Genomic DNA, 57,671 nt, shown 5'->3' on the forward strand with positions numbered 1-57,671 from the left:
GCAGCGCTCCCATTTTCAAATCGAATGACGGAGCAGATCGACTCTCCGTCTCTTCTTCGCCTACGTTCCCGCCGAATAGTCGGTCGCGTAGTGCTCCTGCTCCTCAGTGAGATTGTCAATCTGAATGTCCATGGTGCGCAGCTTCACCTCCGCAATCTCATTGTCCATCGCCTGCGGAATGTCGTACACCTTGTCCTCCAGCATCTCGTCGGACTCGTGGCGCTGGACGAGGTCGAGGTGGGCGCGGAACTGGTTGGCGAAGCTCATGTCCATGACCTCGCTCGGGTGCCCTTCCGCCGCGGCCAGGTTCACGAGGCGGCCGTCGCCGAGGACGTACACGCGCTTTCCGTTCTCCATCGTGTACTCGCGGTTGTTCTCGCGGACCTCCCGGGCGTCGGTAGAGAGCTCGGCGAGCTCTTCAAGGTTGAGCTCCACGTCGTAGTGGCCCGTGTTGGCCACGATCGCGCCCTCCTTCATCTGCAGGAAGTGGCGGCCTCGAATCACGTCCTTCATGCCGGTGGCCGTGACAAAGATGTCGCCCTTCTCGGCGGCCTCGTCCATGCTCATCACCTGGTGGCCGTCGAGGGTGGCCTTTAGCGCCTTCGCCGGCTTCACCTCCGTCACGATCGTGTTGGCCCCCATGCCCTTCGCGCGGGTGGCAACGCCGCGGCCGCAGTGGCCGTAGCCGGCGACCACGAAGTTTTTGCCCGCAATCAGGGTACTGGTCGCGCGCAGGATGCCGTCGATCGTAGACTGGCCGGTGCCGTAGACGTTGTCGAAGTCCCACTTCGTTTCCGCGTCGTTGACGGCGTACACCGGGTACTGCAGCTCTCCGTCGTTGTCCATCGCGCGCAGTCGGTGCACCCCCGTCGTGGTCTCTTCGGAGCCGCCAATGATGTGCTCAGACATCTCCGGGTGGTCGGAGTGAACGGTAAAGATGAGATCCGCTCCGTCGTCGAGCGTCAGGTGCGGCGGGGTGTCGATCGTCCGCTCGATGCACCAGTAGAAGTCCTCGGTGTCGAGGCCGTGCCAGGCATAAATCTCAGTGCCGCCGTTGGCGAGGGCGGCGGCGATGTCGTCCTGGGTCGAGAGCGGGTTGCAGCCGCTCCAGGCCACCTCGGCGCCGCAGGCCTGCAGCGTCTCGACGAGTACGGCCGTCTCCTTCGTGACGTGCAGACAGCCGCTAATTTTGTAGCCGTCGAACGGCTTCTCGTCGGCAAATTCGTCGCGGAGCTCCATGAGCACGGGCATCCGACTCTCGGCCCATTCGATGCGCTTGCGGCCCTCATCGGCCAGGCCCAAGTCGCGTACTTTGTATTGTCCTTCTTTGTGGTCCATGTGGCTTGATGTGATTGTTGTGTGGTAGACGTGCAGATACAAGTGATTTTAGGCCGTGACGAGATGTGCCCCACGCCCTCGAGAGTTCGGGGCACGTACGTAATGGCCTGACGGAAGATTTTAGTGGTTGGGAAGTGCTACCGGGCCGCGGAACAACAGTTTGTAAGTTTGGCGGAAATCTCCCCTCAATTCATGAATGGGAGCTCTCGTTCTGCTTCTTTTGTTCTAGGCGTCCGGCTCACCGGAGTGCCCGGTCGAGAAGCTCCACGCAAGCGGCGAATCGTGCCTGAGAAAAGAGCGGTGCGCTCATGTGTGCATCGCTCCGTGCTCGGCCACAGGACACGGCCCCGCTGCCCACAGCCTCGGCGTCTTTATCGAATTCCAATCAACTCGACGATCCTGTCACGCGTTGTGGAAGCGCTTTCAAAATTGACGTACGTACCTCATTATGGTTACACTATAACCTGTTGCGTAAGACCTTTTGTCAACATCTTGCAAGCGGAAATCCGCTCGTCTCTGTACCAGTAGGGGATCTTCCTCAGTAGGGAGTCTTCCCCAACCGTTTTCCCCTCTTCTCCTTTTTGCAACTCGCTTTCTCGGACCCGCATGCCCGATACTACGACATCCTCTCAGACAACGTCCGCAATTCGTTGGTTTGAAACCCTGAATGCCGAGGACGTCTCGCGTGTCGGGGGGAAGAATGCCTCCCTGGGCGAAATGATCGGCGCCCTGAAGAGCTCCGGCATCCGCGTGCCCGACGGGTTTGCCACGACCGCCGATACCTACCGGCGCTTCCTTCGTGCCAACAACCTTACGGAGCGGATCGAGACGGAACTCGAAGCGTGGGCCGCGGGCGAGCAGCCCCTGAACGAGACGGGCACGGCCATCCGCACTCGAATCCGGCAGGGCTCTTTTCCCGAGGGCGTGGCGGAGGAGATCCAGGAGGCCTACCGCTCCCTCAGTGCCGCCTACGACGCCGACGCCGTCGATGTAGCCGTGCGAAGCAGTGCAACGGCCGAGGACCTGCCCGACGCCAGCTTCGCGGGGCAGCAGGAGAGCTACCTGGACGTGCGTGGGGTGACGGCCGTCCTCACAGCCTGCAAACGGTGCTTCGCCTCCCTCTTCACCGACCGTGCCCTCGGCTACCGCGAGAAACAGGGCTTCAACCACCTCGACGTGGCCCTGTCGGTGGGCATCCAGAAGATGGTGCGGGCGGACAAGTCCGGCGTTCTCTTCACGATTGACACCGAGACCGGCTTCCCCGACACGACCGTCATCAACGCCGCCTATGGGCTCGGCGAGAGCGTCGTGAAGGGCATCGTCAACCCGGACCAGTACACCGTCTACACTCCCTTCGTGGAGGACGCGTCCCTGTCCCCCATTCTGGAGAAGACGCAGGGCGATCAGGCCCAGAAAATCGTATCCACGGGCGAGGGCGGCACGGCCACGATGCCCACCACCGAGGACGAGCAGTCCGGCTTCGTGCTGTCCGAAGAGGAGATCTTGGCGTTGACCCGGTGGGGAAAAATCATCGAAGAGCACTACGATCGTCCGATGGACGTGGAGTGGGCCCGCGACCGAGACACTGGCGATCTGTTTGTGGTCCAGGCGCGCCCCGAGACGGTACAGTCTCGGCAGGCCGCCGGCACGCTCCGGACGTACCGGCTGACGGAGGACAGTCCCCGGCTGGTCACGGGCGTCGGCATCGGAAAATCCATTGTGTCGGGAACGACCCGCGTGCTCGACAGCGTCGATGAGGGCGAGCGGTTCGAGGACGGCGACATCTTGGTCACCGAAATGACGGACCCCGACTGGGGCCCCATCCTGGAGCGGGCCGGCGGGGTGGTGACGAACCGGGGAGGACGCACCTCCCACGCCGCGATCGTCAGCCGCGAGCTCGGCATTCCGGCCGTCATCGGCTCAGAAACCGCCACGGAGGCGCTCCGAGACGACCAGACGGTGACCCTGTCGTGTGCCCACAGCGACGCCGGGCACGTCTACGATGGACAGCTCGACTACGAGAGCGCGGAGATCGACCTCGACGCGCTCCCGGCCCCCGACACCCGGGTGATGCTGAATCTGGCGAGCCCGTCCGCGGCGCTCGATTGGTGGAAGCTTCCCGTAGAGGGAGTGGGCCTCGCCCGCATGGAGTACGTCATCAACAACATCATCAAGGTGCACCCGCTGGCGCTGGTGGCGTTCGACGAGGTGGAGGACAAGACCGCGCAGCGTCGCATCGAAGAGCTCACCCAAGGGTATACCGACAAGGAAGAGTACTTCGTCGACCACCTCTCACGGGGCATCGCCACGATTGCCGCCGCCCAGCATCCCCACCCCGTCATCGTGCGCCTCAGCGACTTCAAGACCAACGAGTACGCCGACCTCATCGGCGGGCGCGGCTTTGAGCCCGAGGAGGCAAACCCGATGCTCGGCTGGCGTGGCGCCTCCCGCTACTACAGCGACGCCTACGAGAAGGGCTTCGCGCTGGAGTGCCGGGCCCTCAAGCGCGTCCGCGACGAGATGGGCTTTACGAACGTGGTGGCCATGGTGCCCTTCTGCCGCACGCCGGAGGAGGCCGACCGGGTGCTCGACGTGATGGCCGACCACGGCCTGAAGCGCGGCACGAATGGGCTGGAGGTGTACGTGATGGCCGAGATTCCGGCCAACATCGCCCTGGCCGACAAGTTTGCGGAGCGGTTCGACGGCTTCTCCATCGGCACGAACGACCTGACGCAGCTCACGCTCGGCGTGGGTCGGGACGCGGAGCGCCTCACCCACCTGTTCGACGAACGCAACGCGGCGGTGAAGCGGCGGATTGCGGAGCTGATCGAGGAGGCCCACGCCGCCGGGTGCCCGGTCGGCATCTGCGGGCAGGCCCCCAGCGACTATCCCGAGTTTGCGGAGTTTCTGGTCGAGGCAGGGATCGACTCCATCTCCGTCACCCCCGACAGCGTCCCCAACGTGCTCCGGCACGTCGCCCAGGCGGAGGCCCGAATCGCCTAGCCGGGGGCCCCTCGTGTGCGCCTCGCTTGCACGGCTACACGAAGAGCACGACCAGGACCGTGTAGAGGACAATTGACAGCCCGCCCGCCACCGACGCAAGGGGAAGCTGCGTGTTCACGTGGTCCATCAGGTCCGCCCCGGTGGCCAAGGACGAGAGGACCGTGGTGTCCGAGATGGGCGAGCACTGATCCCCGTAGACGCTGCCCCCCACGACCGCCCCGAAGCAGAGCGTGATGAAGAGCGGATCCTGCGAGACGCTCCACGCCAGCGGCAGGGCCACCGGAAAGACGACCGCGTAGGTGCCCCACGACGTGCCGGTCGAGAAGGCGATAACGAGACAAAGCACCACCAGCAGGCCCGGGAGCACGGCGGGCGGGATGGCTTCGCCGACGGTGGCCACCACGTACTCGGCGGTGCCCACGGCGTCGGCCACTTCCTTCAGCGACACGGCCAGCGCAAGAATGATGGCGCCGATGGTGACCCCCTTGCAGCCGTCGATAAACCCGTCGATTGCCTCCTGGAACTCCATCCCCTTGAACAGCGCAAGGCCCAATCCCACCAGCACCGCCAGCACAAACGCCTCCGCAATGAGCAGGGTCGGGTCCTCCGTGTTGCCGAGGTAGAAGTAGGTGTAGAGGTACGGCAGGATGGCGACCGCCAGCAGCGTCCCGATGGGCCCGACGAAGTCAGCGAGGCTGGGGGCATAGCCGTCCGGCACGTTCATCTCCGTGAGCTCGCGGGAGGTGAGGGGCGTAGCCTCCTCCCGGTCGAGCCTGCCGGTCGTGCGGGCCCGTTCAGTCGCTTCTCGCATCTTTTTGCTGGGCACCCAGGGCAGCACCTCCCAGGCGAAGAGGAGCGTCAGGGCGACCGCAAAGAAGGCGTAGAAGTTGGCCCAGATCGACGAGAAGAAGAACGCAATTCCATCCTGGGACGTCTCAATGAGCGGAATGGTGCCCGCCACTAAGCCGCCCACGTAGATCGGCCATACGTTAAACGGAATGAGGGTAGCGGCGGGCGAGGCCGTCGAGTCGACCACGTACGAAAGCTCCTCGTGCGATACGTCGTGCTGATCCCCGATGGGACGGGCCGTCGCCCCGGTAAGCACCGTGGAGATGGTGCCGCCCTGGTGGAAAAGGAGCCCCATGAGCCAGGTAAAAAACTTGGCCGTCCGCGGGCCGCGCACCATCTTCTCGCCCGCCCATTCCGCAAACCGAACGGCCCCGCCCGTTCGGGTCCAGAGCCCAATGAGTCCCCCCAACGCCCACAAGTACACCAGGAGGATGAGCGCAAAGTCTTCGGTGCCGATGGCCGGCAGCAGAAAGGCATCGATGATGTTGACCTGCCCCGCGATGAGGCCCCCGGCCGCAATCCCGATGAAGAGGGCGCTGACCACTTCCTGCAGCCAAAAGGCCAGCACGATGGCGATGAGCGGGGGCAGCACCGACCAGAAGCCGTAGTGGCCGTCGGTCTTGGGAATGTCACCGGCCACGTAGACCGCCGCCGCGAGGCCGCCCAGGACCAACGCCGCGACCATCCATCGCCGCCACCACGGCCCCTCGTCGTTCGTCTCGTCCGGGGCATCCGGGGGGACGGATCCCGAATCCTGAACGTCAGGGATCGAAGCATTGGAGTCGGCGGGGTCGGACATAAACAGTGGCAGGGTGATTGGCGTCGCATCGCAGCCCCCAAATAAGGCATCGACGGACACGGACGCCAACTGCCCGACACAACGGAGGGGGCGGCCCTGAGTAGTCAGGCTCAACGGAACAGTTCATTCGGGGGCTCGGTCCCGTTGCCGTCGGTCGGGCGGTTGCTTCCAACATTGCGGGCACGAAGCGAACACGGTAGGTCGTGCGGTTGGTGGGGGTTTATTTCGTAGTGCGCAGTGCGTAGAGTGCGTAGGCCTGAGAGTACACAATACGAGATACGCACCATGGACATTGGTCTCCTCTACGACACCTTCGACGCCTATCCGTGGACCGACGACGACCCGCCGGACGCCGACGCCGAGTACGAACCCGCAGAGACGGTCGACACCCTCGCGGCCGCCGTGGAGCACCTCGGGCACACCCCCGTCCGCATTGGGACTGCGGTCGACCTGCGCGACCAGATCGGTAAGCAACTGTCGCTCGACGCCGCGATCAACATCACGGAAGGGGCCCATAGCCGTAACCGGGAGGCCTACGCCCCGATTCTGTTGGAGATGGCCGGCATCCCCTACCTTGGCTCCGACGCCCTCACCCTCTCGCTGACGCTGGACAAAGCCTGGACGAAGGACCTCGTGGCGGCCGCCGAGATCCCCACCCCTCCACATCGGGTCTATAACACGCCCGAAGCGGTCGATGCGGAGGCCCTCCCGGGCGCCTTTCCCCTATTCGTGAAGCCGCGCTACGAGGGGACCTCGAAGGGCATCACGCCCGAAAGCAAGGTCGAAGACGTCGCGGCCCTGCGGCGTGCCGTCGAGCGCGTGACCTCCACGTACGACCAGGACGCGATCGCGGAGGCATTCGTGGCGGGCGGCGGCGAGTTTACCGTGGCCGTCGTGGGGCACGACCCGCCCGAGGCGCTGCCCGTCCTCCAGCGCGGGGTGGAGCCCACGACGGGCCTCGGCCTGCACGCCCTCGAGCACCGCGGCGCCCCCACCGCCGATCGGGACTGGGAGTATGAGCTCCGAGGCACCCTGGACTCTGCCCTCGAAGACCGACTGCACACCCTCAGCCTGCAGGCCTTCGAGGCCCTCGACTGCCGCGACTTTGCGCGGGCCGACTTCCGGGTCGACACCAATGGGCAGCCCTGGTTTCTCGAAATCAATCCGCTGCCCACGTTCAAGCCCGACGACACCTTCGCCATCGTCGCCGAGCTCATGGGCCGTGACTACGTAGACTACCTGGCCGAGGTGTTCGGGCGGGGCCTTCGGCGACTGGGACTTGAGTAGTTCCGCCTGCCCCTACGCAAGACCTCCTCCCTCCCACAGGCGCAACGTTCCGTCTGTGCCCCCCGTGTAAGTTCCCTGCAGAGTGTTTCTCACCATGAACACACGCCCCTCGATGGCATCCTTCAATTCGCGGCCCGGCCCCGACCATCCCAAGTGGACCGACTGGCGCTGGCAGATGCAGAACCGCATCCACAGCGCCGAGGCGCTTCGGGAGTGGATCCATCCGACCGACGACGAGCGGGCGGCCATCGAGCGGGCCGGGGACGCGTTTCGCTGGAATGTGACCCCGTACTACGCCCACCTGATGGCCCCCGACGACCCGTCGTGCCCGGTGCGGCGCCAAGCAGTGCCCACGATGGACGAGTTCGGCCCCGACATCGTGGACGAGCTCGATCCCCTCGACGAAACCGGGCACGAACCGGTCAAAAACCTCATCCACAACTACGAGGATCGCGTCGCCTTCTGCGTTACCGCCGAGTGCGCCATCTACTGCCGGTACTGCCTGCGCAAGCGCATGGTCGGCGACGCCGAATACTTCATGCGGACCGACGAGCACCAGGCGGCCATCGACTACATCGCCGCCCACGACGAGATTCGCGACGTGCTGCTCACAGGCGGCGATCCGCTGACCTTCAACGAGGCCAACCTGGAGTGGCTCCTCAGCAGGCTTCGGGCCATCGATCACGTGGAGCTGATCCGGTTCGGCTCGCGCATGCCAGTGAAGCTTCCGTACCGCATCACCGAGGAGCTCTGCGACCTTCTCGCCCAGTATCACCCGCTCTGGATCAACACCCATTTCAACCACCCGAAGGAGCTTACCGACGACGCCGCCGCGGCCATTGCCCGGCTCAAAGACGCCGGCGTTCCCGTGGGCAACCAGACGGTGCTCCTGCGCGGCATCAACGACAGCCCGGCCACGATGAAGACCCTCAACGAGGGACTTGTCCGCATGCGAGTGCGCCCATACTACCTCTACCAGGCACAACTCATCGGCGGCACCGGCCACCTGCGCACGCCCATCGAGGTGGGCATGCACATCATGCAACAGCTCCGCGGGCGCACCTCCGGGTTTGCGATCCCGGACTACGTGCTCGATACGCCTCACGGCAAGGTCCCCCTCAATCGCAGCTACGTGAAGGGCCGCGCGGGCGACCATGTGCTGATGGAGAGCTACGACGGCACGCTCTGGGCTGAACCGAACCCGGTCCCCGAAGGCCATGCCCTGCCGTTCCGTCTGCCGCCGGTTGACCTGCCGCCGGACCTCAACACCATTCCGACGAACGCCTCCGGGGAGACACGCCCCGCGAGCGCATAGTTCGAAGCGGCGTTCATTCTGTTGACATTACCGGCGGGTCGAGATACCTTTCATTATCCATCTTTTTTCACCCGCACCGGAAATCTTTCTTCCCCTCGAATGGTCCGCTTCTTGCTCGTGCTTTTGGCCGTCCTCGTCGTCGGTCTTGCCGCCCTATTCGGGCGCCCCTGGCTGTACGTTGCCACGGGTCTGATTCTCGTCGGCGGCCTCGGGGGACTGGGCTGGTGGCTCTGGACCACCTACCGGCAGGCCCCACAGGCCCCGGAGCGCCCCCGTCCCGGGCCAGACTCGGACGATCCATCGCTCGACGAGCTCGGCATCATGGACATTCAGCCTCAAGGGAGGCCCCCGAGCGCCTCGGACGCTCCGCCCGACGAGACGACCGCTCCCCACCCACAGGATGCCCCCTCAGACACGTCTCCTCATCCGGACGCAAGCACGCCCGCCAAGAACCCGCCCGCCGGGGACGCATCCACCGAGGACGCCCCGGCCCCCACGAGTGCATCACAGCCCCCGCGCCCAACGGCCCAGTCGACCCAAGAGCCGGCGGACACAGAGGAGAAGTCGGTGTTTGTGCCCCTGCTTGAGGCGGCTCGGGTGGCCCTCGACGCCCAAACGGTCTGCCTTCTGGTGCAGGAAGACATGGCGCTCACGTACCGCGTTGAGGCCATCGCCAGTCCCCACCCGTCGATTCGGAGAAGCGGATCGTTCGACACGCAGACGCCCCTTCTCACCGCTACGATGTCGCGGGAATCCGTGACCTACCGCTCCCTCACCGGGACCGAGATGGCAATTGAGGACCTGGGCTACTATGAGGACCCGCCGGTGGTGGACCACCTGTCTCTCGCCCCCGTCCCCCAACCGGACGCCTCCACCACCACCTTTCTCGTGGCGGACGCCCCCTCGGACGTTGACCTCGGATCGTCGCGGACCCGCACCCTCCTGTCCCACTTCGCCGACACCGTGGCCCTTCTGCTCAACAAAGAGCAGTCACCGGAGGCCCCGGATCCACAGCCAGATCCAGACGTGTCCCCTGAGGTTGAGGACGCTGACATGCTGGCCCCCAACACAAATGGCACGGCCGACGCGGACGCCGTGTTGGAAGGGGACTCGGACGAGCCCCGCCCTCGCCGCGAACTCATCGCGGAGGAGATGGACGCTGCCCAGTCGGCGTCGGAGCCCCTTGCCCTTGCCCTGGTGCATCTCAACCGGGCCGAGTCCATTGCCCGTCAGGGCAAGGAGGCGGTTGCCTCCGCCGAGCGTCTGTTTCAGGCCCGCCTCGAACAGAAGGCCCCCAACCGGCGAGTCGAACGCTTCGGCGAGCTCACGTACGGCATCTTCTTCCGCGCCAAGCCCGACACTGTCGAGCCCTGGATTTCAGACTTTGAGGCGGCGATGCGGCAGGAAGAGGGGCAGCTCGAAGGCGGGGCGAGTGTCGGCGTCGCGATGTGGACCGACGAGACTCCGGAGGCCCTCCGAACCGCCGCCACCGAAGCCCTGCGGGAGGCGTACAAGACGGGCACCTGTACGATCGTGACGTAGCCTGTCGTGAACCTGCCGCCTCACGCTGGCGTTTCAAAATCGGATGCGCACCCATCGCTTTCGTCCCGTAGCCTCTCATTGTTGCCATGCCGACGACCGACTCGTCGCCACGCATCACGCATGTGTCTTGGGGCCGCTTGGGGATTGAGCCCTCCTCTCAGGACGGGACCCAGTCGTTCAAGGACGCCAAGCTGTATCCGGGCGGGGCGCGCACGTGGGACTGGAACGAGACCGGCACGTCGCACACGCCGGGCATTCAGCCCGCCGACGTAGAGGAGCTGTTGGAGCACGGCGCCTCGGTCGTGGTGCTCTCCCGCGGCATGAACAAGCGACTCCAGGTGATGCCCGAGACCCTCGACCGACTCGACGCCGCAGGCGTGGAGGCACACGTTCTCCCGACCGAGCAGGCGGTCGAGCAGTACAACGAGCTCCAGGCCGCCGACGAAGCCGTTGCGGGCCTCTTTCACTCCACCTGCTAGTTACCCCCAGCACTTGTCATGGAGCTGCCGGTCCCTGCGTGGAGCTCGTCGTGGCCGGAGCAGCCCCAGGTCGGGGTCTGGCGGCTTCGCCTAGACGTGCTCGACGGCAATCCGGCGGAGGTGCTTCGCCCGCTCACTGTTTCGTCCGAGCACGAGCGGGCCCGTCGCTATCGGTTCGCCGCAGACCGGCACCGTCACCTCGCCGGCCGGGCCCTGGTCCGCCTCGTCGCGTCTCGCCGATACGACTGCGCCCCGGACGCGCTGTCGGTCACGAACGGCCCCCACGGCAAGCCCAAACTGCAGCCCCCCCCGGGCGACCGGCCCCCTCTTCACGTCAACATCGGGCACACGGGCAAGGTGGTCATCGTGGCCGTCAGCCAAACTCAGCCCGTGGGGATTGACGTGGAACCGCGGGCCCGGTCGGTTGAGGCTGCCGCCCTTGCGGAGCGCGTCCTGACGGCGGCGGAGCGGACGCAGTGGCGGGCCCGGGCTGCCCCCGCCCCCGACCGCCAGGATGCCTTTTTGCATATTTGGACGTGCAAGGAAGCCTTCCTGAAGGCCACGGGTGAGGGCCTACACCGGGCACCACAGACGGTCGAGTGCACCTTCGACGGCCCTACCGTCGCGTCCCTCCGCGACGCGCCGGACCACCGAGCCTCCCCCTCCTCCCCCTGCGCGAATCAATGGTCGGTTCAGCCGTTCTCGGCGACGGACGCGGTTGTTGGGGCACTGGTTCGGAAGGACCGGATGCCCTCTTCGGTCGCCTGGGTCGACGCGACGGAGATCGTGACGCGCAGGGTCGGGTAGCGCGGCCTAGTTGCACTCGTCGCTCACGACCTTGCCCCCGCTCAGAACGGTGCAGACGTGCGTGGTGTACTCGAACGGGTCGCCGTCGAACAGGGCCAGGTCGGCGCGCTGCCCCGGGACCAGGGTTCCGACATTTTCCAGGCCGAGAATCTGCGCCGCCTCACGGGTGATGCTGGCCAGGGCCGCGGGGCGGGGCAGGCCGTGGGCCATCGCGATGGCCGCCTCGTAGAGCGCAACGCGGGTCTTGGGCACGTAGGGCTCCCAGCCGGTCTGGATGGCGACGGAAATGCCCGCCTCGTGCAGGGTCGCCGCCGTCGTGAAGGCCGCGTTCTGCGTGGTGCCGGACGGACGAACCATGGTGGGATGGAGGATCACCGGGACGCCCGCTTCTTTGATCTCGTCGACCACGAGGTAGGCCTCCGCCGCGCCGTCCAAGATCATTTCAAATCCAAACTCGTCCTGGAGTCGGAGGGCCGTCTGAATGTCGTGGGCCCGGTGGGCCGTAATCAGGGCCGGCACCTCGCCCCGGAGCACGTCTTGCAGAACGTTCTGACCCAGATCCCCTCCACCCTCCTCCCCCTCCATCGCGGCCTGGGCGTCGAGCAGGGCCTGCCGCAGCATCGACACGCCCTTGGCCCGGGTCCCCGGACGCTCGAAGCGGGCCTGGGCGTCGGGGCCCAGCGTGAAGGCGACCGTGGTGACCGAATCGCGCAGCGCCGCCTCCACCGTCTCGCCGGCCGTCGAGAACGTGGCCGTCTGCCCGCTGATGAGCGCGCCCGGGGCGTGGCCGGTGTGCACCGTGGTGACCCCCAACTGCTGGACGAAGGACACGAGCTGCTCCCGCGGGTTGTACGCGTCGAGGGCCCGGAGCGCGGGCTGCATCGGCGCGGAGGTGTCGAGCTGGTCCTGGTCGGCGGACACGTTGTAAATTCCCGACAGGCCCACCGTCCCTCGGGGATCGATCAGGCCCGGCGTGACGACAGACGCCTCGTGGACCTTGGCGGACGCCGGCACGTCGACTTCCGAGGCGGGCCCGACGGCCGCAATCGTTTCGTTCTCAATGAGCACCACCCCGTCCTGAATGGGCCCGCCCGTCATGGTGTAGAGGGTATCCGCCCGCACGGCCCGCAACGACTGGGCCGGGGCCAGCGACAGCCCGCCCCACAGCAGGAGCGCGGCAAGAAGAAACGAGAGACAGCGGGGGCGAAGAAGCGAGGTCGACATGGGAGAACATGCAGTTGAGAGACGGAAGCAGACGGACAGGGGGAAGGGGAGGGAGTGGGCGTTACTCGTGGACGTGCTGGGCCGCCCCGTCGTAGACCCGGTATCCGCCCGTGGCGAACTTGCGGTCGTCGGGGTCGGACCGGTCGAAGACCGGCGTGCCCTCCACCCAGGTCTGTTCAATCTTGGTGTACACGCTGAGCGGGTCGCCGGACAAGACAATGAAATCCGCATCCTTCCCCGTCTCAAGCGACCCCGCCTCATCCTCCAGCCCCAGCATGCGCGCCCCCGCCAGCGTCACCGATTCGAGGGCCGCCGCCCGCGACATTCCCGCCCGCACCCCGAAGGCCGGGGACCGCAGGAACAGCCGGGAGTCCGTGATGGGATCGTCGGTATGATAGGCCACGTCCACGCCCGCGTCCTCGAACACCCGCCCCGTACGGTAGACCAATTCGTCGGCCTCGTACTTGCCGCCCGGCGAGTCGAGCACGATGATAGAAGCCGGCACCTCGGCCTCGGCAATTTCGTCGGCCACCTTCCACCCTTCGCTCACGTGGTGAAGCACAAGGTCAAAGCCAAACTCTTCGCTGAGCCGGATCGCCGTGAGAATGTCGTCGTGACGATGCGTGTGGAAGTGCACCGTCCGCCGCCCCTCCAGTACGTCGATCAGGCCCTCCATGCGGAGATCGCGGTCCGGAGCCTCCGACGGATCGTCGGCCTGTTCCTTCTTGCGTTGGTATTTCTGCGCCGCCACGAATTGCTCGCGGGCCATGGCCGCGGCCCGGGCACGGGTGCCTGGGAAGGACCCGCTCGCCCGCTGGGGATTTGTGCCGTTGGCCATCTTCATGCCCCCACACGCCTCCACGGGACGATCCTCGCAGGCCCCGAGGGCGCTGATGGTGCCTCCCTCCCGCAGCTTGAGGTAGGTCGTCTGCCCACTCATCAAATGCCCCGAGCCAGACAACACCTGCACCGTCGTGATCCCGCCCGCTCGCGCCCGGTTGATCGACGGGTGCCGCACGTTGATGCCGTCTATGGTGCGCACGTCCGGGTGCAGGGCCGCCGATCCGTCGCCGCCGCTCGCCGCCCCAATGTGGGAATGGGTGTCCACAAGACCCGGCATGATCTCCTTCCCCGCCATGTCGTGCTCCACCGCGTTCGCCGGCACGTCGACCGACCCGGCTGGCCCGAGGGCCTGGATGGTGCCTCCCTCCACTACCAAAACACCCTGCTCAATGGGCTCGGCGCTGATGGGGTAGAGCGTGGCATTTCGGAAGACGTGCGGCCGGTCTTGGGCCTGGGCGGGCGCGCACAGACACAGGCCCGCAAGGGTCAGGAGAAGAAGCGCTGTTCGCATGGGACGCAGAAGGCGGTTCAAGAAAGCAAATGGACCTGGGCCTTTTGAACGTAGGATGTACCCCTCACACTCGCAAGCCCCCTGAGAACAGGGCAAGGAAGCCGAGCACAGAGCAGTGATGGGAGCCCCTCACCCCATTTTTTGAAAAAGTTAACTGGTGTTATTAGACAATTTATTTTGTGAAAGTAAGCGCTAAATTTATCTTCGAATTGCCAGGAGAAACGACCGTAGAGACTGCAGAAATTCCTGTGCGCTACGCCCCCACTCAGTATTTACATAACATATAGTGAGCGACTTACTATATGGTGTTTTTTTGAGATAGATCTGCCTCAATTGTCTCGAAATCCTTGCTACGCGACATCAGAGAAATCCCTCCCGGATGCTCGGGGCGGCCCGTCATGCGATTTGGGTCGTGCAGCGTGGGCCTCCTCTCTTTTGCGCCACACGGGCTCCCCTTCAGGAGCATACCGCCGCGCGTAAAACTGCCCATCAGGCGGGCCTGACGGCGTCCCGCTCGGATCATCTGCGGTCCCGTCGTGTCGCTTACAGTCCCTTCTGACCCCACAAGCGCGACCCGCATGCCCATGAATGTCGCCCCCCCAGAGACCGTGCTCACACAGCTGCCCCAAGACGCAGTACACGCCTGGAAGAACGGAGCGACCTGGAGGAAGGAGCATCCCGAGGCGGGCTCTTGGAGGAAAGACGCCGCAGCGCCACTGTGCCGTGAGGCTACGGGCACCTGGGAGCGCCGGGCCATTGAAAGCCGAATTACAGTGACGAAAGGCGCCCTCGTCGAACGATTTTATTCGGTAGGCCCACGCGGATCACAGGCCTTAAGGCGCGCCCCGAAGTGGGGAAGCAGCCGCCACAGAAGTGTCCGGGAGAGGTTCTCCCCCGACAGAAGACGACAACGATGGATGGGATACTGGAAATGGGTTGCGGAAACGGGCCGCGACCCGATCGGGGAGTTTTCCATTCCAGACATGGCCCGTTGCGACTGGCGTCTCTTTTGCCAAGAGAGGAGCGAGGGCGTCTTGGTGCGCTACGCTCGCCGCCTGGACAGCGCTCGTCCGTTGAGAAAGAGCACCGACTATCGTCCCAGCGAGGAGATGCCCTGTGGACTCCAGGAGTATTGCCTCTTGGAAGATGGTCTCATTCACCCGGGGGCAATAAACAGTCGGTCGGACCTGGCACGTCGCTTCCGGAGACGAAACACCGGGCGAATCGCAGGGCGGCAGATCCTGGATTCGGAACGAAGACGGATGCCCGGTGCCCCCGGGCCGCTGGAGACATTCTCGGGTGCGTTTTTCGTAGACGTGGCGATCGAGGAGCGGATCCCGCGGGAGCGCCAGCAGGAAGCGCTCCGAGCGAAGGCGAAAGAGAAAATTGGGTAGGACGTTGCCACTCGGGGCAGGACCGACGACTTGGCTTCCCCTCTTCGGGCCGTGTCTGATCAGTCCGCACCCGGTCGCCACGAGCGGTTGGGGACGACCGCCCCGCACAAAAACTTACGCAAAGCTACGTATTCTCCTTCTTTCTTTTGTCGTCGTTGTCGGTACGGTATGCACTGCGGGTTTTGCACTGCGGGTTTTTCTGCTCCCTCTCCCTGCTCGCCATGACACAGCCTGTCTTCGTACTCGTGGTTCCTCTTCTTCTGGCCGTGTGCGCCGAGGCAGGGCGTCCCGCCGCTGACGCGCCGCGGTTGGAGGGCAGCCCTCAAGAAATCCAGCGCGTGCTCCCACATGAGGAAGCCGCCGTGGGCAGCCGTACGCACGATTTTTTGAAGGGACCGGCCAGCGGGGCATCCCCCCGTTCGTAGAGGGTATCTCCAGGATCGACCTGGGGAGAGGGCACCACTCCGTACCGACCGCACGCTCGTTGGTCGTCTGCTCTCCCGGTTGGGGCAGTTGATCGGTTTTCTCTTCGTTTATTTGCACCAATATAAGGATCTGTATCATTCGACAAATTACTCGTCCCCGCCGCACGTCGGAGTCTCGGTTGCAGCGTAGTCTCCTGATTCTCGGCATCCTACTGATTTCGCTCAACCTGCGCCCGGCACTTGCAAGCGTGGGGCCGCTCGTGGAGAGCATTCGCGCGGCCGCAGGCCTCTCCAACACGGCGCTTGGTCTGCTTACGACGCTTCCACTTCTGGCCTTCGGGGTCGTCTCCGCACTCACGCCACTGGTGACGCGACAGCTGGGCACCGAGGGTGCGCTGGCCGCGGCGCTCTCACTCATTGCGGCCGGGGCACTTGGGCGAGTGGCCCCGTCGACGGCGCTCCTCTTTGGGGGCACGGTGGTGTTTGGGGTGGGCATCGCACTGGGCAACGTGCTCTTGCCCTCGCTCGTCAAGCGGGACTTTCCCGAGCACTCCGGCGTGATGACCAGCCTCTATTCGAGCGGAATTGGGATAGGGGCGGCAGTTGGAGCCGGGGCGACCGTTCCGCTGGCCGGCACGCTCGGCTGGCGGGGCGCACTGGCGGCGTGGGCCGTGCCGGCGGCCGTGGCACTGTTGGTGTGGCTGCCGCAGTTGCGGAGGGATGCGCCCGCTCGTGCCGCATACAGCGTGAGCGCCTCGCTGCGAGCATTGGGGCGCTCGGCATTGGCGTGGCAGGTTGCCCTCTTCATGGGGTTTCAGTCGCTCACGTTCTACGTCGCGCTGGCCTGGCTGCCCGCCTTTCTGCAGACGCGCGGCTTCGACCCAGCGGCGGCGGGCGGGCTGCTCGCGCTTTCGCAGGTGATGGGGGTGGTCGGTTCGGCGATTGTACCGGCGTGGGCCGCGCGGCAGGCGGACCAACGGCGCACCATCTGCCTGCTCGCACTCATGGAGGGGATCGCGCTGGCCGGGCTGGCGTGGCCGGGGGCCCCCATGGCAACCGTATGGGTCTCGGTCCTCGGCGTCGTTCTGGGCGGTACGTTCGGGCTCGCGCTGCTTCTGCTCGTCCTGCGGGCCGCCGACGCCGAGACGGCGACCGAGCTGTCGGGCATGGCGCAGTCGGTGGGCTATCTTGTCGCGGCAGCCGGGCCAGCCGTCTTTGGCTTTCTGCACGACCTCACAGGCGGGTGGGCGGCACCGCTGGTGCTGCTGGTGCTCGCTCTCGCGGCGAAGACGGCCGTGGGCCTGCGTGCGGGACGGCCCAGCCAGATTCATCCGGACAGGCAACCACGAACGAACGCGGACCGCGCTTCGTGAGCCCTGTGCGTGCGCACCCTTCGTGGAGTCGACGTCCCGACGATCCCTGCACGGGCGACAGGAACCCATCGGCAGGCCTCTCGCGGGACCACACAGATGCATCGAGGCATTCCAGAAGCAGCTCTGGTGCGTCCTGTCTCAAAGCTGATCGCAGGCTCTCGCCTGGACGTGCGCAAGTCACGTTGCGGGTCCGTGCGGGGCGGGTTGCCCCACCAGGCATCTTCTGGCTTCGTCCCGAAAGAGAAGTCCTCAAGCAGACCGGGGAGTGTCCACAGAAAGAGTGCGAAAGGCTCAGTCCCACGCGGTATCAAAAGGCCCGTGAGGCTCAACGCAGCGAATCACGGTCAAGCCGGAAGGGCTCGCAAACCGCTCGGGGACGAAGCAGGTCCCCTGCCAAAATGGCTCACACACACCTTGTCTCGTACCGCAATTTGCATTATTCCCTACCCAGTTGCGACATATTGTAGCAGGGGTAACTCCGCACACGCGGAGATAGACCTCCCTGCACTCGCTCCCAGTCCTCGCTGCTTTCGGTAACTCCGCACACGCGGAGATAGACCGAGATTATGGACACAAACCAGTCCGTTGACCAAGGTAACTCCGCACACGCGGAGATAGACCCCGTTCCAGATGAAGCCCTCGAAAGCCCGAGATGGTAACTCCGCACACGCGGAGATAGACCCAACACACACACACGGGAGGCAACCCCCCATGAGGTAACTCCGCACACGCGGAGATAGACCTCGACTGGCAAAGCCTCGGCAACGCCTCGGGGCGGTAACTCCGCACACGCGGAGATAGACCCCCTTTCCGTCGGCGACCTTCCGCGCGGCTTTTGGGTAACTCCGCACACGCGGAGATAGACCTTAAGGATCTTATCGAGCAGTCCGGAAAGAAACGGTAACTCCGCACACGCGGAGATAGACCCGCGAGGGTAAAGGAGGCTGGCCCGGTCTCTCCGGTAACTCCGCACACGCGGAGATAGACCCTCAAGGCCAGTGGCGCCACGCTACGCGGGTTCGGTAACTCCGCACACGCGGAGATCGATCAATCGAAAAAGAACGGCGTTTTGCTCCGAACCAATCCCCAATGATCCTCGCCAATCTCCGATGGGCCTGCCAATTCCTCGCCAATGAGCCAGTGGACGGACCGTCCCCTCCGCACAGCGTCGCTGGTCTTCTTCGACCTGGAGACGACCGCCCTGCGCCCGGACCGCGGCGGGCGCATCTGCGAGATGGCCGTGGTGGACCCGCAGGGCGTCCGGTTCGACTGGTGCAGCGACGAGGCCCCGCCCCGCGACGACGTCGTAGCAGCGCAGCTGCCCCGTCTCCTCAATCACCTCGAAGTGGGCATCGTCGTGGGGCACAACCTGGAGTTCGATTTCCGCTTCCTCACCTACGAGGCCGAGCGCCTCGGCTGTGGCGGCCTCGATCTCCGCTTCGCCGACACACTGGGGTTGGCCCGGGCGCTCCTCAACGCCCCGGACGACTACCAGCTCGGAACCCTGCTCGGCCATTTCGACGCGGCCCCGGACGAGGAGCTGCACACGGCGGTGGGGGATGCCCTGGCCACCCGTGCCCTGTTCTGGAGACTGGTCGAGACGGGGGGGCTGGAGACGCCCACAGACGCCAACGTGCGGCGGCTGCAGTGGGGCGCGGGGTAGCACCGAGAAACCGAACAATAGAGAACTTGTGCGTCAATGCTGAATCGTCTCTACGTACAATCCGAATCGGCCGATGAAGTCCACGCTTAATCTTCGCGCATGGACGAGGACGCGAAGGAGCGGGCCAAGAAGATCACCCGGCGGCGCGGCACGTCCCCATCAGCCCTCGTGGAACACTGCTTCCGGATTCTGAGCGGCGAGGCCTCCGCCGAGCGGAGCGGCGATGCGGAGACCCGGCTTACCCCTCGGCTGAAAGAGGTCCACGAGCAGATTGGGCCTCCCCCAGAAGAGGCGCCTTTCGACGACCCGAGAGGAGACCCCACGGAAGATAAGCAGGCATTTGTCAAGGCCGTCGGGGCGCGCAGGCCGGGGCCGACGTTGTTGTGACGCGAGCCCCGAGGGATTTTCGAGACGGTCCACTGGTGCCCGACTCCCCGGAGGACGTGCTCGACGCACTGGGGGGAGACCGGAAAGGCCACGCGGCGGACGGGGCCCAGAGTGCGGCGGCGAACGGTGCACCAGGGATCGCTCCCCGAAAGCGGCACGGTGCCTCCCTCCGCCAACTTGCTTTTATTTCTTTCCAAGCATCCATACGTTGCGTCGGATGCTTCTGTGTCGGCCGCTTCTCTTTCGCTCCCCCGCGCCGGCGGTGCGCACTGAGGCGCTGCCTCCTCCCTCTCATCGATCGCCTCACTCCTCATGGACGGTTCTCCCGCCCCCGACCAGTTCTGGGCCAAGCTCAAGTACAAGAACGACGACCGCTCGACCGGGAAAATTGTCGAGTGGCATCCCCTTCTCGCCCACTCGGCGGACGTGGCGGCGGTAACGGAGGCGCTCTTGCAGCGGACGATCCTGCGCGATCGGCTCGCGGCGCTGATCGGGTGGGACGAACTGTCCGACGTGCACGTGGCGCGGTTGTCGGCCCTGGCGGCGTTGCACGACGCGGGGAAGGTGAACCATGGGTTCCAGAATCGAGGACACTCGACACGACCGCAGGCTGGACACGTGCGGCCGATCGTTGACGTTCTGAGCACTCCGTCACTACAGGAGAAGCTCCTTCTTCCACTCGGATTGGGAGAAATGATGAGCTGGTTTGACGGCCGGAAGGATCCGGATCATTTTCTTCGGGCCACCTGGGCTCATCACGGCGAACCAGTGGACAGCACACGCGATCAGGATACCTCTCTCTGGGAGCCGGACTCCAGAAATCCACTCGACGAGCTCAAACGTCTTGGAGAGCACGTTCGGAGTTGGTTCCCAGACGCCTTCCGCGAGGGCACGCCGTTCCCGGAAGGCCAATCTGACTTCCAGCACGCCTTCAACGGCGTCCTCACGCTCGCGGATTGGATTGGATCGGGCTTTCCCTATGCCGATGATCGAGAGCAGAATTTTTTGAAACGTGCTCAAGAGATCGCCGAGGAGCGACTGACAAAGCAGGCGATGTTGGCCAAGTCGTACCAGGAATCGCTGGAGACATCCGTCGGTTTTTCAGGCATTCTCAAGAAGGAAGAGTGGACACCGCATCCGGTTCAAGAGATTGGGCTCTCACATCCGGTGTACGAAAAGGGCGGGCTCACCGTGCTGGAGTCCGACACAGGCTCTGGGAAGACCGAAGCCGCTATCGCCCGGTTCTTTCGCCTGTACCAGGAGAAAACGGTCGATGGGATGTACTTCGCCGTCCCCACCCGAACGGCCGCCAAACAGCTCTACATGCGTGTGTACGAGACCGTCCAGCGGGTGTACGAGCGGCAGGACGCCGATCCGCCGCCCGTCGTTCAGGCGGTGCCAAGCTATTACAAAATCGACGGCGTCGAAGGAACGCCCGTTGCTCCGTTCACGGTGCGTTGGCACGACGAGGAAGAAGAAGACGAAGCCCGCGAACGACGATGGGCAGCCGAGGGACCCAAGCGGTATCTGGCAGGGGCCATCGTCGTTGGGACCATCGATCAGGTTCTGTTGTCGGCCCTGCAGGTTCGTCATGCCCACATGCGGGGCGCTGCGCTCCTGCGCCACTTCCTGGTCGTCGACGAAGTTCACGCCTCCGACGTGTACATGACACGCCTCCTTTCGGCGGTGCTCGACCATCACCTGGCTGCAGGTGGGCATGCGATGTTGATGTCGGCGACGCTCGGTACGGAGTCCCGCCTCCGATTGACGAAAAAAACCGTCCGGGACGACGACATTCCGCCCCCCGACGAGGCCACCCAAATCGGGTATCCGCTCGTCACGCATGTCAGCGCCGAACGGGACGACCCGACACCGAAAGTCACAGAACCATCCGGCTACCGGAAAGATGTGTTGATGACGGCCGAGCGCAGGGCCGACGACCCCGAAGCAATTGCCCGCCGTGCCATCGACGCAGCACGAGAGGGAGCGCGCGTGCTCATCATTCGCAACTTGGTAGAGGATTGCCGGCGCGTTCAGGAGGCAATCGAGAATCAGTTGGGGGCGGAGGCGTCGGATCTGCTTCTTTCGATTGGGGACACACCGGCGCCCCATCACTCGCGCTACGCCGACGGCGATCGAAAACGGCTCGATGCGGCCATCGAGCAGGCATTTGGAGAGGAAGACGATGATGGAAATCCGATCCCAATTCAAGGCGCCATTGCCGTCGCCACGCAAACGGTGCAAATGTCCCTCGACATCTCGGCCTCGCTGATGATGACGGATCTCTGTCCCGTGGACGTGCTCCTGCAACGGATCGGACGCCTGCACCGACACGACCGCTCGCATCCATCTGGATTCGAAGACCCCGAATGCATTGTCTTGACTCCGGAGGAGCGCAATCTGAGTTCGGCCATCGTTCGGGGAGGCGAAAAGGACGGTCAGGGACTCAAAGGCGGTCACGGGCTGGGGACAGTGTATTCGGATCTCCGGGTGCTCGATGCGACGTGGACTCTCCTGGAAGATGAGGACCTGGAGACGTGGACGATTCCGGACGACAACCGGCGCCTGGTTGAGCGAGGGACGCACCCGCACGTCCTTCGCGATCTCGTGACGGAAAAAATGAAGAACGAGCCGGACGATGTCGCTGAGGCCTGGGACCAGCATCAGAACTGGGTGGTGGGCGAACGAACCGCCGACGCCGTGAGCGCGAAGCACGTCTTGCTCCAGCGCCACAAATCGTTCGGCCATCAGCAATTCGGGGAAGACCTGGAGAAGGTAAAGACGCGGCTTGGTCAGGACAACGTGCGCGTGGAATTTTCGGAACCAATGCCGAGCCCCCTCCCCCCCAACGAGGGACCGTCCATTTCTGCCCTCTCGATTCCCGAACACCTGCTCCGAGATCGCGGGGAGGAGACCGTTTCTCTCGAAGACCTGGAGGCCGACGACGTGCAGGAGACTGATGAAGGGTTTTGCTTCATAGCTAACGAGAAGCGATTTCGATACGTTCATCTGGGGCTCTCGCGGATCGAGGGGAAGTAATACTCCTGACCTTTATATCGGTCTAGACTTACATCTACCCAATTTGCAATTATTCGGGCAGAGTCATTTATTAGAACTGTCGCCGAGTAATCGGCGATGGACCTTGGGTTGAAATAGGGTTAGAAGTGACTCCGCGTCAGTGGAGACTTTCATAAAGAAAGCCCCGCTGACCGCGAGATCAGCGAGGCCAAACCACCGAGTTGCAGCTCGGAGGCCTTGCTGGTACGTCCTCTATTCGCTAGAACGTTGAACATACAGCATTCAATTGTAGCTATGATTACGCAAACTGACAAGATCCTCGGGGCCGTCTTACGGCGATCTATACGAGATGGTGTTATCGAGGAGGTATCTGAAGCCGACGACCATCCGGGACACTTTATCGTCGACGAGGAAAAGCATGTCCTGGTGAAGCACGCTCAGAGTTCAAGCTCAACTTGGCGATTTACCTTCTCCCCGAAGGTCGTTGAGACGCTCGTCTCATTACAAAACGCGGTCGGTCTTTTCGGGGCAACATATCTCTGGCTGGTGTGCGACAACGACGCCGTCTGCGAACTCGGAGTCGATGAATGGGGCTCTCTTCTCAACATGGAGGCTCCAACGTCCCAACAGACGATCCAGATTTCGCGTCCTCCTGGTCATTCATTCTCCGTAGCAGGGACCGATGGAATGCTTCCGCACAGCGTTCCAGTCAGCCGCTTCCCTTCCCTGGACACGTAGTGTATTTTTCGCTCTCGCTCATCTCACATAAGTGTTCATGTCTGATCTGTCTTTGTTGAACGATGAGCTGTTTCGAGTGCAGACTCGCGACCACATGGCGCAGATGACCCTTCCTGCGATTCTGCGTGCTCTCAGTCGGGACGTCATTCTTAGCTTCAATGCCCTCCAGCCCCATCAGGAGCAGGCCTGGTACTCGTTTCTGGTGCAGTTGGCCGCGATGACTGTGGTCCGTGCGAACGACGGGACCACTCCAGACACCGCCGAGGAATGGCGCGGCGCCCTGCTCAGCCTGACCGACGGCAACGAGAATGCGTGGCGTCTCGTCGTTCCGGATGTGGAAAAAGAGCCTGCGTTCCTCCAGCCCCCAGTGCCGGAGGGATCCCTTGATGACGCCAACTTCAAAAGCGACATCCCGTCGCCGTCCAATCTCGACGTACTGGTGACGTCGAAGAACCACGACGTAAAACAGCGGCGCATTTCATACCCGGAGCCGGCGCACTGGATCTACGCCCTCGTCACGCTGCAGACGATGGAGGGCTACATGGGCCGTGGGAATTATGGAATTGTGAGAATCAATTCCGGCTACGGTTCGAGGCCATTTCTAGGCTTATCTCCAGAGCTTTCGTTTGGGGCTCGCTTCTGCCGCGATCTGGACGTTCTCATTAACCAGCACGATGACCTCACTACGCTCTACGATGTCGAGGACGGGCACACGCTGATCTGGACGGTGCCGTGGAATGGTGAAAAGTCGAGCGCACTCCCGCTCCGCAAGTGCGACCCGTATTTCATTGAGGCCTGTCGTCGAATCCGATTCATAGAAGAAGGAGGAGACATCGTCTGCTGGCGTGCCACCTCGAAAGGCCAGCGCATTGATGCCCCCTCCTCGCTCAACGGGCGCACGGAAGATCCCTGGACCCCGATCGACTCCGAGGGGGAAAAATCGCTGACCCTCAGCGGAGAGGGGTTCACCTACGAAAAGCTACAGGAAATTGTCTTCGGGAAATACGTCCGACCGGCCTCCCTGGAGAGACAAAACGGGGATGACGGTGCGATGTATCTGACTGCCCGGGCAATGGTGCGCGGTCAGGGAAAAACAGAAGGACTTCACCATCGCATCATCCCCATTCCAGAAAAGGTGTATGGCTTGTTTCCGGACAAAGAGGCGATGGATGAGCTTGCCGACCGGGCGAAGCAGCGCGTGAAATTGGTCTCGAAGGTTGAGTCCAACGTGCTTCGTCCCGCCGTAGCCGCTCTTCTCAGCGCCGGAAAAGACGAGGACGTGGACTGGGAGCAGGTCCAGCCCTGGATCGATGCCTTCGACGACGCGGTGGACGATCACTTCTTCGACTACCTGTGGGCGTCGGTTGAAGCCGAGGACGAAGCGGAGGCCGAGGACAAATGGGAAGCATTCCTCCGAGACGAGGCGGAACAGCAGTTCGACGAGGCCCAGGACAGCGTTCCCCTCCCCGACATCCGCCGCTGGGAAGCACTCAGCGCCGCCCGGTCCGTCTTCCACTCCCGCATCGACGACGTTTTGGGATCAACTGCCAACGCCCCCGCTGCTTGAATCAGATCAGAGGTGACCACTCATGAATGACCAACCCGCATTCGATCGTTCCGGATCGCCCCCCGACGATTCGCAAGATTCTTCCGAGCCACCTCCCTCCGAACGGATTGCAATCACCGACGACGTGGCGGACGACGATCGTCCGAAGCAATTTGCCAGTTCCATCGGCAAGATCGCGAAGATGATGGCGACGGAGGGGGCCCTCGGCACGGGCACGCTTGCCGAGCTTCGGCGCATTTCCCCCGAAAAACCGTTCACCCCCGCCCTCTGGAATTTGCTGCTGGACCTCGACGAGGCAGAGCCCTGGGGCGGACTGGATCGCGACGTGTACGAGCGGCGCATGGCCACGCTGGCGATGGGAATGGCCATTTGTGCCGGCCTCCACAACTACCGGGAGCCGCTCGGACGGGCTCTCGCCGAAGCAGGCTGGTCGAAGCTCCGGTTCGTGCGCCTTATGGAGGCCCGCGGCGAAACGCTTGTGAAGCACGTCCGCCGCATGGCACAGTACCTCGCCAGCAAATCGCAGGCGGCCAACTGGGTGGATGTAGGGTGGCTCCTCATCGGCCAGGATTGGACCACCGCGGAAGAAACCCGCCTGCGCATCTCTCGCAGCTACTACGGCACCCTGCACGCGCAGGAGCAGGAGTAGTCCCCTCTCGGATACACGTGCGTTTGAGTCTCATCCATTCACCCTCCAGCTGACCATGTTTTTGCAATTTCACACCCTCACCTCTTATCCCGGAACGCTTCTGAATCGCGACGATGCCGGGTTTGCGAAGCGATTGCCCTTTGGCGGGGCTACCCGGACACGCGTCTCGTCGCAGTGCCTCAAGTACCATTGGCGCAACTTCGACGGCGAGCACGCACTCTACGGCATCGACGACGTGGAGGAATCGCTCCGCTCGCGGGAAACCTTTCGCCGCAGAGTTGCCCAACCGCTGGTGAACGACGGACATCCAGCGCCGCTTGTCCGTGCCGCAACGGTGTCCCTGAAAGAGCTAATCGTGTCCGGTGGCACCGCGAACAAGACGACCGTCAAAGACGCCATCACGGCGGAGTCAGACGATGAAATCAGCGATGTACTGGACACCAATCAGGTCACCATCTTCGGTGCCCCGGAGATGCAGTACCTGCGATCGCTCGCGGGGGAGGTCATCGAGAGCGTCAGGAATGACTTTCCGGTCTTCTGGGAGAGCGATGGCGTGCCTGACAGTGACGCCGTCGGCGACGTGGCCGATGCGATTCGAAAGTCCGACCTGATCAAGAGTCGCAAGGTCAAGAAGAACCTGAAGGGGCTGGATCTAGCGTCCGGCCTCGATGCTGCCCTCTTCGGTCGCATGGCCACGAGCGACGTGCTGGCCCGGGGCGATGCTGCCATTCACGTGGCTCACGCCTTTACGACGCACAAGGAGGAAAGCGAGAGCGACTACTTTTCTGCTGTCGACGAGTTGCGCCGGGATCAGCCCGAGGAAAGTGGCGAAATGGGCGCCGGGCACATTAACAGCCAGGAACTTACGAGCGGGCTCTTCTACAGCTACGTCGTGATCGACGTGCCCCTCCTCGTCTCGAACCTCGAAGGATGCGAGCGAGACGACTGGTCCGACGCCGACCGGACGCTGGCCTCGGACGTCGTGCACCGCTTCGTCCACCTCATGACGCGCGTTTCCCCGGGGGCGAAGCTGGGATCGACGGCGCCGTACGCCTACGCCCAGTGCCTGATCGCAGAAGCGGGCACAGCCCAGCCCCGCACAATGGCCAATGCCTTCCAGGAGCCTGTTTCGAAGGAGGGCGACGTGCTCAAAAACAGCTACGACGCCCTCGCATCGTACGTTGACGACCTCAACGGCATGTACGGACGCACCACAGAGGCAAAGCTTTCCGCAACGAACGATTCGAGTGCCCTGCAAGACACACTTGGCCTCGATGACACGACGCCAGTGCCCAAGATTGCCGAGTGGGCCGCCGATACGGTCACCGAAGCTGGATGACCCCGATTCCTTGATTGCACGTGCCCCACAACGAATGAGAAGCCCGAAATGAACATTCTTCTTTTGCGCTTTGACGCGCCGCTAATGAGTTTCGGGGCCCCGATCGTAGACAATCGGGGAGAGATTCAGCCCTACCCGGCCCTGTCCATGATGACGGGCCTCTTGGGGAACGCCCTCGGCTTCGATCACGCCGAGACGGAGGCCCTCGAACGGCTCCAGCACCGCCTTCTGTATGCCGTCCGTCAGGACCGGGCGGGCGAGCAGATTCAAGACTATCAGACCGTCGACTTGTCGAAGCCCTACATGGACGATGCCCGGGCCTGGACCACACGGGGCGAGCTCGAAACACGCAAAGGGGGCTCCGCCAGCAGCGGCACGCACATTCGCCAGCGCGACTACTGGGCCGACGCCGCATACACGGTCGCACTCACACTCAACCCTGCTGGACAAACCCCCACACTCGACGACATCGCGGGAGCAGTTCGGAAGCCCGAGCGGCCTCTTTTTATCGGTCGAAAACCATGTCTTCCGGCTTCCTTCCTCTTTCTAAAGCAGACGGAAGCGCCTCGCCTCGTCGATGCCCTGTCGAATTTGGACAAAGCACCGCTTGCCCCAGAGCCCGACGACCGTTCATCACTCCGGGCCTGGTGGCCAATTCATCCGGACGACGATAAGCCGGCCGAATCGGACCCGATCCAGGAAAATATGCGCAAGCCCGTCACTGACCAGCGCGATTGGGAAAATCAAATCCACGCTGGGCAACGCTGGATTGCATATGGTCCTCTTTCCATCTCTGAATCCTCAACCTCATGATTGACACCCAGACCGACACCTTCCACATGGTCCAGCTCTACCTGGACCCCCGCCGCCTCGTCCAGCTGGGGAAGATGCAGGGCCTGCCCCTTGCCCGCACGGACACGAATTACTTGGTGCACTGTGCATTGGGCGAGCTCTTCGGCGACGATGCCCCCAAGCCCTTTTTTGTTGACGACGATCCACGCACCGTGGAAGAAACGGCTGAATACCACGACGATCGTCACGTCCGTGTGCTCGGCTACGCCGACGCGGACGACGACATGCTGCAGCAGGAGGCGAAGCTCAGCCCGAATCCCACGATCGGCAATCTGTACGATAAGGACCGTCTTGATTCCCACGAAATGCTGTCGTCGTTTCGGAAGGGACGCCGCCTTCAGTTCGAACTCCGCGCCTGCCCGGTCATCCGCAAGGCCTCCGCGGGCGAGGGCGTGAACCAGAACGGCGAGACGCGCACCTGGGACGAGGGCGACGAGCTCGACGCCTTCCTCGCGAAGGCCTGGTCGCAGCCGGAGAAGGACTTGAACCGCGAGAAGGTATATCGCAAATGGCTGAGTGATCAGTTCGATCACCGGGGCGGAGCAACGTCCGATCCTGACCAGATTGCCATGACCCGCTTCTCCATCGAGCGCATGACGCGCCGCACGCACGGGGCCGACCGCTCGGTCGAGACCATCAAGCGCCCCGACGTGACCCTCACCGGCACGCTCCAGGTCACCGACTCGGACGCCTTCGTCAACCTCCTCCGCTCCGGCCTCGGGCGGCACAAGAGCTTCGGGTACGGGATGCTGAAGGTGCGCCGCGCCTGATGGTCAGCTCTTGTTGCGATGCCCGTCCCGAAACACGTTTTCTTCTCTGATTACGGCGAGCGTCGCCGGCAACAGCTCGGCGTCCGAGAACCGCACATTGGGGTGGCCCTTCGGTAGGGAGAGATCAGCGAGCCCCACCCAGACACGGGTCGCGGCCCCAACGATCTGCTGCTGCATTGAATCGGCAAGGTCCCTATTCACGCTACAGCGGCGAACAAAGACGGGGTTCCCCTGATCGTAATGGTGTACGACCTCAAGGAAGCAACGGTGTGAGCGCAGATTCGTCCAGCCCCGGCGCCAGGTTCCCCCTCCCCCATTCTCTCTTCTCCCTTTTCCCGCAGACGCCATGCCGCTGAAAGGACGCCTCGGCCTCGAAACCGCCCGCGTGCCCCACGCCGACCGCCACGGGCTGATGTGGCTGGAGCGGGGCCGCCTCGCCGTGGAAGACGGCAACCTCGTCTTTACCACCGCCGGGTTCGACGACCTGGAGGCCGGCGCGTACGACATTCCCTACCAGCAGGTCTCCAACATCCTGCTCGGCCCCGGCGGGGTGGTGAGCCACGATGCCCTCCGCATCCTCGCCCGCCGCGACACGGGCCTGCTCGCCGTCGGCTCCAAGGGCGTGCGGCTCTACGCCACGAGCATGCCCTTCGGCCCCGACAGTGCCGACCGCGCCCGCCGTCACGCCACGCTGTGGGCCGACGAGGAGACGCGGGTGGACGTCGCCCGCACGATGTACCGCATTCGTCTTGGGGGCGAGCTGCCGCCGCACCAGCGCGATCTCAACTCACTTCGCGGCATTGAGGGGCAGCGGGTCAAGAAGGTGTACCGGAACCTCGCCGACCAGCACGGGGTGGCGTGGAACGGGCGCCGCTACGACCGCAACGACCCGGACGCCAACGACACCGTCAACCACGCCATCAACCACGCCGTGACGGCCGTCTACGCCGCGGCCCGCATCGCCGTGGCCATCACCGGGACCGTGCCCGAACTCGGCTTCATCCACGAGTCCTCGGGCCACGCCTTCGCGCTGGACATTGCCGACCTCTTCCGAAGTTCTACGACGCTCCCCATCGCGTTCCGGGCCGCGAAGAAGGTACAGCGCCAGCCGGGGCGCGACATTGAGCCGACCGCCCGCAAGATGGCCGGCTCCACGCTCCGGGACGAGGATGTCATTCCCGACATGATCGACCAAATCAAAGAGGTTCTCGATGTCGATGACGATCGCCGTGACGCGTAACACGCCGAGCCGGTTCAACGGCTTTCTCGCCTCGTGCATGCAGGAGATTGCACCGGGCGTGTACGTCGCCCCCACCATGAAGAAGTCCGTCCGCGAGCGGGTGTGGCGCGTGATGATGGACTGGAACGAGCTGCTGCCCGACGACGCGGGCGTGGTCTTCTTCTGGCGCAACCCCGACGCCCCGTCCAAGCTGAGCATTCGCCTCTTGGGCTGGCCGAAGAAGGAATTTGTGGAGCACGAGGGCCTGTGGCTCACGCACCGCGACCTGACGGAGGCGCACGACGTGGAAGAGCTGCTGGAGCAGGGCGAGGTGGAGGAGCCATCCATCGACGAGGACGACCCGACGCTGCCGATGCTGGAGGCGGTCGAGGCTCCGTGACGACCCCCGATTCGTTCCTTGACATTGCGATTCTTGAGAATGCCGCCTATGCTTGCCCCACGGCGGGCAAGGCCGTAGCACAGCGCAGTTTTGATTCCTCCTGCGACAGACTGTCGCCTTTTTGGCGCGATACACGGAGCGAAGGGCCCGTAGCGCCCTGGTCCTGACAAACTGTAGCGGCGGTAGCCCCGCACTCGCGGGGATAGACCTACGTGGCTAGACAATGCGCGGCGCGTCGGGGCGGTAGCCCCGCACTCGCGGGGATAGACCCGTCGCCGCGAGGCAGGCTCCGACGAGGACAGCGGTAGCCCCGCACTCGCGGGGATAGACCTGTGGGCGACACTCAGCGCCCGTGGCCCCAATCGGTAGCCCCGCACTCGCGGGGATAGACCGTGCGCCGGAAGCTCGTTGGGAGCCTGAACAACGGTAGCCCCGCACTCGCGGGGATAGACCCTCTCAGGCGCCCTCGCCGCCGCCCGTAGTGAGGGTAGCCCCGCACTCGCGGGGATAGACCCTCCCGTGCGGTCATTTGTCCTTGCTGGACCAGGGTAGCCCCGCACTCGCGGGGATAGACCCATTGCTTACATCGCCCCTGCTACCGTATCCCCGGTAGCCCCGCACTCGCGGGGATAGACCCTGGCAGAAGAGGCCGGGGCACAGGAGGGCATCGGTAGCCCCGCACTCGCGGGGATAGACCCAGATCCTCGACGCGCTTCATTACTGATGCCAAGGTAGCCCCGCACTCGCGGGGATAGACCCCGGCAGCGCGGGCGCGTCGCTCGTGATCCACGGGTAGCCCCGCACTCGCGGGGATAGACCCGGCGGGCGTGACTGGCTCAACGGCGGGCGTGAGGTAGCCCCGCACTCGCGGGGATAGACCGTGTGTACGTGAGGAGTCATGGGGGAGACGTAGGGTAGCCCCGCACTCGCGGGGATAGACCTGTGGGCAAACGGAGACGTTCGTTTCTATTCCGGGTAGCCCCGCACTCGCGGGGATAGACCTTTCGAGTCAAGTCCTGAGTTGTCCCAGATAAAGGTAGCCCCGCACTCGCGGGGGTATTGATGCGAGCACGCCCATTCTCGGGGCGGGTGCGGGCACCGGCATTTCCGCCAAGTTTGCCGAGCGAGGGGGCATCGTCCGGGACGGCCGACGACGGCAGCGAGCACAGACGGTGTGTCTACGCTCCGGCGTCCGGACTATGCCTCGCCCAGCGCCGCGGTCACCTCATCGGCCGCCTCCTTCAGTACCACCGCCGACCGGAGCGACAGGTCGCTCTCGTCGAGGAGCCGCTTCCCCTCCACGGCGTTGGTGCCCTGCAGCCGCACGATCAGGGGCACGCTGATGTCAATGTTCTTGGCCGCCTCGAGGACGCCCTGGGCCACGCGGTCGCAGCGCACAATGCCGCCGAAGATGTTGAGGAGGACAGCGTCCACGTTTGGGTCCTCCAGGATAATGCGGAAGCCCGCCTCCACCGTCTCGGCGCTCGCCGCCCCGCCCACGTCGAGAAAGTTGGCAGGCTCCCCACCGGCCAGTTTGATGATGTCCATCGTCGCCATGGCCAGGCCGGCGCCGTTGACCATGCACCCTACGTTGCCATCGAGCTTAATGTAACTCAGGCCGTGCTCCCCGGCCTTCACCTCCATGGGGTCCTCCTCATGGAGGTCCCGCATCTCCTCCAGGTCCGGATGACGGAAGAGCGCGTTGTCGTCGAGGTTGACCTTCGCGTCGACGGCCTCAATCTCTCCATCCGGCGTCTGCACGAGCGGATTGATCTCGGCCAGCGTGCTGTCGGTTTCCTCAAACGCCTGGTACAGGCTCCGGATCGACGAGACGGCCTGCTTGAACGCATCCCCCTCAAGCCCCATCGCGAACGCGAGCTGGCGCGCCTGGAACGGCTGCAAACCAATCGACGGATCCACCCACACCCGCTGAATCTTTTCCGGGGACTCCTCCGCGACCGTTTCGATGTCGACACCGCCTTCGGTCGACACCATGATGGCATTCATGCTCTTCTCGCGGTCGAGGGTCACGCCCAGGTAATATTCCTGCTCGATGTCGACGCCCTCGGTCACCAGAATCGTGCGTACCGTCTGGCCCTCCGCCCCAGTCTGGTGCGTCACCAGGTCCATCCCCAAGATGTCGTCGGCGTGCTCCCGGACCTCCTCCACGCTGTGGGCCAGCTTCACACCGCCGCCCTTCCCACGCCCGCCGGCGTGAATCTGCGCCTTCACGATAAATAGGGTGGCGTCGTTCTCGTCCTCCAGCCGGCGCGCCGCGTCGACGGCCTCGTCGACCGTCTCGGCCACGATGCCGTCCGGAACCGATACGCCGCAGTCGCGAAAGAGACCTTTTGCCTGATATTCGTGGAGCTTCATGGGGTAGGGCGGATTGGATGAACGTCAATTTTGCCCGCAAGTAAAGAGTCGGGAGGGACAAGGTCTAGCACGCACTCCATTTTTGCGGGGTGTTCGCAAGCGCCCCCTTTCGCCCGCCTCTCTCCCCAAGCACGCCCCACCGGCATGACGACCTTCGAGCGGCACATCATCGCGCGGCTGCTGAAGGGCTTCGTGCTGTTCGTCGGGGCCCTCCTTGTCTTCTTTATCGTACTGCACTGGGTCGAATACAGCGATGACTTTCTCGACGGCGGAGCCACCATCTGGGAGGTTTTTACGGTCTTCTACCCCAGCTACGTCCCGGAAATTGTCCGTCTCACCTCTCCGCTGGCGCTGTTTCTCTCCTGCATCTACCTGACCGGCACCCTTGCCCAGGAGCTCCAACTCACCGCCCTCCAGACCGCCGGGGTCTCCCTCTACCAGCTCCTGCGGCCGTACGTGGGGGTGGGGCTGCTCGTGACCGCCTTCATGTTTGGGTTCAACGGGTGGGTGGTGCCCAGGACGAACGAGGTCGTGGTGCGCTACGAGAATGAATACCTGCCGGGCAACCAGACGAGCGTTCAAACGAGCGAGATTCACCGCCGGAACGGCCCCAACAGCCTCCTGTCTGTCGGCTACTACGACTCGGACCGGCAGCGCGCCCACACCGTCTCGCTCCAGCACCTCGACGGCGACGCCCGCCTGGCCCGCCGCGTCGACGCCCGCCGGATGGAGTGGATCGACTCCCTCGAGGTCTGGGAGTTGGACGACGTGACGCGCCGTACGTTCGTGGAGGGGGGGATGCACCACAAGCGAACCATCGCCTCCCTGGACACAACCCTCCAAATTTACCCCCGCGACCTCGCCCGGTCCAAGAATGACGTGGCGGCCATGACCATTCCGGCGGCCTCGGAGTATCTCGCGGCCCTGCGCCGCTCCGGCGTCGGGGGGCTCACGCGACCGCTGATCGCCTACTACAACAAGTTTGCGTATCCGTTTGCCAACCTGCTCCTGATTTTGATTGGGGTACCGATCGCCTCCACGCGCCGTCGCGGCGGGCAGGCCGTCCGGTTTGCCATCGGCCTGTTGATCGCATTCGTCTACCTCTCCGTCCAGAAGCTCGCGGAGCCGCTCGGGTATGCCGGCACCCTCAGCCCGGAATGGACCGCCTGGCTCCCACACCTCACGTTCGCCGCGGTGGCCCTGTTCGTGCTCTGGTGGACCCGCAAATAGTCGTCGCCCTCCGGGGACGTTCTGTCCGCCCCGAAACCGTTCCCCGTCAAATTATTTTTACAGGTGCAGGCGGATTCCTCCCGTTTGCACCCTGGTTCGCCCCTCCTCCTCACGTCACGTCCGCTCACCCGGCCTCCCCTTTATGTGGCACGACAGCGTCCTCGGCACGATTGGAAACACCCCCCTGGTTCAACTGAACGACATTGGCAGTGACCTCCCCCCCACAATCCTCGCGAAGGTCGAGTTCTTCAACCCTGGCGGCTCGGTCAAGGACCGGATTGGGCGGGCCCTGATCGAGGCCGCCGAGGAGGAGGGACGCATCGAGCCGGGCGGGACCATTATCGAGGGCACCAGCGGCAACACGGGCGCGGGGCTTGCCATCACCGCCATCGCCAAAGGATACCGGTGCATCTTCACCACCACCGACAAGCAGAGCCCGGAGAAAGTGGACGTGCTCCGGGGCCTGGGGGCGGAGGTGCTGGTGTGCCCCACCAACGTGGAGCCGGACGACCCCCGCAGCTACTACTCGGTCGCCCGTCGCCTGTCGGAGGAAATCCCCAATTCGGTCTACCTGAACCAGTACGACAATCCCGCCAACGCGAAGGCCCACTACGAGACCACCGGGCCGGAGCTGTGGGAACAGACGGAGGGCGACATTACGCACTTTGTGGCGGGGGCCGGCACGGGCGGCACCATCAGTGGCACGGCACGCTACCTGAAGGAGCAGGACGAGGACGTCAACGTGATCGGCGTGGACCCCGGCGGGTCAGTTTTCCACAAGTACTTCCACGAGGGCGTCTTCGACGAGGACGAGATCTACCCCTACTTCACCGAGGGCGTGGGCGAGGACATTCTGCCGGAGAACATGGACTTTGACGTCGTGGACGATTTCGTGGAGGTCAACGACAAGGCCGCCATGCAGATGACACGCCGATTGGCCCAGGAGGAAGGCCTCTTCATCGGACAATCCTGCGGGATGGCCGTCGCCGGCACCCTTCAATGGGTTGAGGCCCACCGCGAGGCCCTCTCCCCGGACGACGTGGTGGTCGTCCTGCTCCCGGACTCCGGCTTCCGATACCTCTCGAAGACCTACAACGACGACTGGATGCAGGACCACGGCTTCCTCGAGAAAAGCCCCGACGTCACAGCCGACAAGGTGCTAAACGGCCAGCCGGGCGAGGCCGACGTGATCGCCGCCGCGCCGGACGATAATCTCGGCGACGTGATCGAAACCATGACCGACCAGAGCATCTCCCAAATGCCCGTTCTGGACGAGGAGCAGGAGGTCGTCGGCAGCATCACCGAAACACGCATCCTCAACGAGCTCATCGAGGACGCGGAGTCCCGCGAGGCCCCTGTGCGCGAAATTATGGGCACCCCGTTTCCGGTGGTCCCCGCCTCCCTGCACCTCGAACACCTTTCCGCCTACCTGGAGGAAGAAGCGGGCGCCGTCCTCGTCGACCACGGCCCGGAGCGCCAGGGCGACTACTCGATCCTGACGAAAAGCGACCTGATCAGTGCGCTCGCCGATGTCGGGCAGAGCAACGGCAACGGGGCGGCGTAGCAAGGCCCGGCTCGACCGCTTTTCTTTCCTCCCCCGCAACGTCATCCCCCGTCGATGTCCAACGCTGAGCCGCCGCCTCCCTCCTCCAGGGAGGTTGCCAAAGTGTTTTCTTCTCTCCTCCCTGGAGAGGCGCCCAATCAGACGGTCCGCACCGGTCACCTCCGGATGCCGGACTTCGACGGCCTGCACGAGGTCCCCGACGAGCTTCCTCTCGAGGTGGACGAGGACACAGGCGAGGGAACCTACGCAAATTCGGTCCTGGTCCGCTCCTCTCCGGAGGAGGTCGTGCTGGACTTCATTCGGATCGTGCCCGGGACGATGCGGGCCCGTCTCAAGAGTCGGGTAATCGTGTCCCCCCAGAACGCCGAACGCCTGCTCGACGCCCTGGAGGAACGCCTTGCCCCCCACCCGAGCCCGACGGACGACCCGGACGAACCACACTCCTCGTCCACGGCCCCTCCGATGGCAGAACGCGATTTCGACCCGGGCTCTCTTCCCCCGGAAAACGGCCACGCCTCGTCGGAGGCGGGCGCTTCCGACTCAGTGCCCACCGTAGAGCCCGAACTGCTTACGGCCACCTTTTCCCTGTCGGGCGACGCGCTGCACTGCAATTCCCCGTGGACCTCAATCCTCGGCCCCCCCGACCAGCCGTGGGCCCGCCTGTCCGAGGAGGATCGGGACACGGCCGAGTCCGCGGTGCTTCGGGCCCGAAAGGGAGCCCTCGTTACCAACCGACTCGTCTCCGCCCAGACCCACCACCGGGAGGAGCCCTTCCCGGTCCTGCTGGACTTTATTCCCGTTCGCGACGACACCTCCGGGGAGAGCGGTCCCCGTGCCGTCACGGCAAGCGGCGAAGTGCTCGCCGAACCGCCGTCCTGGATGCTGAGCCAGACCCAGCGGCACCGCATGGAGACCCTCGGCCGCATGACCATGGGCGTGGCCCACGACCTGAACAACTTGCTGAGCGGCCTGATCGGTCACATCGAGCTCCTCAAGGACCAGGCGGACCGGGCCTCGTTGACCGACTCGATCCGCCCCTCCATCGAGACGATCGAAACGACGGCGGAGGACGGCGCAGCCCTCATCGAGAAGCTCCAACGCTACATCCGCCACGACACGCAGCAGCACTTCGAGCCCCTCAGCCTGACGGACCTGATCGAGGAGTGTATTACCCTCACGGAGCCCTACTGGTACAACGAGCCCCGCCGCCAGGGCATCGAAATTTCGGTCGAGACCGACCTGGAAGACGTACCAAACATTTTGGGGGCCGCGTCCGAGCTGCGCGAGGTGTTCGTCAACCTCGTCCTGAATGCCGTCCAGGCCATGCCGGAGGGCGGCACGCTCCGCTTCGACACGTATACGGACCGGGCCGAGCAGGTCTCCGTGACGGTTAGCGACACGGGCATCGGGATGAGCGACGAGGTGCAGCAAAACATCTTCGAGCCGCTGTTCACCACCAAGGGCGACGACGGCACCGGCATGGGCCTCGCGGCCAGCTACGGCATCGTGCAGGAGCACGAAGGAACCATCGACGTCTCCTCCGAGCCCGGCGAGGGCACCCAGTTCACCCTCACCTTCCCCCCCGCGGAGGGAAACCCAGCCCCGGTCGCGGACGACCCGGGGGAGGATGCCTCCGACGACACGACGACGCCCGAAGGGGTCTCCATCCTCGTGGTGGACGACGAAGAAATGGTCCGTTCGACCGTCACCCGTCTCCTCACGCTCAGCGGACACGAGGTGGACCGGGCCGCGTCGGGCGCCGAGGCCCTGGACCTGTTTTCCGCTGACAAATACGACATCGTATTTACCGACTTCGGCATGCCCGAGATGACGGGCGCAGAGCTGGCCCACGCCCTCAAGGACGAGGCCCCGGATCTTCCCATTGTCCTGCTGACCGGCTACACCGAGACCGAGTCCGCGCACGACCGGGTCGATGGCATTCTTTCCAAGCCCTTTAAGCGCGACGAGCTCGACACCGCCATCCAGAAGCACGTCGTCTCGTCGTCCTAACCTTTCTTTTTCCCGCCCCCGAGGAACGCCTCCTTCGGAAGCGCGGGCGCAAGAGGCGTGGCCATCGGCAGGACATGCGGCCAGGTTTCCTACGCGTCCGACTCAGGGTCCTGGCGGGGAGTTTCTTCGATTACCTGAGCCTCTTCAATGTTCGGGTCGAGCTCGCGGTCGAACGCCTTCTTGGACTCGGCGGCGATGGTCGAGACCCGATCGGCAGTCGCGTCGACCAGGTTGGCCGTCACGCGGAGTAGGGCTCCGCCCGCATAGACCGTCTTCCCGAACCAGTTCAGGTTGTGGGGGACGTGGCACTCCGAGGGACGCTCGTGGGACATGCAGCGGGGCGGGTCGGTTGGAAAGGGGATTGTGGGCACCATAGACCGCGAGATCGCACGCAAGGCTACGTGTCGGAGGCTCCTCCTTCCTGTGGGGCCTGCCGCTGGGCCGTCTCCGGTTCTGCGGCGCCCGGCCCGGGGTCCCGGGGCGTCCCGGACGGTCGGTGCGAACGACGAATCACGTCCTGAAGCCCATCGGCAAGCACCGCCCCCATCTGCTCGATGCCCCTCGCGAGGGCCGAGGCGGAGGCCTCAATAAGGAACTGGGCCTGCTGCTCGGTCTCCAGCTCGTCGAAACGGCGGCGTGTCTGTTCGTAGTTGTCGGATGACATGGAAACGAACTGTTTGGCGGGAAGCCTCGTTCGAGGGATGCTGTCTCAATGGGTATGGTACTGAGGCGCACTGAGCAGACGCACAGCAAGAGCAGATGGTTTCTCGATCAGGCAGTTATGGCTTCTTCCCCCCCGGCGGACACGTCCGAAGGCCCTTTCCTCAAGGGAATCGTGACCAGCTCAACCGGCAGTTGGTACGACGTGCAGGTCGGGGACCGGACCATTCCCTCCCGAATGCGGGGCAAGTTCCGGCTGACCCGACAGGACGTCACCAACCCGATTGCCGTCGGGGATCGGGTGACGCTCCGCGTGGCGGACGAGGACCAGACGGGGTTCATCACAGAGATCCACGACCGCACGAACAAGCTGAGCCGGCGCGCCGCGGGGCCCCGAGAGGGGCAGGAGCACATTCTCGTGGCCAATGTCGACCGCATCTGGAGCGTACAGGCCGTGCGGCGGCCCGTCCTCAACCCACGGTTTCTCGACCGCCTGCTCGTGGGGGCGGCCGCGCAGGACGTCCCGGCGGGCCTGATCATCAACAAGATTGATCTCATGACGCGGGACGACCTGCCGGACGTCATGGACCTCCACCTTCGGTACGCCGACCTCGATTTTCCAGTGCTTGCGACGAGTGCCACGGAGGAGTGTGGGCTCGACCGACTCCGCAACGCCTTCGAGGGGCAAATCAATGCGGTTACCGGCCCCTCCGGTGCCGGCAAGTCGACCCTCCTCAATGCCCTGGAGCCGGACCTCAACCTTCGGACGGGGAACGTGAGCGCATCGACCGAGAAGGGCACGCACACCACGACCCACGCTGAACTGCACGCCCTCTCGGGCGACAGCTACGTGGTGGACACGCCCGGCGTCCGGGAATTCGGGGTGCGCGACGTGCACCCGAAGGACCTGGCCTACTACTTTCCCGATCTCGCCCCCTACGTCAACGCCTGCCAGTTTCCGGACTGTACACACGACCATGAGCCCGGCTGCGCCGTGAAGGCCGCCGTGGAGCGGGGCGACATTCACACGGAGCGGCACGAGAGCTATCTGGCCATTCTGGAGTCACTGCGAGAGGAACACACCCCGGAGTATTGACGCAGGGCCCGTGGCGCGGGACTGTGGCGGCTCGCGCCTCACGTCTCACGGTTCGAGAATCACTCCCCCTTACTCCCGCACCTTCTGGGTCGCTGTGTCCCCCTTCTCCGCCAGCAGGTCGAGGGCGTCGTCCATCGTTACGTCGTCGATCGACTGGTCGTCCTTGAGGGAGGCGTTGGTGCCGTCGTGCTTCACGTACGGCCCGTAGCGCCCATTCCAGACCTCGACCGGCTCGTCCGACCCCGGGTGCGGGCCGAGGACCCGGTCCGGCTTGTTGCGATTCTCCTTGCGCCGGATCAGTTCGAGGGCACGCTCCTGCTCCACCTCCAGCACATCATCGCCCGTCTGCAGCGAGGCGAAGGTCCCCTCATGCCGCACGTAGGGACCGTAGCGGCCAATGTTGGCCTCCACCTCCTTCCCAGTGTCCGGATGCTCTCCGAGCGTACGGGGCAGGTCAACGATCCGGACGCCAAGGTCGAAATCGACCTCTTCGGGCTCCACGTCCGGCGGGAGCGACACACGCTTCGGATCGTCCTCCTCCTCGTCGTCACCGAGCTGGATGTACGGGCCGTAGGGGCCCGACTTAAGCAAGACTGGCAGATTGGCCTCCGGGTGAATGCCAAGCACACGGTCCCCGCGGTTCGCCTCCTCCAGAATCTCGCGCAGGCGCTCTTCCGTCGTGTCTCCGGGCGCCAGGTCGTCGGGAATCGAGGCCGTGACGGTCGTTCCGTCCATCTCGCCTTCCACGTAGGGGCCGTACTTGCCCACACGCACCACGCACTCGCCCCACTGATCCGGAAACGACATTTCGCTGATCTCCTTGGGGTCGATCTCGTCGAGCCCCTCTTCCACCCGGGTCTCTACGCCCTCGTCGCCCTCGTAAAAGTCCTGCAGGTAGGGGGTCGGGTCCTTCTGGCCCCGAGCAATGTCGTCGAGCACTTCTTCCATCTCGGCCGTAAAGTGCACGTCGACCAGTGGCTCAAACTGGGCCTCCATCAGGTTATTCGTGGCGAAGGCCGTAAATGTAGGCACCAGCGCGGTGCCCTTTTTCCGCACGTAGCCGCGCTGCTGGATGGTGCCGATGATGGAGGCATACGTGGACGGACGGCCGATGCCCTCCTCCTCGAGGGTCTCGACGAGAGAGGCCTCCGTGTAGCGGGACGGCGGTTTCGTTTCGTGCCCGAGTGGCTCCACCGATCGGACCTGGAAGCCTGGGTCGTCAACCGACTGCGCAGACGTTTCCCCCACGTCAAGCGACGGGAGGGGACGCTCCTGGTCCCGCAAGGCCGCTTCCGGGTCGTCGCTCCCCTCCACCAGCACGCGGAAGAAGCCGGGAAAGTCGAGCCGCTTGCCAGAGGCCCGGAAGCGGGCCACGTCGCCGTCCGCTTCGGCGTCGAAGTACACGTTCGTGTACCGGACCTTGGCGTCCGCCGTCTGGGTGGCCAGCATGCGCTTCCAGATGAGGTCGTAGAGCGCCGCCTCGATGCCGCTGAGGCCGAGTTCGTCCTTGGTTTTCATTTCCGAGCCGGCCGGCCGGATGGCCTCGTGGGCCTCCTGCGCGCTGTCCGAGGAGCTGTACTGGCGCACCCCGTCGCTCAGGTACTCGTCGCCGTACCGCTGGGCCACGGTGCGCCGGGCCCCCTTCACCGCCTCGGACGAGAGGTTCGTCGAGTCGGTCCGCATGTAGGTGATGTAGCCGTTCTCGTAGAGCGACTGCGCGACGCTCATCGTGCGGCTCGACGAAAGGTTGAGCTTGCGGTTCGCCTCCTGTTGAAGGGTGGACGTGATGAACGGCGGGAACGGCGACTTCGTGCGGGTTCGCTCTTTGATGTCGTCGATGCGCCAGGTGGTGTCGGGGAGCTGCTCCGCGAGGCCAGTGGCCTGCTCCTCGTCGAGCAACACCACGTCCTCCCCTTCGGTCAGCGACTCTTTGAGCCGCCCGGTGTCTTCGTCGAAGTCCTTCCCCGACGCAAGCCGCACCTCGTTCAGGTGCGTCATCTCGGCCTCCACCCCGATGCCCTGCTTGGCCACCTGTGCGTCGAGGTCCCAATAGGTCGCCGGCACGAACGTAATGCGCTCCCGCTCTTTTTGCACGAGCACCCGCACCGCTACGCTCTGCACACGGCCCGCCGAGAGCTTCGGCTTGATCTTGCGCCAGAGCAGCGGCGAGATCGAGTACCCCACGAGCCGGTCCAGAATGCGGCGCGTCTGCTGCGCCTCCACGAGGTGCTGGTCGATGTCCCGCGTGTCGTCGAGCGCCTGCTGGATGGCATCCTCCGTAATCTCGTGGAAGACCATCCGCTCGATCGGCACGTCCGGATCCAGGGTGTGGATGAGGTGCCAGCCGATCGATTCGCCCTCCCGGTCTTCGTCCGTCGCGATGTAGAGCCTGTCCGCGTCCGACATGGCCTGTTTCAGGTCACGGACGACTTCTTTCTTGTCCGGCGGCACCACGTACAACGGCTCAAATCCGTTGGTCACCTTCACGCCGAGCCGGGACCAGTCTTCGTCCTTGTGCTCCGGTGGAATCTGATCCGCCGACGCAGGGAGGTCTCGGATGTGCCCCATGCTTGCCTCGACCCGATACCCGTTCTCCGGCAGGAATTCCCGGATGGTGCGGGCCTTGGTCGGAGACTCAACGACAACCAAACGTTTCATAGAGACTGGAGGGGGGAAGGTGATGAAGAGACAGCCGGACGGCAGCCGGGCCACACAATGGCTCGTCGAAAAAAGAGGGCCGGTAGATCACGCTCGCTACGGGACGGTCGTTCCGAGGTGACTTGTGACCGATGTGTTTTGAACCGGGCACGACGTTCGCGCACCCTCTTTCGAACTGGCCCATCGCGCCCACAGAGGCCTACAATAAAAAAGAGCCCGGCACCGGACGAGCCGGCACCGAGCTCCGGGGCGTGTCCGTTCTCGGGAACGCCAGGACGTCGGAGACAAACTAGGCAACCTCCCCGTTGGGCCGTCCGTGCTCCAGGCTGTCCTCGCCCAGAAAGTGATCGAGGTGGTGCGCGCGATCTTCAACCTTGGTCAGCACCTTCTTGAGCGTGCGCTCGGTGCCCGGGTCGCCAAGGTCTTGCGCCTCCGCGATGACCTCCCGAAGGGTTTCCGCAAGGGTCCGCTCCCCGTCGAGGTCATGCCGAAGCATTTGCCGGATGCGGTAGGTGCCCTCCGGCTCGTGCTCCACGTGAGAAAGCTCGGCCTGGGCGTCCGGGGCGCTGGTCGGGATGCCGCCGAGGGCCGTAATGCGTTCCGCCACGCGGTCGAGGTACTTGTGGACCTCCTCGTAGTTTTCTTCGAGGAACATGTGGAGGTCGTTGAACTGCGGTCCCTCTACGAGCCAGTGGTGCTTCTGGTACTGATGGTACAGGGTCCAGAGCGTGCACTGAATCTCGTCAAGCTTCGGAATCAACTGCTCGGCAACCTCCTGGTCCAGCCCGATCGGGTTGTCCTCGATCATCTGTTGCGGGCGCCAGGGCTCCTTGTGTGCGGTGTCGGTGGTTTCGGTCTTGGTCGTGGGCATATTGGTTGAGGTACTGGGTTATTCAGGGGATGCGGTGTCGGAGTGTCGCGTCGGGCGTGTCAGCTCGCCTTAAGCCCTAGTGACACACTGACGGTGTTCTTTCGGTTGGAGGGTCGAAGCGGCCCGCCAGATGGCACTAATACATTGCACAAATCCAGTGCCACACTGGGCCCGTTCGTTTTCTGTTGCGTCGTCGTAACGGGCCCCGTCATGGCGCAGGAGTTCGTTCCCGCTCGCGGGCGTCCTGTCGGCCCTCACGTAAACGCGTTCAGCCCGGTCACGTCCTCTCCCACCACAAGCGTGTGCACCTCGTGGGTCCCCTCGTAGGTCACCACGCTCTCCAGGTTGTTCATGTGGCGCATCACCGGATACATGCTGGTAACCCCGTTCCCCCCGAGCATCTGCCGGGCCGACCGGGCGACCTCCAGGGCCGTCTGGCAGTTGTTGCGCTTCGCGAGAGAAACCTGTTGCGGGCGCATGGTGCCAGCTTCCTTGAGGGTGCCAAGGCGCCAGTTCAAGAGCTGCGCCTTTGTAATCTCTTGAACCATGTCGACGAGGCGCTCCTGCATGAGCTGAAACCGACCAATGGGCCCGCCGAATTGCTCCCGGTTTTGCGCGTGTTGCCGGGCCGTGTCGTAGCAGGCCATGGCCGCGCCAATGGTGCCCCAGCAGATGCCGTACCGGGCCTGCGTGAGGCACGACAGCGGTCCTTTTAGGCCCGACACCTCCGGGAGAGGTGCCGTGTCCGGAACGCGAACGCCATCGAGCACCACCTCACTCGTCACCGCCGCCCGCAGCGACCACGAATCGTCGATGGGCGGTGTCTCGACGCCATCGCGGTCCGTCTCCACCAGAAAGCCCCGAACCGTATCGTTCTCGTCTTTTGCCCAGATCACGGCCACGTCGGCAATGGTGGCATTCGTCGACCACCGCTTGTGGCCGTCGAGCACCCATCCGTCCCCGTCGCGACGGGCCCGGGTCTGCATCTCGGCGGGATTGGACCCGACGTCGGGCTCCGTCAGCCCGAAGCAGCCAATGGCGTCCCCATCTGCCAGGGCCGGCAGCCACCGCTCCTTCTGCGCGTCGCTGCCGTACTGCCAGATGGGGTACATCACCAGGGCGCCCGTGACCGAGCAGAACGACCGGAGGCCGGAGTCGCCCCGTTCGAGCTCCTGCATGATGAGGCCGTAGGCAATGTCGCTGCGCCCCTCGCCGCCGTATTCGGGCGGCAGCGTGGAGCCCAGCAGGCCGTGCTCGGCAAACTCGGGAATCAACTGACGGGGAAACTCGCCGCGCTGGGCGTACTTCTCAATGATGGGCATCACCGCCTCCGTGACAAGGGTTCGCACATCGTCCCGGATCTGCTTGGCCTCCTCGGACAGAAGCGCTTCGAGGTCGTAAAAGTCGGGCGGATCGAAGGCAGTCGGGTCCCACGTCTCGGAGGTGGACACGTCGGGGGCGGACGACGCCGTCTTGAGATCGGGCGGGGCGGGCTGAGGCATGACTGTCACGTCGAAAGATGAGAGAAAGGCGAATACACACGGAGGGAAGGCGGCACGCGGCCGGCCGAGTGCCGTTCCTATTGATCATCGCCCTACGGAAACGTACGTTCCGAGAGGCAGTCGAGAGGATCTCGGCCGTCTCTGCTCCTTCAAACTGGTACGTGCTACGACGCACCCTTCTCCTTGATTCCACCCCCTCGTTCTTCCATGCGACGCCTCTCGTGTCTCCTGCTCGTTCTCGGGCTCACGCTTTCTCTGTCTCCCGCCCAGGCCCAAGACGACCGCCCATCCCGCTTCGGGCTCGGCATCCAGATGCTCGGCAGTACGGCCAGCGGCAATGTGGGGCCCGGCCTCCATTTCCGAGCGTCCACGCCCCTGAATCCCGACGTGTCCCTGGCAATGGGCTCCGGCCTAACCGGCTTCATCTTTCAGGGGCGCGACGAGGCTGCCTTTGCCATCGATCCAAAAGTGTCGGCCATCGTCTCGTTCTCGACCGCCCGCGCCCAGAACATGTATGTACTCGCCGGCGCAGGTGCCTACGTCCCCTTCGGCGACACCGATGCCGAGAGCGGCCCGACCTTCAACCTGGGCCTCGGCCGGGCGTGGCTCCTCAACGAAAGCTCGCTGTTCGTCGAGTTCAACCCCGGGTTTCTGGTCGGGGAGGAGTCGACCACTCTGGTTCTCCCCCTTCGCGTCGGGGTCATCTTTTAGCTCGTCGGTGCGCCTCGCTTAGCCCGTCGATGCGCCTCGCTCTCAGCTCCGCCTGCCACTCGGGCCTTGTGCTCAACCGCCCGAGCCGGAGCCGGGGTCGCGGGCTGCTGTGGGGCTGTCGTCGGACGCCGGCCGAGGGTCGGTCGCCGCCTTCGGCCCCAACGCCTGATCCTCGATCCCATCCGCGGCCTCGTTCAGAAGGTGATCCAGCGACCGCAGGTCCTCCCCCGGTCCTTCATTTGCGGCCTCGCCCCCCAGCGCACCGTACAGGTGGACCCACTGTTCAAAACGGTCGCCAAGCTTCATCACGGCGTAGAGCATGGAGCTTCCGAAGACAAAGTCGAGAACGGCCGCACCGAACGACAGGGGCACCAGGAGTACATCTTTGAACCCTTCGAGCCACAACTTGGCCTGGAAAATGACTGCGTCCCGAATGATTTTGGAGCGGGACGGCGTGTCCGGCGAGGCGGCGGGCTCGGGCATGTGAGCAACGGGAAAAGCAGTGCCTTTGCGGGAATATGAGTCAACGGACCGTCTCTCAAAAAGTTACAATTCCGCGACGCCTGTTTTTTAAAGTACCCGGCGGAGGATGGATTGCAGGCGCTCGTGGTCGTCGTCGAGCAGCCGGCTCAAGGCGCGCCCGGCCTGCACGAGCGACGCGCGGCCGCCTTCGCGTCCCCCGTGGGCCCCATGAATTCCCCGGAGCACCGCCACGAGGAGGTCGTCGACGGGCACGTCCGGGTCCGGGTGTTCAACAAGGGTCCGGAGGAAGTCGTAGGGCGCCCCGAAGGCTCGGACGTCTTCCTCGGTACAGGGCGCAACGAAGTCGTGGATGTCCGGCGGCTGCGGCGGGAGGGTCTGCCGGATGTCTCCGTCGGGCCCCCGGCACGCCAGCATCTGAACACGGACGGTGGTGCGGAGCAGTTCGTCGACCATCGGCATCTCCTGCGCGCGCTCTTCGGGCGAGAGGCCGAGCGCCACGGCCTGCCGATTCGTGTCGTAGCTTCCGGTCTCCACGTGACTCACGAGCCCGTAGAGCGTCGGCGCCGCGCCCGGCGCCACCCGCACCCAGGTTCCGAAGTCCGGCGCCTCGTTCTCCTCGTATACCTCGGCCACAAATTGTCGGGTCGTGGCCTCAATGACTTCCCCGACCGCAGTGGTCTCGTCGGCCATCGCTTGTGTACATTCATCCAAGAGAAGCTCACGCCCCAGGGGTATGGGTGTTTTGGGGCAGAGTTGCGGGCCCATCCCACGCGAGTTACTCCGCCCGCACCTTCGCCTCTTCCCAAAGCCGACGGACCGCCGACAGATCTGCCTCGTCGATGGAGGCCCCCTCCGCCGACAGTCGCGCCTCCACATGCTGAAACCGTCGGGTGAATCGACCGGTGGTCTCCCGCAGTGCATTTTCCGGCGTCACGTCCACGTACCGCGCGTAGTTCACCAGTGCGAACAGGAGGTCGCCAAACTCTTGCTGCCGCTGCTCCGAAGACTGATCGTCCTCCACGCTGTCCTGAAACTCTTCCAGCTCCTCCTGGACCTTGTTCCAGGCTTCGTCTCGATCCGGAAATTCGAAGCCAACCCCCGCCGCCTTCTCCTGCACCCGTTGGGCCCGCAGCAGGGCCGGCAACTGCGCCGGCACGCCGTCGAGCACCGAGGAAGGATTCGCCCCCCCGTTCTCCTCCTGTTGTTTGATTTCTTCCCAGGAGGCCGCCACCGCGTCCGCGTCGTCGGTGGCCGCGTCCCCAAAGACGTGCGGGTGCCGCCGAACGAGCTTGTCCGTTTCCGCCTCAATCACGTCGGTGAGGGTAAATCGGCCGTCTTCCGCTGCGATAACGGCGTGGAAGAGCACGTGCAGGAACACGTCCCCCAGCTCCTCTGCCAGTTCGTCCCAGTCGCCGTCGTCAATGGCCGCGACCACCTCGTAGGCCTCCTCGATGAGCAGGTGCTTCACCGACTCGTGGGTCTGGTCCCGGTCCCACGGACAGTCGCGCCGGAGCTGCTTGACGATGGCCGCCAGATCCGCGTATGCCTCCAGCCGCTCGGCAGGCTCGGCGAATTGGGACTCGTAGATCTTGTCGGCGCAGGACGCGTCTGGCTCAGGCATAGACTCAAGTAGCGTCAAGGAAATACTACGGCAAATGGTCTCCGGTGTGAATTTACAGGCGGGAGCGTCATGTGTTTGTGTGTCGGGTCGGTGGCCCCCTCCTCGCCCGCGGGAACATCACAGGGAATGTTGCGTCGAAATTGGTGCCTTGACACGCAGCCCAAAGCGCTCGAACCGCTCAGGGCACCGCTCTTTCACATATGGGGATGACACGGCTTCGACGTGTAGTAAACGTGCAGCGGACTGACCTGCCGAGCAGCCTGATTCGCTCTGTAAAACCTGTCAGGAATTGTAACTGCGGACGATTATTCGTACGCGATGGCGGCGTAACAGCCCCCATCTGTCTCGCGTCGCTCCTGGCCCTTGGGGAGCGTGAGACATCGACAAAAAGGGTGTAGCCGCCGCGTTCTCCGACTGCGGATGCGCCGGTGAAACTTAACCAGTCTCAGCGCCGCCCTGGCCTCGTGGATGGGCAGACGGCCGGCGTGAATCGCCAATGCGTCCACTATGCAGGTAGAGGTTTGCCTGTGCGGCTACACGGACCCGGGTTCGACTCCCGGCATCTCCACTTTGGATCGCCCTAAGGTGTTGTCTTCCAGCACCTTAGGGCGTTTCTATTTTGTCCGGTGACGCGAGAGGTGACGGTTCTTCCCGATTTACCCGGTCTTACGCTCTTCGTGACGTAGAGCTGAGCGAGCGGCACGTCGCACTCTTTAGTTGAAGACGTGCCACCGGAGGCCGGTCGTGGCCACGACCTGCCGGCCGGCCCGCACCTCCCCGAACGGCTCGATCGCGCCGGGGAGCCACTCAGGCCTCAGCGTCGCCTCCACACCGAGCCCGGCCTGGATCGTCGGCCGCGGCTGCCACCGGCGGAGCCCGACTGCGTACACGGACGCCTGGTAGCGGTCGACGGGGACCCGCCACTCCCGCTGCTCGTAGCGGCGGTCCGAGGGGTCCCAGTACGTCCACGTGGCCCGGTCGGGCGTCACTTCGATCGGCGTGCGGTCGGACACGACGCCTTCCGTGAGCTCAGAGGGCACCGGCACGCGGAGCGTGTCCCGAAGCGTATCCCGCACCCGAGTCGTTTCTGTACGAGTGCGGTATCGGATCTCGACGTCAGGTTCGCGCTGACCGGTCGTATCGGTTGGCTGGAGGAAGCGGCCCGGCTCGAAAATCGTAGTGCGGCCGCTGATAGGCTCAGAGTTTCTGTCTCCCCCGGTCCACCAGTAGCACACTCCCCCGCCAAGTACTGCCCCAAGCATCAAGGCCAGCGCGGCTGTCGTCGCGCTCTCTGGTAGCTGGATCACGGCGTGTCGGTTATGACGTGGGCGTAAACGCGACGATGCGGAAGTACGAGCCCGGCCGGATGCAGCGGCGCCGGTTCCACACGCCGTCTCCGTCCCGCTGCGGGCCCGCCTCGCCGGGAGAGGTGTTGCCCTCCACCGTGCGGCCGCACTGCTTCCGCCACCGCTGCACAACGCCGATGTGGCCCTTCCACGTGTCCCCTCGGCGCCAGATGGCCAGCGCCCCGGCCGGCACCGGCTCGGCCCCGCGGAGCACGTCGGTGGCCTCGATCGAGGCGCCGGTGACGTAGTCGGTGGCCCCGGCACTGCGAACAGTGGGGCGATCGGTCTCCGCTTGGTCCATCATCCACCGCACTGCGCCCGCGCACCACGGGTAACCGTCGGGGAGGCCCACCGCCTCCATGTACGCCTCGATGCGCGGGCCCTCATTGGTCCCCGGTGGGGTCTCCGTTACGCCGACCTCCTGCAGGGCCACGTCCACCACGGCCGGCCGATCGGGCGAGTCTCCCCCAGGATCGGCCCGGGGACAGGGCTGGCCGGTGGCCACGGCCGGCGCCAAGAGGAGCGCCAGCGCCAGCAGGGCCACCGCGACGGCGACGTTTCCCTCCTTCAGCTCACGGGTTGTGTCGACGCCCTCGAGGAGGTACCGGTCGAGCCCCTCAAAGAGCAGAAGGATGATGGCCACCTTCAGCACCGCGGCCGCAAAGGCGCTGTAGGCCACGGCCTGCGTGAAGGTGAAGGCCACCGCTCCGGCCGCCAGGGCCGCCAGGGCGGAGATGAACAGGACGCGCTTCGAGATCAGGCGATCAAGCATGAAGCGATCAGGTATGGAGCGGTCAGTTGTCGAGGTGCTGGAGGATCTGGTCTACCTTTTCGCCGAGCCGCTCCACCTGGTCGTGGGCGTTGATGTCGCCCCGTGTGATTTCGTGCTTCAGGTCCCGAACTTCGCGACGGAGCTCTTTCTGGCCCTTGCGGAGGTCGCTGATGGCCGCGTCCCGCTCGGCGGCCGACTCGTCGTACTGCCGGACGACCCGCCGGCCGAGCCATCCCGTGAGGGCGAAAAAGAGCGTCGCGATGCCCACGCCGATATACAGCGCGAGCTGAAAGCCAGGGGCGTCGGTCATCAGGTGGGCGGCGTGTGGCGGGGGCGGATGCTTCACTCACTGCGGGGGGTTACCAGTGGTCAGGCATGCAGGCAGGGGCAAGCGGCCCGCTCACAGTACCCATATCGCCGCCGTTCCCGCAGGTGCACCCAGGACGTGGACCCTGGCCTCTTAGTACCCTCGTAAAAGAAGACCGAAATTTATTCGGCGGCCGAGCCGGCCGGTTTGCGCTCTATGATCCACCCGGCCACCTCCTGGAGGTCTCCCATGGGGACGCCGGAGGTTACCGCCTCCCGGAGGGGGACGGTCTCCACGTCCAGGGCCACCGTTTCCTCCAGGATGTCCTCCATGGCCTCCCGGAACGCCTCGGTGTCCTCCACCAGGATCGTGGTCTCCTCCCGGACCTGAACCTGGAGGTACTCGGCCGTGAGTTCTCGAACTCGTTCCTGGACCGCCTCCTGGCCGGCCTCCTGGACCTCTCCCTCGGAGCGGCCGGTGGTCTCTCCAACTTCGGAGCCCATGTTCTCCTGGACACGCCGGCGTACGGACTGGAGGGTTTGGGCCTGGCCGTCTTTGGTCCAGGCGTACTTTTTGGCCAGGGAGGCCCGTGTCCCGTCCACGGCCCGATCCAGGGGCTTAATCTTCTCCACGGCGTCCCACAGGGCCGAAATCAAAACGTCCGGGAGCACCCCGTAATCCAGTTGGTCAATTGTGCGGAGGCGCTGGACCCACTCTCGTTTGGTTGCTTTCATCTTATTAAAGGGTTTTATGGTTGTATGGTAAGGGTTTTGTGAGATACCGGATTCTTAGCCGAACGGTCATTGTTCGCCGGGCCTATGTAAATGCAATCAGGTTATTTCGCGCTTCTGGCCCCAACTTTGTCGGGTAGAGCCGTAGATCGAACAGGCGTAAACCCACGCCCTGTTTCGCACTTCCGTGCAATTGCAATTTCGTATTGAACCCGTTCGAATTTCCGGACCAACTTGTAAAGTCCCCACGGTCTGTTCTGCCCGATGCCCCAAACGAGTTCTGATCCCAAGCAACCGCCACCCGTGCCCGTCTGAGGGGCCCAAAAATAGAGCTGGAGACTGAAAATCCTCCATCGCCTATTTCTACAATAATGTTGTTATCATTATGTATCTGTATCTGGTTGCTAAAATTTGCACCAATTAGCCGCCCTTTTACTGCCTCTACCCCTGTAAAATAATCAAAGAAAAAAGTACCCTGTTGAAGTTCATCAACAGGTACATCGAAGTTATTGGTGGCGTCTTTATTTACCTGCTTACTGGAGTTGCCAGTTACGATTGGTTGCCGTAGCTGCCGTGTATTGGTAATTTGCCCGTGGTGAAGAATGTGGGTGTTACTTTCTGGTCGAACCCTAAGTTGTCGCTCCCCACCAGTCGTCTTATTGTCTGTTTGGCTTGTCCCCCCCACAGTGGCCACTGCCCGTATTAATCTCCCCCCGTTTGGGCCCTCGTACGGCAAAACCTCTACATTTGACTTTCTAATATCGCCCGATTGGTTTAACGAGTTACCATTTTTATCAAACCTTATACTGACAACTTTAAGGAAGCCACTAAGTGACTTATTCCGCACCTCCATTTCTGCCGCCCCGCCAGTCATTTCTAAAATGACAGAAAATGACTCAAACGTATTGTCAAAAAATCCCGCATTATTACCCTGGGTCTTTATATAATTTGAACCAGTGAATTCGGCAGCATTTACTCTACCATTCGAGTCTCGATCTGCAAACACCGAGTCAGCAGCAGAGGGGGTAATCGTTACGTCATTCGTTGTCCATTTGGATATGTCTGAAGAGTGCTTGACTTGATTTGTGGCCGCAGCCTCGACCACGAGTGCCTGTTCGGGGCCCCATATCCGAGGCTGATCTTCACCCACTTTTTTGTAAAGTCCACTACGGGGGGCAAGAGTGCGACCTGGCGTGGACCTTCTGAAATTCATGCGCGAAGAAAGGGGGGAGCCCGCTCCTGCCCCCATCGAAAGCGTAGGATCGGAGGTGTCAGCATTAAGGATTGCAGCTACGGAAGGCATATAATTACTTTACTTCGGTGAAGCAATTGTGAGGATGTTCGTTTTCACCTTCAAAGGTCCGGATGTCCTGTTTGTGGTCGTTCAGAAATTGGTCACTCGCTCAATACGGTTGTTATCTGCCTTGACGTAAAGTTGTGTTTGGCCCCCTCCATCTTTTCTAAAATAAAGTTTGGCTCCAGCCGTTGAAAAATCATCCGGGTCCCCTCCTGCCGCCCTCATCCAAAGCCATGGTTTTCCCACTTTTGTACTGCCAGAAGCTACCCGAAAGGTATTAAGAAAACGCCCAATTGTTAGGTCGTATCGGTCGTCAATTCGGACTTCCTCTTGGCTAGAAAGACAGTCAAGGATAACACCCACCCCATCAATTCGCATCCGGACCCGGTTTTTGCCTACGAGGTCAAGGAGTCCACTGGCAGTTGTAAACACAGAACCAACACTGGTTTGCCCGTCCTTCCACACAATTGAACTCGGAACAAACACATCATCATCGGCGGCCAGTATAATCCCGTCGTCGTCAATTACGTAATCCTCCGAGGTGTTTTTTATCTTTCCCCCGTCGAAAGTCAATCCCCCGATAACCTTCCCTTGTACCTCAAAATTTTCCGTAACGGTGGTGTCCCCGTCCAACAGGATGGAATTTCCGACGATTGTGGCTTTGCTCCCGTCCGGTCCAGCAAAAAGCTCAATGGCGGCCTCGGAGGTATTGCCGTTGGCCACCTGGTCGTATTGAACGCTGGCCGTGAGGGTAGCCGCATTTTCGGAGACGTTCAGCTCAATGGCCGAGCGGCTTTCGGTCTCCTGGGCCACCCGCCGGGCCAAAAGCTCCACGTCTGCCGAGTTTTGGTCCGCCTGGGCCCGTAGGTCCACCTCGGTCCGAGCCCAATCTGTGCCGTTGTACGTGTACGCCTCCTCGCCCCCGTCCGTGTCGATCCAGGTGTCCCCTTTTCGGAGCGACCGCCCACTCACATCCGAGTCCACAGGCTCGTCCGGTTGGCGGAGTGTCACGCCGTAATCCGCCTCAATGTTGGCGTCCGCCACCTCGAAACTCCCGGCCACCTCGGTGTCCCCGTCCAGGAGGATGTTTTCCCCGGCTAGGATTGCGGCCGAGCCGCCGGGGCCGGCCAGGAGGGAGACGGACGCCCGGTTGTCCACCTGGTTGTTGTTGTCCGTAAACTGGACCGAGGACTCGAACCGAGTCTCCGTCTCGGAGGCGTGGAGGGAGAGGGTGGCCTGGGAGAACAGGGAGTTGTCCCCGATTACCGTGGCGTTGGCCTGAATACTGGCCGTGTTCTCTCCCACGTTCACCTCCAACCCGGCCCGGCTTTCGGTCTCTTGTGTGACCCTCCGGGCCAGGAGTTCAATGTCCGAGGCGTTTTGTGTGATCTGCGCCTCCACGTCTCCGGAGCCCACCACGATCTCCAGGCCCTCGGCCTCGGTAAATTTCAGGTATGTCCCCTCCGTGGCCGAGGTGGCCGCCTCCAGGTCTCCCACAATCACGTCCGAGGTGAACCGGCCCTGTTCGGTATAGACGCCGGGCCCGGAGCCGTTGGCTTTGGCCAGGCCCGAGAGATTGCCCCGGAGGTTCAAGACCTCGAACGAATCGGGTACCTGGTTTCCGCTCGTGTCCTCCCACTTCAAAATCCGGTCGTACGGCGCAATGTCGCCGGTGTCCCCCGGCTCCAGGACGGACCGTTCAATGAGAAAGTCCCCCGACACCCCATAATCCAGGGCCACGGCGCCCTCCAGTATGTCCTCCCCACTGGCCGGCGTGGACTCCAGGAGTTCGGCCGTCCAGGTTTGCGTTCCGTCCCCCTGGTCGCTGTACCCGGTCACAGACACCCACACGTCCGCCACAGTGAGGCCCCCACCGGAACGGTCCACGTACCTCATTCGGATCGTGTCTCCCCCCTCGAACACCTGTGTGGCCCCGAGGCCGGCTAGGTCCTGGACGTGGAGCGTGGCCGTGTTGCCCACGCTCCCCGGCACAGTGAACGGCGCCTCCAGGGTGGCGAAACTTTTAGTCAGAAAGTCCTCCCCGGCCAAGGCCTCGTTCACCTCGGCCACAAACGCCTCCACCCGCAGTTCGTCGGCCAGGAGAGTCCGAAAATCCCCGAGGCCGGCGGCCGTGATCCTCCAGTGTTCAAGTTCGGCCGTGTAATCGGGGTGGCCAATAAAGCCGGTGAGGTGGGCGGAGCCGTCTTTGGTTGGCGTGTTGGCCACCCCCAGGCGGAGTTTGTTTACCCGGAAATCCGCGCCTGTGTGAAGGTTTTGGGGCGCCTGGAGCTTTACGGACACGTCCGAGGTGAGGGCGCCCTGTGTAGTGTTGCCGGCGTTCACCACCACTTGGTTGGGTGTGCCGTTCACCTCAACGGTCCGGTCCGCCCGAACCGCCTCATCATTTTCGTCCGCCTGGTTCCTCAAAATCACGTCGTTGAACGTGGGGCGGTTTACGGTCGATATAACAGGGTCCGGGAGGCCCGTTACTTCAATATTTTGCCCTCCCTCCGGCAATATGTTCTCCAGAAACGATTTGATGGAGGTCTGTGTGGCCAGGTGGGTGGCCGAATCGCTCGCCATATCGTCCTCGTCTTTGACCCTGGCCACCAGGCTGTCTGGGCTCGTGTCGCTGTTGACCTCCAGAAACGTGGAGCCGGAGAGATTCAGGGCACCGGTGACATCCTCGGACCCCAGGGCCACGGTGGTGGCGAACCCATCCGAATCTCCATTCCGGGCCAGAAGGGAGTTGGGCTTGCCGGTGAGCTCGTCCCAGGAGCCAGCCCCCTCAATGATCTGGTCGCCCGCGTTGACGATCGTCCCACCACTTCCTCCACTAGCCGCCTCTTGATTGTCCATCACGTAGGCCCGGGTGAGGCCCGCGATGCCTGCGTCTTTCTTCTCTGTGACCTCGATCGTGCCCCCGTTCCCGGAGCTGCTTTTCGAGTACGTGAGATAGGTGACGGTGTAGGGCGTCCCCTCCAGCCCGTAGATGTGTTGCGGACCGATCTGGGTGCCCCGCTCCTCGAACTGGAACGTCCGGCGGTCTAAGGCCTCCCGTTGCTGCCGCATCCACTGTTGGGCTAGCAGCTGCTCTAGCCCAAGGCCGGTCTGCCCTTGCCCAGACGTCCAGTCAGTCAAGAGCTCCCCAGAATCATCCGTAAGCTCGCGCGGGTGGCCTTTGACGGGCCCGCTACCGATGCGGTGGGTGAGCTTTACCTCACGCCCATAATGGTCGTCGAACGCGATGTAGTCGGTCTCCTCGATCGGCTCGCCGCTGCGCTGCAGCTTTGCACTGACGTTGTCGATGTAGACGTCGAAAGCCGCATTGGACTCGAAAGAGACCTGGAGGTCACGGCCTGTAAGATCGATCCCTTCAGCCGTCTGCAAGGCAATCGTAACCTGCTGTGGTTGAAGCGCCATTGCAGGGTCCCTCGGCACCACCGGGTAGTCGCCGTTCGCATTGAGAAGCCCAAAATGGTCGTACGAGGTGCTTTGACCGAAGCTGGTGGTCTGCTGCGTATCGGACCACACCCAGTAGATAATGCCGTCTCCACTCTCTACATCTTGTTCGAGCTCACCGATCAGTCTCTCATCTCCTGCTTGCAGCGGCTCGGACAGGGTGATTTGGGTGTCGGTCGATCCTCCGCGCACCGGAATCTCTGCTCCAGCGGGCATAAGGATCGTCCCGTCCAGCCCTGACACCGAGCCAGCGAGGTATATAACGGCATCCTCCCCCTGATTCGTGGCCTGGGTGACCTCCTTGTTGCGCGCCTGCACGTAGTGGCTGCCGAGCTGCCACTGCGTCTCACAGGCAAATGCTCCACCTCCCTCGTCGACCTGATTCCACGTCAGCTTCAGCGAGCCTCTCGGCCCTAAGTCGAAGATCGGCGCAGGCACATCTTGGGTAATCTTTGCCTGCTGGGAAGGGTCGGTCAAGGCGCGGGAGAGGTGCAGCGCCCACGTTTCCTCCTGGGTCTGTGCGGCCGGGAGAGGCGTGTCGTCGTACTGCTCGCGGACTGCATTTGGATCGTTAGCTGGTACCCACGTAGAGAGTGAGTCTTCAAAAGACCCGTTCCGGGCAAGCTCTCCGAGGTCGTCGTACTGAAACGCAGACTCCACAGAGCGAAGCCGATGCACGCGGCGCTGTGGCCGGTCCGTGCGCTTGAGCTGATGCGGGAGGGCCGCCGTGACGTCGCTTGTGGTGGGCGAGTCGTTGAACGACAGCTGGCCGGCCGGCATCTTCCAGCGCTTCAGGGCTGTCCCGTCCTCGATCTGGTCGCGCTGGCGGAGGTGCCAGGCGCCACCGGCCTGAAACAGACGAAGGCCAAACCGCTCGCATACGTCTTCGAGGTTCGTCCGTGCGTCAAGCGTCCCCTCTGGCTCCCGGTCCTCGTCGAGCTGTTTATAGGCCTTGTCCTGGAAGCTGAGCTCATCAAGTGGGCACTTCCCGTCAGGCACGCTGCCCGATGGCCGCCAGTCCATTGAGGTGTAGACCGGCAGGTCGTGCAGTCCAACATAGCCGATTCCACCCCGCAGCAGGCGGCTGATGGCTGTGCTGATGACCCCGCCGTCGTCGTAGGCGTCGTGATTCTCGAGCAAGGCGAGCCCGTCGATCGCCTCGACCTCGATGGTTTCGCGAGGACTGTTCGGGTTCGCCCCCGAGAGGTCCCCGGCAATAAATCCCTGCCAGAAGAGCTGCCCGTCTTCGCTGTACTTCAGCCGCCACTCTTGGTCGGGCGTGTCGGCGATGTCGGCGAGCATCGCTTCTGCGTCTGGGGTGCCCACGACGCCGAGCTGTAGGCTGGAGACCATGAAGGGAACCGTCAGGTCCTGCTGGCCCTGCTGTCCCCACTCAATGTCGACGGCCGTCTCTGCCGCGAGAAGGCTAGTAGCGGCCCCGCTGTATCCTTGCTGCTGAACATCGGCGACACACTCCCGCCCCACGATGTCCTTCCAGCGGACTTTGTATTTGGTACCGTAGCTCATCGGCCTTTGCGCTTCTGTATGCGGGTCGTGGTGTCGTAGGCGGTCTTGAGGTCGCGGCCGTCCGTGCGGCGGTCACCCTCGACGTTTACCGTGACGTTCATGCCGCCCGCTGCAGAGCGTCCGGCGAGAGCCGCAGCGTTTAGCTGTGCGGTTTGTCGCACAAGCCCCTGTATGCGGCTCACCATACCCTCTGGCACGACCTGTTCGCCTTTGTGGACTCGGGCGATGCCACTCTCCTCAATCCGGCCCCCAACGGCGAGACCTGGGATTCCCCCACCTCCGATCAATGAGCTGAAAACCGACCCAAACCCAGCCGAACTCACGCCGAGAATCGGGCCCAGAATCGCCGCGATGGCTGCGGCGCTGGCGAGCTTCGTGATGACCTGCTGGAGCACCCCGATCGCCGCGCGGCCAAGGGACTTGAACGCTTCTGCGATCGACCCAATCTTATTTTCGAAGCCAACTGCATTTCGGATGAGGTCGGTGAATGCCTGCCCGACCGTCGATCCCATCACGCTGCCGAGCTGAGCGAATGCCTGCACGCCGACGCGGGCGAGGCTCGACATCTGGGTGATGGAGGCGCGGATCTGCTGGCGGATCTTGAAAAATGCCCGCCGTGTCATGCGGGCCTGCCGCAGCAGCGGCTCGGCACCACCTGTCCCGCCCATCGGCACCGGTGAGGTCTCAGCGATGTTTTCAGACAGGCTGTCGCCACTGGATTCTCGTGGGGCTGTGTCCACCTGCTCCGCGTCGGCCGGCTGCGGAGCTACGCCTTCCAGCGAGACGCTGCTCACCTCCTCAAGGCGCTTTCGCACCTGCTTCAGCTTCGCCACAAAGGCATCAAGCGTGGACTCAGGGAAGGCGTCGGGAAACTTTTGCTGGAGCTTCTGGAGGTTCTTGACCGCATCGAGCCGGAAGTCCTTGACCTGGGACAGCATTTCCTTCTTCGGGATGAGGTCTCGCTCGAAGCGGTCTCGTACGCGCTCGACTTGGTTGATAAGTGTCCGCTCGATTTCCCGAAGCCCAGTCACGTTGCCGACGCCCTGAAGCACACCTGCTCGCCCGCTATCGCCTGCCCGGCCTGCATTGACGAGCGCTCCGAACGCCGGCCCAGCGCCAGGAAGCTGCTTCAAAAACTCTATGGTTCCGGAGCTGAAGACGGCAAGGGCGTCGTCTGCACCGCGAACGGCCGCGGCAAGCCCACGGGCCGCCGGCAGCACTTCACTTCGAATCACCCCGCTGAAGGCTTCTGCAAAGTCGCGACCGGTTTCCTTGAATGTGGCACCCGCTGCCTTCACATCGTTCTGGAGTCCGGCCGGTCCGAACTCGGCCGCCAGCTTTGTCGCGACACCTGCCAGTCCAGCCCCGGCCCCAATCGCGGCCGCCGCCGTCGCCGCTGCTGCGCCCACAGCCTTCAATTGAGGCGGAACCGCAGAAAGGGCCGCGAAGCCCTCTTGCACCTCGTCTAGCTCGCCCGGCAAACGGTTACCCCCGAAGATGCCCTCTTTGCTTGATGACCCGCCCCTACCGGAAAGCCTGCGGGCGATTCGGTTTCGCCCCTCATCAAACTTGAGATCAACGGCCACGTCACGGCCATCCAGGGCCTGAAGACGGCGTTGGAGCTGCGATACTTCCCCGTCGTCGACGTCCACATCC

Annotated in this window: 45 protein-coding genes, 1 other RNA gene and 2 CRISPR repeat arrays (1 of these 48 running past the window's edge); of the genes, 25 read left to right on the plus strand and 21 right to left on the minus strand. The window is 63.8% G+C overall.

Annotation, left to right across the window (positions count from 1 at the left end):
• Nucleotides 1-60 precede the first annotated feature (60 nt).
• Complete coding sequence (locus B7R93_RS14415; RefSeq protein WP_103021420.1) at nucleotides 61-1,338, minus strand: adenosylhomocysteinase; 1,278 nt, start codon at nucleotides 1,336-1,338, stop codon at nucleotides 61-63.
• Nucleotides 1,339-1,944: 606 nt separating this feature from the next.
• On the opposite strand from B7R93_RS14415, the gene ppsA reads away from it, so the two are divergent.
• Complete coding sequence (gene ppsA, locus B7R93_RS14420; protein WP_103021421.1) at nucleotides 1,945-4,341, plus strand: phosphoenolpyruvate synthase; 2,397 nt, start codon at nucleotides 1,945-1,947, stop codon at nucleotides 4,339-4,341.
• A 34-nt stretch (nucleotides 4,342-4,375) separates the two neighbouring features.
• Here ppsA and B7R93_RS14425 read toward each other — a convergent pair whose 3' ends face one another.
• Complete coding sequence (locus tag B7R93_RS14425) at nucleotides 4,376-5,989, minus strand: Na+/H+ antiporter NhaC family protein (protein ID WP_103021422.1); 1,614 nt, start codon at nucleotides 5,987-5,989, stop codon at nucleotides 4,376-4,378.
• A gap of 285 nt (nucleotides 5,990-6,274) precedes the next feature.
• On the opposite strand from B7R93_RS14425, the gene B7R93_RS14430 reads away from it, so the two are divergent.
• From B7R93_RS14430 to B7R93_RS14450, 5 genes are all read left to right on the plus strand, one after another.
• Nucleotides 6,275-7,276, plus strand: coding sequence for a D-alanine--D-alanine ligase family protein (locus B7R93_RS14430; RefSeq protein ID WP_103021423.1), 1,002 nt, complete (start codon nucleotides 6,275-6,277; stop codon nucleotides 7,274-7,276).
• Nucleotides 7,277-7,388: 112 nt separating this feature from the next.
• Entirely contained in the window at nucleotides 7,389-8,591 is a 1,203-nt protein-coding gene (locus B7R93_RS14435) for a KamA family radical SAM protein (protein ID WP_103021580.1), read from the plus strand.
• 99 nt (nucleotides 8,592-8,690) lie between these two features.
• Entirely contained in the window at nucleotides 8,691-10,133 is a 1,443-nt protein-coding gene (locus tag B7R93_RS14440) for a GGDEF domain-containing protein (protein ID WP_232798482.1), read from the plus strand.
• 86 nt (nucleotides 10,134-10,219) lie between these two features.
• Nucleotides 10,220-10,612, plus strand: coding sequence for an Mth938-like domain-containing protein (locus B7R93_RS14445; RefSeq protein WP_103021425.1), 393 nt, complete (start codon nucleotides 10,220-10,222; stop codon nucleotides 10,610-10,612).
• Nucleotides 10,613-10,630: 18 nt separating this feature from the next.
• Nucleotides 10,631-11,419, plus strand: coding sequence for a 4'-phosphopantetheinyl transferase family protein (locus B7R93_RS14450; RefSeq protein ID WP_103021426.1), 789 nt, complete (start codon nucleotides 10,631-10,633; stop codon nucleotides 11,417-11,419).
• 6 nt (nucleotides 11,420-11,425) lie between these two features.
• On the opposite strand, the gene B7R93_RS14455 is transcribed toward B7R93_RS14450, so the two are convergent.
• Complete coding sequence (locus B7R93_RS14455) at nucleotides 11,426-12,643, minus strand: amidohydrolase family protein (RefSeq protein WP_103021427.1); 1,218 nt, start codon at nucleotides 12,641-12,643, stop codon at nucleotides 11,426-11,428.
• 61 nt (nucleotides 12,644-12,704) lie between these two features.
• On the minus strand, nucleotides 12,705-13,997 hold the full coding sequence (locus tag B7R93_RS14460) for an amidohydrolase family protein (protein WP_103021428.1): 1,293 nt from the start codon (nucleotides 13,995-13,997) through the stop codon (nucleotides 12,705-12,707).
• A gap of 1,262 nt (nucleotides 13,998-15,259) precedes the next feature.
• Between B7R93_RS14460 and B7R93_RS16035 the strand changes: the two genes are divergently transcribed.
• The 11 genes from B7R93_RS16035 to cas6e all read left to right on the plus strand — a co-directional run bounded on the left by B7R93_RS16035 (nucleotide 15,260) and on the right by cas6e (nucleotide 28,172).
• Nucleotides 15,260-15,391 (plus strand): hypothetical protein, encoded by a 132-nt coding sequence (locus tag B7R93_RS16035; protein ID WP_262507477.1) that lies wholly within the window; start codon nucleotides 15,260-15,262, stop codon nucleotides 15,389-15,391.
• A 604-nt stretch (nucleotides 15,392-15,995) separates the two neighbouring features.
• A complete protein-coding gene (locus B7R93_RS14470; protein WP_103021429.1) occupies nucleotides 15,996-17,189 on the plus strand; it encodes an MFS transporter in 1,194 nt (397 codons plus the stop codon).
• 471 nt (nucleotides 17,190-17,660) lie between these two features.
• Nucleotides 17,661-18,238: a CRISPR direct-repeat array (repeat unit 28 nt; unit sequence GGTAACTCCGCACACGCGGAGATAGACC).
• 83 nt (nucleotides 18,239-18,321) lie between these two features.
• Nucleotides 18,322-18,852, plus strand: coding sequence for a 3'-5' exonuclease (locus B7R93_RS14475; RefSeq protein ID WP_103021430.1), 531 nt, complete (start codon nucleotides 18,322-18,324; stop codon nucleotides 18,850-18,852).
• A gap of 99 nt (nucleotides 18,853-18,951) precedes the next feature.
• Nucleotides 18,952-19,239: a hypothetical protein gene (locus B7R93_RS14480; RefSeq protein ID WP_103021431.1), complete on the plus strand. Its 288-nt coding sequence runs from the start codon at nucleotides 18,952-18,954 to the stop codon at nucleotides 19,237-19,239.
• 312 nt (nucleotides 19,240-19,551) lie between these two features.
• Nucleotides 19,552-22,278 (plus strand): CRISPR-associated helicase/endonuclease Cas3, encoded by a 2,727-nt coding sequence (locus tag B7R93_RS14485; RefSeq protein WP_103021432.1) that lies wholly within the window; start codon nucleotides 19,552-19,554, stop codon nucleotides 22,276-22,278.
• Nucleotides 22,279-22,551: 273 nt separating this feature from the next.
• A complete protein-coding gene (locus B7R93_RS14490; RefSeq protein WP_103021433.1) occupies nucleotides 22,552-22,995 on the plus strand; it encodes a hypothetical protein in 444 nt (147 codons plus the stop codon).
• Nucleotides 22,996-23,032: 37 nt separating this feature from the next.
• Nucleotides 23,033-24,562 (plus strand): type I-E CRISPR-associated protein Cse1/CasA, encoded by a 1,530-nt coding sequence (gene casA / locus B7R93_RS14495; RefSeq protein ID WP_103021434.1) that lies wholly within the window; start codon nucleotides 23,033-23,035, stop codon nucleotides 24,560-24,562.
• Between the two features lie 22 nt (nucleotides 24,563-24,584).
• The gene (casB, locus tag B7R93_RS14500; protein ID WP_103021435.1) at nucleotides 24,585-25,211 is read left to right on the plus strand and encodes a type I-E CRISPR-associated protein Cse2/CasB; all 627 of its coding nucleotides are present in this window, start codon (nucleotides 24,585-24,587) and stop codon (nucleotides 25,209-25,211) included.
• A gap of 55 nt (nucleotides 25,212-25,266) precedes the next feature.
• The gene (cas7e, locus tag B7R93_RS14505; protein WP_103021436.1) at nucleotides 25,267-26,550 is read left to right on the plus strand and encodes a type I-E CRISPR-associated protein Cas7/Cse4/CasC; all 1,284 of its coding nucleotides are present in this window, start codon (nucleotides 25,267-25,269) and stop codon (nucleotides 26,548-26,550) included.
• A 48-nt stretch (nucleotides 26,551-26,598) separates the two neighbouring features.
• Nucleotides 26,599-27,363: a type I-E CRISPR-associated protein Cas5/CasD gene (gene cas5e, locus B7R93_RS14510; RefSeq protein ID WP_103021437.1), complete on the plus strand. Its 765-nt coding sequence runs from the start codon at nucleotides 26,599-26,601 to the stop codon at nucleotides 27,361-27,363.
• Nucleotides 27,360-28,172: a type I-E CRISPR-associated protein Cas6/Cse3/CasE gene (cas6e, locus tag B7R93_RS14515; RefSeq protein ID WP_103021438.1), complete on the plus strand. Its 813-nt coding sequence runs from the start codon at nucleotides 27,360-27,362 to the stop codon at nucleotides 28,170-28,172. Before cas5e ends, cas6e begins: the two co-directional genes overlap by 4 nt.
• A 3-nt stretch (nucleotides 28,173-28,175) precedes the next feature.
• Here the strand turns inward: cas6e and B7R93_RS15385 are convergent, their stop codons facing one another.
• Nucleotides 28,176-28,373 (minus strand): hypothetical protein, encoded by a 198-nt coding sequence (locus tag B7R93_RS15385; protein WP_157942314.1) that lies wholly within the window; start codon nucleotides 28,371-28,373, stop codon nucleotides 28,176-28,178.
• Between the two features lie 145 nt (nucleotides 28,374-28,518).
• Between B7R93_RS15385 and cas1e the strand changes: the two genes are divergently transcribed.
• Together cas1e and cas2e are read left to right on the plus strand one after the other, a co-directional pair.
• Nucleotides 28,519-29,412, plus strand: coding sequence for a type I-E CRISPR-associated endonuclease Cas1e (gene cas1e / locus B7R93_RS14520; RefSeq protein WP_103021439.1), 894 nt, complete (start codon nucleotides 28,519-28,521; stop codon nucleotides 29,410-29,412).
• Complete coding sequence (cas2e, locus tag B7R93_RS14525; RefSeq protein ID WP_103021440.1) at nucleotides 29,384-29,791, plus strand: type I-E CRISPR-associated endoribonuclease Cas2e; 408 nt, start codon at nucleotides 29,384-29,386, stop codon at nucleotides 29,789-29,791. Before cas1e ends, cas2e begins: the two co-directional genes overlap by 29 nt.
• A gap of 181 nt (nucleotides 29,792-29,972) precedes the next feature.
• A CRISPR array of direct repeats spans nucleotides 29,973-30,794; the repeat unit is 29 nt; unit sequence GGTAGCCCCGCACTCGCGGGGATAGACCC.
• Nucleotides 30,795-30,988: 194 nt separating this feature from the next.
• Here the strand turns inward: cas2e and sucC are convergent.
• Nucleotides 30,989-32,167: an ADP-forming succinate--CoA ligase subunit beta gene (sucC, locus tag B7R93_RS14530; protein WP_103021441.1), complete on the minus strand. Its 1,179-nt coding sequence runs from the start codon at nucleotides 32,165-32,167 to the stop codon at nucleotides 30,989-30,991.
• Between the two features lie 144 nt (nucleotides 32,168-32,311).
• Between sucC and B7R93_RS14535 the strand changes: the two genes are divergently transcribed.
• The 3 genes from B7R93_RS14535 to B7R93_RS14545 all read left to right on the plus strand — a co-directional run bounded on the left by B7R93_RS14535 (nucleotide 32,312) and on the right by B7R93_RS14545 (nucleotide 36,971).
• Nucleotides 32,312-33,397 (plus strand): LptF/LptG family permease, encoded by a 1,086-nt coding sequence (locus tag B7R93_RS14535; RefSeq protein ID WP_103021442.1) that lies wholly within the window; start codon nucleotides 32,312-32,314, stop codon nucleotides 33,395-33,397.
• A 142-nt stretch (nucleotides 33,398-33,539) separates the two neighbouring features.
• On the plus strand, nucleotides 33,540-34,961 hold the full coding sequence (locus B7R93_RS14540) for a cystathionine beta-synthase (protein WP_103021443.1): 1,422 nt from the start codon (nucleotides 33,540-33,542) through the stop codon (nucleotides 34,959-34,961).
• A 54-nt stretch (nucleotides 34,962-35,015) separates the two neighbouring features.
• The gene (locus B7R93_RS14545) at nucleotides 35,016-36,971 is read left to right on the plus strand and encodes a DUF3467 domain-containing protein (protein ID WP_103021444.1); all 1,956 of its coding nucleotides are present in this window, start codon (nucleotides 35,016-35,018) and stop codon (nucleotides 36,969-36,971) included.
• 89 nt (nucleotides 36,972-37,060) lie between these two features.
• On the opposite strand, the gene B7R93_RS14550 is transcribed toward B7R93_RS14545, so the two are convergent.
• Together B7R93_RS14550 and B7R93_RS14555 are read right to left on the minus strand one after the other, a co-directional pair.
• Nucleotides 37,061-37,303, minus strand: a complete 243-nt coding sequence (locus B7R93_RS14550) for a hypothetical protein (RefSeq protein ID WP_103021445.1) — start codon at nucleotides 37,301-37,303, stop codon at nucleotides 37,061-37,063.
• A 65-nt stretch (nucleotides 37,304-37,368) separates the two neighbouring features.
• A complete protein-coding gene (locus B7R93_RS14555; protein ID WP_103021446.1) occupies nucleotides 37,369-37,635 on the minus strand; it encodes a hypothetical protein in 267 nt (88 codons plus the stop codon).
• A gap of 117 nt (nucleotides 37,636-37,752) precedes the next feature.
• Here B7R93_RS14555 and rsgA point away from each other — a divergent pair, with 117 nt between their 5' ends.
• Nucleotides 37,753-38,727, plus strand: coding sequence for a ribosome small subunit-dependent GTPase A (gene rsgA / locus B7R93_RS14560; RefSeq protein WP_103021447.1), 975 nt, complete (start codon nucleotides 37,753-37,755; stop codon nucleotides 38,725-38,727).
• Nucleotides 38,728-38,796: 69 nt separating this feature from the next.
• On the opposite strand, the gene topA is transcribed toward rsgA, so the two are convergent.
• The 3 genes from topA to B7R93_RS14575 form a co-directional block, all read right to left on the minus strand.
• Nucleotides 38,797-41,385, minus strand: a complete 2,589-nt coding sequence (topA, locus tag B7R93_RS14565) for a type I DNA topoisomerase (RefSeq protein ID WP_103021448.1) — start codon at nucleotides 41,383-41,385, stop codon at nucleotides 38,797-38,799.
• 289 nt (nucleotides 41,386-41,674) lie between these two features.
• Nucleotides 41,675-42,256 (minus strand): DNA starvation/stationary phase protection protein DpsA, encoded by a 582-nt coding sequence (gene dpsA / locus B7R93_RS14570; protein ID WP_103021449.1) that lies wholly within the window; start codon nucleotides 42,254-42,256, stop codon nucleotides 41,675-41,677.
• A 254-nt stretch (nucleotides 42,257-42,510) separates the two neighbouring features.
• Nucleotides 42,511-43,758 (minus strand): acyl-CoA dehydrogenase family protein, encoded by a 1,248-nt coding sequence (locus B7R93_RS14575; RefSeq protein WP_198598685.1) that lies wholly within the window; start codon nucleotides 43,756-43,758, stop codon nucleotides 42,511-42,513.
• 207 nt (nucleotides 43,759-43,965) lie between these two features.
• On the opposite strand from B7R93_RS14575, the gene B7R93_RS14580 reads away from it, so the two are divergent.
• Nucleotides 43,966-44,469: a hypothetical protein gene (locus tag B7R93_RS14580; protein WP_103021450.1), complete on the plus strand. Its 504-nt coding sequence runs from the start codon at nucleotides 43,966-43,968 to the stop codon at nucleotides 44,467-44,469.
• A 72-nt stretch (nucleotides 44,470-44,541) separates the two neighbouring features.
• Here the strand turns inward: B7R93_RS14580 and B7R93_RS14585 are convergent, their stop codons facing one another.
• The 3 genes from B7R93_RS14585 to mazG all read right to left on the minus strand — a co-directional run bounded on the left by B7R93_RS14585 (nucleotide 44,542) and on the right by mazG (nucleotide 46,573).
• The gene (locus B7R93_RS14585; protein WP_103021451.1) at nucleotides 44,542-44,952 is read right to left on the minus strand and encodes a hypothetical protein; all 411 of its coding nucleotides are present in this window, start codon (nucleotides 44,950-44,952) and stop codon (nucleotides 44,542-44,544) included.
• An 87-nt stretch (nucleotides 44,953-45,039) separates the two neighbouring features.
• The gene (locus B7R93_RS14590; protein ID WP_103021452.1) at nucleotides 45,040-45,642 is read right to left on the minus strand and encodes a hypothetical protein; all 603 of its coding nucleotides are present in this window, start codon (nucleotides 45,640-45,642) and stop codon (nucleotides 45,040-45,042) included.
• Between the two features lie 85 nt (nucleotides 45,643-45,727).
• Nucleotides 45,728-46,573 (minus strand): nucleoside triphosphate pyrophosphohydrolase, encoded by an 846-nt coding sequence (gene mazG, locus B7R93_RS14595; protein ID WP_103021453.1) that lies wholly within the window; start codon nucleotides 46,571-46,573, stop codon nucleotides 45,728-45,730.
• A 202-nt stretch (nucleotides 46,574-46,775) separates the two neighbouring features.
• On the opposite strand from mazG, the gene ssrA reads away from it, so the two are divergent.
• Nucleotides 46,776-47,144, plus strand: a transfer-messenger RNA (tmRNA) gene (gene ssrA / locus B7R93_RS14600).
• A 142-nt stretch (nucleotides 47,145-47,286) separates the two neighbouring features.
• Here the strand turns inward: ssrA and B7R93_RS15390 are convergent.
• The 7 genes from B7R93_RS15390 to B7R93_RS14630 all read right to left on the minus strand — a co-directional run.
• Entirely contained in the window at nucleotides 47,287-47,880 is a 594-nt protein-coding gene (locus B7R93_RS15390; RefSeq protein ID WP_157942315.1) for a hypothetical protein, read from the minus strand.
• Nucleotides 47,881-47,890: 10 nt separating this feature from the next.
• Nucleotides 47,891-48,691 (minus strand): C40 family peptidase, encoded by an 801-nt coding sequence (locus tag B7R93_RS14610; RefSeq protein WP_103021455.1) that lies wholly within the window; start codon nucleotides 48,689-48,691, stop codon nucleotides 47,891-47,893.
• 22 nt (nucleotides 48,692-48,713) lie between these two features.
• Entirely contained in the window at nucleotides 48,714-49,037 is a 324-nt protein-coding gene (locus B7R93_RS14615) for a hypothetical protein (RefSeq protein ID WP_198598686.1), read from the minus strand.
• A gap of 143 nt (nucleotides 49,038-49,180) precedes the next feature.
• Nucleotides 49,181-49,732 (minus strand): hypothetical protein, encoded by a 552-nt coding sequence (locus B7R93_RS14620; RefSeq protein WP_103021457.1) that lies wholly within the window; start codon nucleotides 49,730-49,732, stop codon nucleotides 49,181-49,183.
• A gap of 82 nt (nucleotides 49,733-49,814) precedes the next feature.
• Entirely contained in the window at nucleotides 49,815-51,032 is a 1,218-nt protein-coding gene (locus B7R93_RS15395; RefSeq protein ID WP_157942316.1) for a hypothetical protein, read from the minus strand.
• A gap of 81 nt (nucleotides 51,033-51,113) precedes the next feature.
• Nucleotides 51,114-56,015, minus strand: coding sequence for a restriction endonuclease subunit S domain-containing protein (locus B7R93_RS14625; RefSeq protein ID WP_103021458.1), 4,902 nt, complete (start codon nucleotides 56,013-56,015; stop codon nucleotides 51,114-51,116).
• Nucleotides 56,012-57,671, minus strand: partial view of a hypothetical protein gene (locus tag B7R93_RS14630; protein WP_103021459.1) — the 3' portion only. The gene runs 203 nt beyond the window's last position; the window shows 1,660 of its 1,863 coding nt (coding positions 204-1,863); its start codon lies off the right edge, out of view; the stop codon is at nucleotides 56,012-56,014. Before B7R93_RS14630 ends, B7R93_RS14625 begins: the two co-directional genes overlap by 4 nt.

The organism is Salinibacter altiplanensis, assembly GCF_002894645.1.
GTDB lineage: Bacteria > Bacteroidota > Rhodothermia > Rhodothermales > Salinibacteraceae > Salinibacter > Salinibacter altiplanensis.

Bases quoted from the DNA above. Each gene is read 5' to 3' on its own strand.
- B7R93_RS14415 (WP_103021420.1), bottom strand. From the start codon at position 1,338: ATGGACCACAAAGAAGGACAATACAAAGTACGCGACTTGGGCCTGGCC.
- ppsA (WP_103021421.1), top strand. From the start codon at position 1,945: ATGCCCGATACTACGACATCCTCTCAGACAACGTCCGCAATTCGTTGG.
- B7R93_RS14425 (WP_103021422.1), bottom strand. From the start codon at position 5,989: ATGTCCGACCCCGCCGACTCCAATGCTTCGATCCCTGACGTTCAGGAT.
- B7R93_RS14430 (WP_103021423.1), top strand. From the start codon at position 6,275: ATGGACATTGGTCTCCTCTACGACACCTTCGACGCCTATCCGTGGACC.
- B7R93_RS14435 (WP_103021580.1), top strand. From the start codon at position 7,389: ATGGCATCCTTCAATTCGCGGCCCGGCCCCGACCATCCCAAGTGGACC.
- B7R93_RS14440 (WP_232798482.1), top strand. From the start codon at position 8,691: ATGGTCCGCTTCTTGCTCGTGCTTTTGGCCGTCCTCGTCGTCGGTCTT.
- B7R93_RS14445 (WP_103021425.1), top strand. From the start codon at position 10,220: ATGCCGACGACCGACTCGTCGCCACGCATCACGCATGTGTCTTGGGGC.
- B7R93_RS14450 (WP_103021426.1), top strand. From the start codon at position 10,631: ATGGAGCTGCCGGTCCCTGCGTGGAGCTCGTCGTGGCCGGAGCAGCCC.
- B7R93_RS14455 (WP_103021427.1), bottom strand. From the start codon at position 12,643: ATGTCGACCTCGCTTCTTCGCCCCCGCTGTCTCTCGTTTCTTCTTGCC.
- B7R93_RS14460 (WP_103021428.1), bottom strand. From the start codon at position 13,997: ATGCGAACAGCGCTTCTTCTCCTGACCCTTGCGGGCCTGTGTCTGTGC.
- B7R93_RS16035 (WP_262507477.1), top strand. From the start codon at position 15,260: ATGCCCGGTGCCCCCGGGCCGCTGGAGACATTCTCGGGTGCGTTTTTC.
- B7R93_RS14475 (WP_103021430.1), top strand. From the start codon at position 18,322: ATGAGCCAGTGGACGGACCGTCCCCTCCGCACAGCGTCGCTGGTCTTC.
- B7R93_RS14480 (WP_103021431.1), top strand. From the start codon at position 18,952: ATGGACGAGGACGCGAAGGAGCGGGCCAAGAAGATCACCCGGCGGCGC.
- B7R93_RS14485 (WP_103021432.1), top strand. From the start codon at position 19,552: ATGGACGGTTCTCCCGCCCCCGACCAGTTCTGGGCCAAGCTCAAGTAC.
- B7R93_RS14490 (WP_103021433.1), top strand. From the start codon at position 22,552: ATGATTACGCAAACTGACAAGATCCTCGGGGCCGTCTTACGGCGATCT.
- casA (WP_103021434.1), top strand. From the start codon at position 23,033: ATGTCTGATCTGTCTTTGTTGAACGATGAGCTGTTTCGAGTGCAGACT.
- casB (WP_103021435.1), top strand. From the start codon at position 24,585: ATGAATGACCAACCCGCATTCGATCGTTCCGGATCGCCCCCCGACGAT.
- cas7e (WP_103021436.1), top strand. From the start codon at position 25,267: ATGTTTTTGCAATTTCACACCCTCACCTCTTATCCCGGAACGCTTCTG.
- cas5e (WP_103021437.1), top strand. From the start codon at position 26,599: ATGAACATTCTTCTTTTGCGCTTTGACGCGCCGCTAATGAGTTTCGGG.
- cas6e (WP_103021438.1), top strand. From the start codon at position 27,360: ATGATTGACACCCAGACCGACACCTTCCACATGGTCCAGCTCTACCTG.
- cas1e (WP_103021439.1), top strand. From the start codon at position 28,519: ATGCCGCTGAAAGGACGCCTCGGCCTCGAAACCGCCCGCGTGCCCCAC.
- cas2e (WP_103021440.1), top strand. From the start codon at position 29,384: ATGTCGATGACGATCGCCGTGACGCGTAACACGCCGAGCCGGTTCAAC.
- sucC (WP_103021441.1), bottom strand. From the start codon at position 32,167: ATGAAGCTCCACGAATATCAGGCAAAAGGTCTCTTTCGCGACTGCGGC.
- B7R93_RS14535 (WP_103021442.1), top strand. From the start codon at position 32,312: ATGACGACCTTCGAGCGGCACATCATCGCGCGGCTGCTGAAGGGCTTC.
- B7R93_RS14540 (WP_103021443.1), top strand. From the start codon at position 33,540: ATGTGGCACGACAGCGTCCTCGGCACGATTGGAAACACCCCCCTGGTT.
- B7R93_RS14545 (WP_103021444.1), top strand. From the start codon at position 35,016: ATGTCCAACGCTGAGCCGCCGCCTCCCTCCTCCAGGGAGGTTGCCAAA.
- B7R93_RS14550 (WP_103021445.1), bottom strand. From the start codon at position 37,303: ATGTCCCACGAGCGTCCCTCGGAGTGCCACGTCCCCCACAACCTGAAC.
- B7R93_RS14555 (WP_103021446.1), bottom strand. From the start codon at position 37,635: ATGTCATCCGACAACTACGAACAGACACGCCGCCGTTTCGACGAGCTG.
- rsgA (WP_103021447.1), top strand. From the start codon at position 37,753: ATGGCTTCTTCCCCCCCGGCGGACACGTCCGAAGGCCCTTTCCTCAAG.
- topA (WP_103021448.1), bottom strand. From the start codon at position 41,385: ATGAAACGTTTGGTTGTCGTTGAGTCTCCGACCAAGGCCCGCACCATC.
- dpsA (WP_103021449.1), bottom strand. From the start codon at position 42,256: ATGCCCACGACCAAGACCGAAACCACCGACACCGCACACAAGGAGCCC.
- B7R93_RS14575 (WP_198598685.1), bottom strand. From the start codon at position 43,758: ATGCCTCAGCCCGCCCCGCCCGATCTCAAGACGGCGTCGTCCGCCCCC.
- B7R93_RS14580 (WP_103021450.1), top strand. From the start codon at position 43,966: ATGCGACGCCTCTCGTGTCTCCTGCTCGTTCTCGGGCTCACGCTTTCT.
- B7R93_RS14585 (WP_103021451.1), bottom strand. From the start codon at position 44,952: ATGCCCGAGCCCGCCGCCTCGCCGGACACGCCGTCCCGCTCCAAAATC.
- B7R93_RS14590 (WP_103021452.1), bottom strand. From the start codon at position 45,642: ATGGCCGACGAGACCACTGCGGTCGGGGAAGTCATTGAGGCCACGACC.
- mazG (WP_103021453.1), bottom strand. From the start codon at position 46,573: ATGCCTGAGCCAGACGCGTCCTGCGCCGACAAGATCTACGAGTCCCAA.
- B7R93_RS14610 (WP_103021455.1), bottom strand. From the start codon at position 48,691: ATGCTTGATCGCCTGATCTCGAAGCGCGTCCTGTTCATCTCCGCCCTG.
- B7R93_RS14620 (WP_103021457.1), bottom strand. From the start codon at position 49,732: ATGAAAGCAACCAAACGAGAGTGGGTCCAGCGCCTCCGCACAATTGAC.
- B7R93_RS15395 (WP_157942316.1), bottom strand. From the start codon at position 51,032: ATGCCTTCCGTAGCTGCAATCCTTAATGCTGACACCTCCGATCCTACG.
- B7R93_RS14625 (WP_103021458.1), bottom strand. From the start codon at position 56,015: ATGAGCTACGGTACCAAATACAAAGTCCGCTGGAAGGACATCGTGGGG.